The sequence below is a fragment of the Paraliobacillus ryukyuensis genome (assembly GCF_003315295.1).
GTDB lineage: Bacteria > Bacillota > Bacilli > Bacillales > Amphibacillaceae > Paraliobacillus > Paraliobacillus ryukyuensis.
The window spans coordinates 1-57,671 of the sequence record NZ_QNRI01000009.1 but is presented as its reverse complement, the minus strand read 5'-3'; the positions used below and the strand labels follow the sequence as shown (position 1 = coordinate 57,671).

At 37.1% G+C, this 57,671-nt stretch carries 57 protein-coding genes, 2 pseudogenes and 2 riboswitches; of the genes and pseudogenes, 46 read left to right on the top strand and 13 right to left on the bottom strand.

The window, feature by feature from the left end; translation table 11 throughout:
• Nucleotides 1-31: 31 nt before the first annotated feature.
• On the top strand, nt 32-1,018 hold the full coding sequence (locus tag DES48_RS12220; RefSeq protein ID WP_079707917.1) for a ring-cleaving dioxygenase: 987 nt from the start codon (nt 32-34) through the stop codon (nt 1,016-1,018).
• A gap of 77 nt (nt 1,019-1,095) precedes the next feature.
• Here DES48_RS12220 and DES48_RS16420 read toward each other — a convergent pair whose 3' ends face one another.
• Nucleotides 1,096-2,007 carry a methyl-accepting chemotaxis protein gene (locus tag DES48_RS16420; protein ID WP_113869585.1) on the bottom strand — a complete coding sequence of 304 codons (912 nt, stop codon included), beginning with the start codon at nt 2,005-2,007 and terminating at the stop codon, nt 1,096-1,098.
• 354 nt (nt 2,008-2,361) lie between these two features.
• Between DES48_RS16420 and DES48_RS15950 the strand changes: the two genes are divergently transcribed.
• The 8 genes from DES48_RS15950 to DES48_RS12180 all read left to right on the top strand — a co-directional run bounded on the left by DES48_RS15950 (nt 2,362) and on the right by DES48_RS12180 (nt 8,974).
• Nucleotides 2,362-2,535, top strand: coding sequence for a hypothetical protein (locus tag DES48_RS15950; protein WP_170126216.1), 174 nt, complete (start codon nt 2,362-2,364; stop codon nt 2,533-2,535).
• A 73-nt stretch (nt 2,536-2,608) separates the two neighbouring features.
• Nucleotides 2,609-3,751 (top strand): sensor histidine kinase, encoded by a 1,143-nt coding sequence (locus DES48_RS12210; RefSeq protein ID WP_170126215.1) that lies wholly within the window; start codon nt 2,609-2,611, stop codon nt 3,749-3,751.
• Nucleotides 3,748-4,380, top strand: coding sequence for a response regulator (locus DES48_RS12205; protein ID WP_113869581.1), 633 nt, complete (start codon nt 3,748-3,750; stop codon nt 4,378-4,380). Before DES48_RS12210 ends, DES48_RS12205 begins: the two co-directional genes overlap by 4 nt.
• A 101-nt stretch (nt 4,381-4,481) precedes the next feature.
• Entirely contained in the window at nt 4,482-5,414 is a 933-nt protein-coding gene (locus DES48_RS12200) for an ABC transporter ATP-binding protein (protein ID WP_113869578.1), read from the top strand.
• A gap of 25 nt (nt 5,415-5,439) precedes the next feature.
• Entirely contained in the window at nt 5,440-6,717 is a 1,278-nt protein-coding gene (locus DES48_RS12195) for an ABC transporter permease (protein WP_113869576.1), read from the top strand.
• The gene (locus DES48_RS12190) at nt 6,714-7,814 is read left to right on the top strand and encodes an ABC transporter permease (protein WP_113869574.1); all 1,101 of its coding nucleotides are present in this window, start codon (nt 6,714-6,716) and stop codon (nt 7,812-7,814) included. The genes DES48_RS12195 and DES48_RS12190 overlap by 4 nt, the downstream gene beginning before the upstream one ends.
• A 76-nt stretch (nt 7,815-7,890) precedes the next feature.
• Nucleotides 7,891-8,451: an AAA family ATPase gene (locus tag DES48_RS12185; RefSeq protein WP_113869571.1), complete on the top strand. Its 561-nt coding sequence runs from the start codon at nt 7,891-7,893 to the stop codon at nt 8,449-8,451.
• 10 nt (nt 8,452-8,461) lie between these two features.
• Nucleotides 8,462-8,974 (top strand): GNAT family N-acetyltransferase, encoded by a 513-nt coding sequence (locus DES48_RS12180; RefSeq protein ID WP_170126214.1) that lies wholly within the window; start codon nt 8,462-8,464, stop codon nt 8,972-8,974.
• Between the two features lie 218 nt (nt 8,975-9,192).
• Here the strand turns inward: DES48_RS12180 and DES48_RS12175 are convergent, their stop codons facing one another.
• On the bottom strand, nt 9,193-9,510 hold the full coding sequence (locus DES48_RS12175; protein ID WP_113869567.1) for a hypothetical protein: 318 nt from the start codon (nt 9,508-9,510) through the stop codon (nt 9,193-9,195).
• A 328-nt stretch (nt 9,511-9,838) separates the two neighbouring features.
• On the opposite strand from DES48_RS12175, the gene DES48_RS12170 reads away from it, so the two are divergent.
• The 5 genes from DES48_RS12170 (at nt 9,839) to DES48_RS12155 (ending at nt 14,558) form a co-directional block, all read left to right on the top strand.
• On the top strand, nt 9,839-10,744 hold the full coding sequence (locus DES48_RS12170) for an ABC transporter ATP-binding protein (protein ID WP_113869565.1): 906 nt from the start codon (nt 9,839-9,841) through the stop codon (nt 10,742-10,744).
• Nucleotides 10,744-12,348, top strand: coding sequence for an ABC transporter permease (locus tag DES48_RS12165; protein ID WP_113869563.1), 1,605 nt, complete (start codon nt 10,744-10,746; stop codon nt 12,346-12,348). Before DES48_RS12170 ends, DES48_RS12165 begins: the two co-directional genes overlap by 1 nt.
• 127 nt (nt 12,349-12,475) lie before the next feature.
• Nucleotides 12,476-12,703: a hypothetical protein gene (locus tag DES48_RS15810; protein ID WP_147232412.1), complete on the top strand. Its 228-nt coding sequence runs from the start codon at nt 12,476-12,478 to the stop codon at nt 12,701-12,703.
• 343 nt (nt 12,704-13,046) lie between these two features.
• Complete coding sequence (locus DES48_RS12160) at nt 13,047-13,613, top strand: GNAT family N-acetyltransferase (RefSeq protein WP_113869561.1); 567 nt, start codon at nt 13,047-13,049, stop codon at nt 13,611-13,613.
• Between the two features lie 60 nt (nt 13,614-13,673).
• Entirely contained in the window at nt 13,674-14,558 is an 885-nt protein-coding gene (locus tag DES48_RS12155; RefSeq protein WP_113869559.1) for an ROK family protein, read from the top strand.
• Nucleotides 14,559-14,601: 43 nt separating this feature from the next.
• Here the strand turns inward: DES48_RS12155 and DES48_RS12150 are convergent, their stop codons facing one another.
• The 3 genes from DES48_RS12150 to DES48_RS12140 all read right to left on the bottom strand — a co-directional run bounded on the left by DES48_RS12150 (nt 14,602) and on the right by DES48_RS12140 (nt 16,628).
• Nucleotides 14,602-15,444 (bottom strand): alpha/beta fold hydrolase, encoded by an 843-nt coding sequence (locus DES48_RS12150; RefSeq protein WP_113869557.1) that lies wholly within the window; start codon nt 15,442-15,444, stop codon nt 14,602-14,604.
• Nucleotides 15,445-15,467: 23 nt separating this feature from the next.
• Nucleotides 15,468-16,121 carry a 7-cyano-7-deazaguanine synthase QueC gene (queC, locus tag DES48_RS12145; protein WP_113869555.1) on the bottom strand — a complete coding sequence of 218 codons (654 nt, stop codon included), beginning with the start codon at nt 16,119-16,121 and terminating at the stop codon, nt 15,468-15,470.
• Nucleotides 16,122-16,253: 132 nt separating this feature from the next.
• On the bottom strand, nt 16,254-16,628 hold the full coding sequence (locus DES48_RS12140) for a carboxymuconolactone decarboxylase family protein (protein ID WP_113869553.1): 375 nt from the start codon (nt 16,626-16,628) through the stop codon (nt 16,254-16,256).
• A gap of 199 nt (nt 16,629-16,827) precedes the next feature.
• Between DES48_RS12140 and DES48_RS12135 the strand changes: the two genes are divergently transcribed.
• The gene (locus tag DES48_RS12135) at nt 16,828-17,367 is read left to right on the top strand and encodes an HD domain-containing protein (RefSeq protein ID WP_079707899.1); all 540 of its coding nucleotides are present in this window, start codon (nt 16,828-16,830) and stop codon (nt 17,365-17,367) included.
• A gap of 75 nt (nt 17,368-17,442) precedes the next feature.
• On the opposite strand, the gene DES48_RS12130 is transcribed toward DES48_RS12135, so the two are convergent.
• Complete coding sequence (locus DES48_RS12130) at nt 17,443-18,411, bottom strand: glycosyltransferase family protein (RefSeq protein ID WP_113869551.1); 969 nt, start codon at nt 18,409-18,411, stop codon at nt 17,443-17,445.
• Nucleotides 18,412-18,589: 178 nt separating this feature from the next.
• On the opposite strand from DES48_RS12130, the gene DES48_RS12125 reads away from it, so the two are divergent.
• Nucleotides 18,590-20,050, top strand: a complete 1,461-nt coding sequence (locus tag DES48_RS12125) for a Na+/H+ antiporter NhaC family protein (RefSeq protein WP_113869549.1) — start codon at nt 18,590-18,592, stop codon at nt 20,048-20,050.
• Nucleotides 20,051-20,108: 58 nt separating this feature from the next.
• Here the strand turns inward: DES48_RS12125 and pepT are convergent, their stop codons facing one another.
• On the bottom strand, nt 20,109-21,341 hold the full coding sequence (gene pepT / locus DES48_RS12120; RefSeq protein WP_113869694.1) for a peptidase T: 1,233 nt from the start codon (nt 21,339-21,341) through the stop codon (nt 20,109-20,111).
• Nucleotides 21,342-21,605: 264 nt separating this feature from the next.
• Between pepT and DES48_RS12115 the strand changes: the two genes are divergently transcribed.
• The 12 genes from DES48_RS12115 to DES48_RS12060 all read left to right on the top strand — a co-directional run bounded on the left by DES48_RS12115 (nt 21,606) and on the right by DES48_RS12060 (nt 34,719).
• Nucleotides 21,606-23,138 carry a phytoene desaturase family protein gene (locus tag DES48_RS12115; protein ID WP_113869547.1) on the top strand — a complete coding sequence of 511 codons (1,533 nt, stop codon included), beginning with the start codon at nt 21,606-21,608 and terminating at the stop codon, nt 23,136-23,138.
• The gene (locus DES48_RS12110) at nt 23,138-24,598 is read left to right on the top strand and encodes a phytoene desaturase family protein (protein WP_113869545.1); all 1,461 of its coding nucleotides are present in this window, start codon (nt 23,138-23,140) and stop codon (nt 24,596-24,598) included. Before DES48_RS12115 ends, DES48_RS12110 begins: the two co-directional genes overlap by 1 nt.
• Nucleotides 24,588-25,415: a phytoene/squalene synthase family protein gene (locus DES48_RS12105; RefSeq protein ID WP_113869543.1), complete on the top strand. Its 828-nt coding sequence runs from the start codon at nt 24,588-24,590 to the stop codon at nt 25,413-25,415. The genes DES48_RS12110 and DES48_RS12105 overlap by 11 nt, the downstream gene beginning before the upstream one ends.
• 14 nt (nt 25,416-25,429) lie before the next feature.
• The gene (locus DES48_RS12100; protein WP_113869541.1) at nt 25,430-26,173 is read left to right on the top strand and encodes a carotenoid biosynthesis protein; all 744 of its coding nucleotides are present in this window, start codon (nt 25,430-25,432) and stop codon (nt 26,171-26,173) included.
• Entirely contained in the window at nt 26,151-26,891 is a 741-nt protein-coding gene (locus DES48_RS12095; protein ID WP_113869539.1) for a lysophospholipid acyltransferase family protein, read from the top strand. The genes DES48_RS12100 and DES48_RS12095 overlap by 23 nt, the downstream gene beginning before the upstream one ends.
• Nucleotides 26,870-27,982, top strand: coding sequence for a glycosyltransferase family 2 protein (locus tag DES48_RS12090; RefSeq protein WP_170126213.1), 1,113 nt, complete (start codon nt 26,870-26,872; stop codon nt 27,980-27,982). Before DES48_RS12095 ends, DES48_RS12090 begins: the two co-directional genes overlap by 22 nt.
• Nucleotides 27,979-29,445 carry a phytoene desaturase family protein gene (locus DES48_RS12085; protein WP_113869535.1) on the top strand — a complete coding sequence of 489 codons (1,467 nt, stop codon included), beginning with the start codon at nt 27,979-27,981 and terminating at the stop codon, nt 29,443-29,445. Before DES48_RS12090 ends, DES48_RS12085 begins: the two co-directional genes overlap by 4 nt.
• A 13-nt stretch (nt 29,446-29,458) precedes the next feature.
• Nucleotides 29,459-30,487 carry a type 2 isopentenyl-diphosphate Delta-isomerase gene (gene fni / locus DES48_RS12080; RefSeq protein WP_113869533.1) on the top strand — a complete coding sequence of 343 codons (1,029 nt, stop codon included), beginning with the start codon at nt 29,459-29,461 and terminating at the stop codon, nt 30,485-30,487.
• A 453-nt stretch (nt 30,488-30,940) separates the two neighbouring features.
• Nucleotides 30,941-31,936 (top strand): NAD(P)/FAD-dependent oxidoreductase, encoded by a 996-nt coding sequence (locus tag DES48_RS12075; protein ID WP_113869531.1) that lies wholly within the window; start codon nt 30,941-30,943, stop codon nt 31,934-31,936.
• Between the two features lie 140 nt (nt 31,937-32,076).
• Nucleotides 32,077-33,759 (top strand): dihydroxy-acid dehydratase, encoded by a 1,683-nt coding sequence (gene ilvD / locus DES48_RS12070; protein WP_079707888.1) that lies wholly within the window; start codon nt 32,077-32,079, stop codon nt 33,757-33,759.
• A 146-nt stretch (nt 33,760-33,905) separates the two neighbouring features.
• Nucleotides 33,906-34,304, top strand: coding sequence for a hypothetical protein (locus DES48_RS12065; protein WP_147232411.1), 399 nt, complete (start codon nt 33,906-33,908; stop codon nt 34,302-34,304).
• A gap of 139 nt (nt 34,305-34,443) precedes the next feature.
• Nucleotides 34,444-34,719, top strand: a complete 276-nt coding sequence (locus DES48_RS12060; protein ID WP_113869527.1) for a hypothetical protein — start codon at nt 34,444-34,446, stop codon at nt 34,717-34,719.
• Nucleotides 34,720-34,892: 173 nt separating this feature from the next.
• Here the strand turns inward: DES48_RS12060 and DES48_RS12055 are convergent, their stop codons facing one another.
• Nucleotides 34,893-35,576 carry a hypothetical protein gene (locus DES48_RS12055; RefSeq protein ID WP_211318493.1) on the bottom strand — a complete coding sequence of 228 codons (684 nt, stop codon included), beginning with the start codon at nt 35,574-35,576 and terminating at the stop codon, nt 34,893-34,895.
• 474 nt (nt 35,577-36,050) lie between these two features.
• Between DES48_RS12055 and DES48_RS12045 the strand changes: the two genes are divergently transcribed.
• Nucleotides 36,051-36,338 (top strand): hypothetical protein, encoded by a 288-nt coding sequence (locus tag DES48_RS12045; RefSeq protein ID WP_147232410.1) that lies wholly within the window; start codon nt 36,051-36,053, stop codon nt 36,336-36,338.
• 115 nt (nt 36,339-36,453) lie between these two features.
• On the top strand, nt 36,454-36,705 hold the full coding sequence (locus tag DES48_RS12040; protein ID WP_425451888.1) for a YkvA family protein: 252 nt from the start codon (nt 36,454-36,456) through the stop codon (nt 36,703-36,705).
• Nucleotides 36,706-36,780: 75 nt separating this feature from the next.
• Here the strand turns inward: DES48_RS12040 and DES48_RS12035 are convergent, their stop codons facing one another.
• Nucleotides 36,781-37,896 carry an NAD(P)/FAD-dependent oxidoreductase gene (locus DES48_RS12035; RefSeq protein ID WP_113869521.1) on the bottom strand — a complete coding sequence of 372 codons (1,116 nt, stop codon included), beginning with the start codon at nt 37,894-37,896 and terminating at the stop codon, nt 36,781-36,783.
• Nucleotides 37,897-38,106: 210 nt separating this feature from the next.
• Here DES48_RS12035 and DES48_RS12030 point away from each other — a divergent pair, with 210 nt between their 5' ends.
• The 12 genes and pseudogenes from DES48_RS12030 to DES48_RS11975 all read left to right on the top strand — a co-directional run.
• The gene (locus DES48_RS12030; protein WP_113869519.1) at nt 38,107-39,120 is read left to right on the top strand and encodes an ABC transporter substrate-binding protein; all 1,014 of its coding nucleotides are present in this window, start codon (nt 38,107-38,109) and stop codon (nt 39,118-39,120) included.
• 152 nt (nt 39,121-39,272) lie between these two features.
• Nucleotides 39,273-40,265, top strand: a complete 993-nt coding sequence (locus DES48_RS12025; RefSeq protein ID WP_113869517.1) for an ABC transporter permease — start codon at nt 39,273-39,275, stop codon at nt 40,263-40,265.
• The gene (locus DES48_RS12020; RefSeq protein ID WP_113869515.1) at nt 40,265-41,059 is read left to right on the top strand and encodes an ABC transporter ATP-binding protein; all 795 of its coding nucleotides are present in this window, start codon (nt 40,265-40,267) and stop codon (nt 41,057-41,059) included. Before DES48_RS12025 ends, DES48_RS12020 begins: the two co-directional genes overlap by 1 nt.
• 112 nt (nt 41,060-41,171) lie before the next feature.
• A complete protein-coding gene (locus DES48_RS12015; protein ID WP_079707878.1) occupies nt 41,172-41,693 on the top strand; it encodes a hypothetical protein in 522 nt (173 codons plus the stop codon).
• A gap of 37 nt (nt 41,694-41,730) precedes the next feature.
• A pseudogene (locus DES48_RS12010) lies at nt 41,731-42,294 on the top strand (PTS sugar transporter subunit IIC); the annotation flags it as partial.
• An 18-nt stretch (nt 42,295-42,312) separates the two neighbouring features.
• Nucleotides 42,313-43,224, top strand: coding sequence for a PTS system mannose/fructose/sorbose family transporter subunit IID (locus tag DES48_RS12005; protein ID WP_079710243.1), 912 nt, complete (start codon nt 42,313-42,315; stop codon nt 43,222-43,224).
• Between the two features lie 141 nt (nt 43,225-43,365).
• Nucleotides 43,366-44,382 (top strand): oxidoreductase, encoded by a 1,017-nt coding sequence (locus DES48_RS12000; protein WP_113869513.1) that lies wholly within the window; start codon nt 43,366-43,368, stop codon nt 44,380-44,382.
• Between the two features lie 186 nt (nt 44,383-44,568).
• Nucleotides 44,569-44,691 (top strand): hypothetical protein, encoded by a 123-nt coding sequence (locus tag DES48_RS16415; RefSeq protein WP_281269246.1) that lies wholly within the window; start codon nt 44,569-44,571, stop codon nt 44,689-44,691.
• A gap of 383 nt (nt 44,692-45,074) precedes the next feature.
• Nucleotides 45,075-45,162, top strand: a riboswitch (cyclic di-GMP riboswitch).
• Nucleotides 45,163-45,365: 203 nt separating this feature from the next.
• On the top strand, nt 45,366-47,438 hold the full coding sequence (locus DES48_RS11995; protein ID WP_113869511.1) for a pectate lyase family protein: 2,073 nt from the start codon (nt 45,366-45,368) through the stop codon (nt 47,436-47,438).
• A gap of 69 nt (nt 47,439-47,507) precedes the next feature.
• Entirely contained in the window at nt 47,508-48,113 is a 606-nt protein-coding gene (locus DES48_RS11990; protein WP_113869509.1) for a hypothetical protein, read from the top strand.
• A gap of 2 nt (nt 48,114-48,115) precedes the next feature.
• Nucleotides 48,116-48,418, top strand: a complete 303-nt coding sequence (locus DES48_RS11985) for a hypothetical protein (protein WP_113869507.1) — start codon at nt 48,116-48,118, stop codon at nt 48,416-48,418.
• 1,863 nt (nt 48,419-50,281) lie between these two features.
• Nucleotides 50,282-50,686: pseudogene (locus tag DES48_RS11975) on the top strand (recombinase family protein); the annotation flags it as partial.
• A gap of 368 nt (nt 50,687-51,054) precedes the next feature.
• On the opposite strand, the gene DES48_RS11970 reads toward DES48_RS11975, so the two are convergent.
• A complete protein-coding gene (locus DES48_RS11970) occupies nt 51,055-51,903 on the bottom strand; it encodes a hypothetical protein (RefSeq protein WP_113869505.1) in 849 nt (282 codons plus the stop codon).
• Between the two features lie 292 nt (nt 51,904-52,195).
• Between DES48_RS11970 and DES48_RS11965 the strand changes: the two genes are divergently transcribed.
• Together DES48_RS11965 and DES48_RS11960 are read left to right on the top strand one after the other, a co-directional pair.
• Nucleotides 52,196-52,414, top strand: coding sequence for a hypothetical protein (locus DES48_RS11965; protein ID WP_113869503.1), 219 nt, complete (start codon nt 52,196-52,198; stop codon nt 52,412-52,414).
• Between the two features lie 108 nt (nt 52,415-52,522).
• A riboswitch (purine riboswitch) is annotated at nt 52,523-52,621 on the top strand.
• A gap of 52 nt (nt 52,622-52,673) precedes the next feature.
• Nucleotides 52,674-53,840, top strand: coding sequence for an MFS transporter (locus DES48_RS11960; RefSeq protein WP_113869501.1), 1,167 nt, complete (start codon nt 52,674-52,676; stop codon nt 53,838-53,840).
• Nucleotides 53,841-54,190: 350 nt separating this feature from the next.
• Here DES48_RS11960 and DES48_RS11955 read toward each other — a convergent pair whose 3' ends face one another.
• Entirely contained in the window at nt 54,191-54,637 is a 447-nt protein-coding gene (locus DES48_RS11955; RefSeq protein WP_113869499.1) for an Lrp/AsnC family transcriptional regulator, read from the bottom strand.
• A 121-nt stretch (nt 54,638-54,758) separates the two neighbouring features.
• Here DES48_RS11955 and DES48_RS11950 point away from each other — a divergent pair, with 121 nt between their 5' ends.
• A complete protein-coding gene (locus DES48_RS11950; RefSeq protein WP_113869497.1) occupies nt 54,759-55,307 on the top strand; it encodes a cysteine hydrolase family protein in 549 nt (182 codons plus the stop codon).
• A gap of 116 nt (nt 55,308-55,423) precedes the next feature.
• Here DES48_RS11950 and DES48_RS11945 read toward each other — a convergent pair whose 3' ends face one another.
• Both DES48_RS11945 and DES48_RS11940 read right to left on the bottom strand, forming a co-directional pair.
• On the bottom strand, nt 55,424-55,978 hold the full coding sequence (locus DES48_RS11945; protein WP_113869495.1) for a restriction endonuclease: 555 nt from the start codon (nt 55,976-55,978) through the stop codon (nt 55,424-55,426).
• 183 nt (nt 55,979-56,161) lie between these two features.
• Nucleotides 56,162-56,938 (bottom strand): serine/threonine protein kinase, encoded by a 777-nt coding sequence (locus tag DES48_RS11940; protein ID WP_170126212.1) that lies wholly within the window; start codon nt 56,936-56,938, stop codon nt 56,162-56,164.
• A gap of 364 nt (nt 56,939-57,302) precedes the next feature.
• Here DES48_RS11940 and DES48_RS11935 point away from each other — a divergent pair.
• On the top strand, nt 57,303-57,671 hold a 369-nt coding region (locus tag DES48_RS11935), incomplete at its 3' end, for a T7SS effector LXG polymorphic toxin (protein WP_147232409.1).

Here is a 57,671-nt window from a genome sequence, read left to right as displayed (position 1 = left end):
ATATGATAAGAGATAAAATGGAGGTGTTACCATGGTAACTAGTTTAAAAGGCATGCACCATGTTACCGCGATCACTAGCAGTGCAGAGAAAAACTATCACTTTTTCACTTATGTACTAGGGATGCGTTTAGTAAAAAAATCCGTCAATCAAGATGATATTCAAACCTATCATTTATTTTTTGCAGATGATAAAGGCAGCCCAGGTACTGATATGACATTCTTTGATTTTCCAGGCATACCAAAGGGAAAGCATGGTACAAATGAAATATATCGCACTGGTTTTCGTGTGCCAAGTGATGAGGCTTTGGATTACTGGGTAAAACGATTTGATCGCTTGGAAATAAAGCATAGCGGGGTGCAAAACCAGTTTGGCACCAAAGTATTGTCGTTTGTGGATTTTGATGATCAACAATATCAGTTGGTTTCTGATGAAAATAATCAAGGGGTGGCTTCGGGTACACCTTGGCAAGAAGGGCCCATTCCATTGGAATATGCAATTACCGGACTGGGTCCAATTCATGTCCGTATAGCAGATTTTGATTTCTTTAAACGCGTGTTAGAAGAGGTCTTATTATTTACTGAAATTAAAAATGATGATTCGTTTCATTTGTTCGAAGTTGGGCAAGGTGGAAATGGTGCCCAAGTCATTGTAGAGCATAATGAGCGTTTGCCACAGGGACGACAAGGTTACGGAACTGTGCATCATGCTGCGTTTCGAGTTGACAATCGGGATGTGCTGGAAGAGTGGATTAAACGAATGTCTATGTTCGGGTTCCAAACATCCGGCTATGTCGATCGCTTCTTTTTCGAATCTTTATATGCACGTGTTGCACCACAAATATTGTTTGAGTTTGCAACAGATGGTCCTGGCTTTATGGGTGATGAACCTTATGAAACACTTGGAGAGAAGTTATCTCTCCCGCCATTTCTAGAAGCAAAACGAGAAGAAATTGAACGGCAAGTTAGACCAATTGATACGGTGAGAAGCACAGTTGATATTCAAAAGGAATATGAATAAAAAATATAATTATAAATAATAAAAACGGCGGCAACCAAATTGATTTGATTGCCGCCGTTTTTATTATTACATATGCTTTAGATAACATTACTTACATCTTTTGCGCGTTGATCCAATTGTTCGGCTGCCGCGGAGATATTATTGAAATCATCAGTCGCAGTTTTCATTTTAGCTTGCGTGTCCTCAACTTGAACATGGATATTACTGCTGCTACTTGTAACAGTTTCAATATTTTTAGTAATCGATTCCACCATCCCCCTGATTTCTGAGATAGAATCATCTACTCCAGAGGAAAGTTTGCGTACTTCATCTGCCACGACGCTAAATCCACGACCGTGTTCACCAGCTCTAGCAGCTTCAATAGCTGCATTTAATGCTAGTAGATTGGTTTGTGACGCAATGGTGCGAATGGTTTTGACGATACCTTGAATCGTTTCTGTCTGACTTTGCAAATTAGACAATGTATGGTTATTTTGTTGATAGATTGATGCAATCGTCTCGATAGATTTAAAGATTTCATTGCTTCGATTAATGCCATCCGAGGCACGTTCATTAAGGTCGGTAGCCATTTCTTGCAATTTATCAACGACATTTGTGATTGTGTGTTGTCTGTCTGTAATATCTGTTGCTATCTTTGTAATACTAACAATTTTACCATCTTCATTCCGAATTGGCATATAAGTAGCTTCTAACCAAATCTGCTTACCATGCTTATCTCTCCGCTCAACTTTATCTTGAATACTTTTACCTCGTTTTAAATTATTCCAGAACACCGTATAATCTGAACTATTTGCAAAGGAAGGGAAGCAAAATTGCTTATGGTCCATTCCAATCATTTCCTCTGGTGTATATCCCATCGTAACTGCAAAAAGTTTATTTGCATAGGCAACTCTTCTATCTAAATTAAAACGAATAACTGCTAGATTATCCTCAATGGCTTGTACGACAAGTTCATCCATGTGACTTAAATTGCTATCTATAGTTGTCATTTGTTCGCTCCTATATTTGTTATACATACTACTATTTGTGAAAATCTGCACGAATAGTTTAGCTACTTTTATTATATACCCATAGATGTATAGGTGTAAACGTCTTTAATTCAAACTATTTTGTTTGAGAAGATGCATTACGTTTTTTCACTAATAGGGCACTAGTAATTACAAGAACTTCATATTATTATTTTATTAACAACTCCGAATAAAAGGGATGATGTATCGATACGCCTCTGCATATAATCAACATTGGCATGTCCCAGGTATAGGAACGATTACTGGAAAAGAAATGATTGCTATAGCCAGCTCGTATATCTCGTATCAAAAGAAAGTAAGAACAGTAAAGAATCGATGATACGATTGGTAGGATTCTTTGAACCACTTATGCGAGCGTATGTTGACATGGATTATTTGAATGAGCATCCGATTATTTTAAGTGGAGAGAAATATCAACAAAACAATGGTCGAATTCCACCTTCAAGTTACCAAGAAGAGATAAAACAGACAATTGATGCGAGCAAATAAAATTAATCTTTTGTTTTTTATCATTGTTTGCTATTGTAAAACAAGATTACCTCGTTCGATTGGAGATGAAATAATGCGCTCGTATTGGCTATGGTTTTTATTATTCGGATTAACATGGTGGATTGGACTATCATTTCATTATTGGCCATTTGTGAGTTATCCAATCATCATGCTTGCGAGTGCTTTATTCTTTTCCTTATACTTTTTACTTCCGTTAGTTTCATCACAAAGCTGGATTTATATGCTAATGCTCATAGCAATGGGCTTGGTATGTTTTCTTGTCTTTCATCCCAATCAGTTAGCTAGTGTTTCCTTTTTTTCTTTTTTGCTTTACATATTAATTGCTGGAGAGGCGTTCTATCGCTTATCTGGTAAATACGTTGTTATCACGTACATATCTCTTGTGATACTAGCTGTTCTCCCCTATTTGTCATCTTATGGTGCCCAGGTACCAATTGCGATTATGGTCACTGCTAGTTTACTAGGTATAGCGTTAGTAGCGTTCTACCAGGTTATTCAGCATCAAAATCAAATAAGTGAACAATTTGAAGCATTACAAAGCGAGTTCCGCTCAGTGAAACGTAGACTAGTGACAAGTGATAAGCTTGCAAGACAAGAAGAACGAGCACAGATCGCCCGTGACATGCATGATTCGGTAGGACACCAACTAACCGGGTTACTGATGCAATTGGAAGTGATGCGGATGCAAGCAGAAGATGAAGAGATAAAAGAGCAACTCACTCACCTTAAAACATTAGCAAAAACAAGTTTAGAAGAAACCAGAGCTGCTGTGAAAACATTAAAAAGTGAAGAAACTGGTGGATTGACAGCTATTATTGGTTTAATTCGTAAATTAGAAGCAGAAAGCCATGTTCGTATTACCTTTTCGATTAAGCATGGAGCGTTAACTGCACCATTGCTTAATGAACAAGTTGTTGCTTTATATCGTGTGGTGCAAGAAGCATTAACGAACATGATGCGTCATGGAGAAGTGAAAGAAGCTACCATTTTATTTGAATCAGTAGCACAGAATTACTTTCATTTTGAAATACGTAATCCATACACAAAAGCGGGTACGGTTCAAGAAGGTTTTGGTTTAAACGGTATGCGAGAGCGGATGCAACAAGTTGGTGGAAGAGTAGATATTCAAAAAATTAACGGCGAATTTGTTGTGAATGGAATGATTCCGATGGAAAAGGAGATGAGACTTGAATGATTCGTGTTATTTTAGCGGAAGATCAAAAAATAGTACGGCAAGGGTTGAAGATGATGATGGAAACTGATCCAGAAGTAAAGGTAATAGCGGAGGCAGAAAACGGAAAAGAAGCTATCGCTGCTTGCGAATCCGCTTTATGTGATATTGTGGTGCTTGATATTCGGATGCCAGAAATGGATGGTTTGCAAGCTGCGCAAGTCATACACAACCAGTGGCCAGATCGTAAAATTCTCATGCTAACCACGTTTAATGATGAGCAGTATACCGTGCAAGCGATTCGTAATGGAGCAAATGGCTATATGTTAAAAGATGCGGAACCTGAGGATCTAATTCGAGCGATTCGAAGCTGTTTATCAGGAGGTTTGTCATTACAGGACCAAGTTGCTGCGAAAGTTATGCCTACGTTAATCAACCAACATCTAGAGAAAGAAATTGATCCATCTTTAACGCCTAGAGAATTGGAAATTATGCAGCACATAGGAAATGGGCGTAGCAACAAAGAAATTGCTGATCAATTACATCTTTCCGTTGGTACGGTGAAGAATCATATCAGTATTATTTTAGATAAACTAGAACTGAGAGATCGCACCCAACTGGCGATTTATACGATTCGCCACCATCTCGTATGACTTAAGTCATGAAAAGAGCATAAAGAAATGACTAAAGACAGTGGTTGCACTGTCTTTTTCTTTGTATAGTAAATTTAGAAATAATTAAGGAGGTAGGAGGCATGCTTGAAACAGAGTTATTACAAAAGAAATTTAAAGATCAATTAGCGGTAGACGGCATTAATTTTTATATGGAAAAAGGCGAATCGATCGGACTTTTGGGGCCCAACGGCGCTGGTAAATCAACCACCATTTCGATGATATCGTCACTAATTAAACCAACAACTGGTGATATTCGTTTGAATGGAAAAAGTGTCGTAAAAAATCCTCAATTAATTCGTGAAGTATTAGGCGTAGTGCCACAGGAGATTGCGTTATATGAAGAACTTTCTGCATACGAGAATCTAAAGTTTTTTGGAAGAATATATAAACTTCGCGGAAAAGAATTAGAAAAGAAGATTCACTCAGTCTTAAATTTAGTTGGTTTACAAGAGCGACAAAAAGATTTGGTCAAAAATTACTCTGGTGGAATGCAACGACGAATTAATATTGCGGTTGCACTTCTGCATGAACCCGAAATTTTGATTATGGATGAGCCGACAGTTGGCATTGATCCGCAGTCAAGGAGCTACATTTTAGATATGGTGCGTCAGTTAAATGAAGAGAGGGGGATGACGGTTTTATACACGAGCCATTACATGGAAGAAGTGGAGAAGCTTTGTGATCGTATTTATATTATGGATCACGGAAAAATCATTGCTTCAGGAACGAAGGAAGAATTGAAAAGTGTCCTATCGAATGAAGAGACTATCTTAGTCGATATGAATCCGATTTCCAAAGAATTGATGCAAACATTAGAAGAGGATGATGAAATTATACAGGTGAATGAGATAGACAAAGGTATGAAGCTAATCGTTCCCAAAGGTAGTAACAAACTTACTAGTATATTTCATCAAACAGAAGCTTTTGGTGTGCAAGTAACTAATGTCAATGTGCAAGTACCAACATTAGAAGATGTCTTTTTGCATTTGACCGGCCGTACGTTACGTGATTAATCAAGACAAGAGAGGAGGGAAGCGAATGTTTGAATTTTTGAAGAAGGATATTTTGATCTTATCTAGGAATCGGACGGAATTGGCTATTTTAATTACCATGCCATTCATATTAATTGCTATTTTGGGTTTTGCATTACGTGGCATTTGGAGTACAGAAAGTGAAGCAATAGATATGACAGTTGGAATCGTGTCTGATGATCATGAACAAGAAGGATTGACAGCTTTTTATCAAGAAGTAGATAAACTAGAATTGCCACAGGAAGAGAAACAATCACTTAAAGCAGTTGCTTCCAAAACCGCACCTTTTACCTTGCTCCGCGATATGTTAGGAACAGATGAGGTAAGCGATATGGTAACGACGGTGGAAATGACAGAAAGTGAAGCAAAACAAGCGCTCGAAGATGAAGAGATTGCAGCGATTGTTACATTGCCAGCAAATTTCACATATAAAAGCTTACTTAAAATGTACATTGACCAAGGGAAAGGTAGTGCTATACAACTAACGGTGGAAGAGAAAGGTAGTATCGAAGCTTCCATTATTGAAAATTTAATAAATAGTTTTACAGAAAATTTAAATTTTGAATCGGCTATAAGTAATGTAACCAAAGGACAGTACCAAGATTCTGCTCAACCTATGGAGCAACTTGGGGGAACGACAACTGTTTTAGCGAACGAGACAACGATTACCGCAATGCAATATTATACGATTGGAATGGCAGTAATGTTTGCTTTGTATGTGGCTTCGATGATAGCTAGTGAAGCCTATGTAGAAAAAAAACAACATGTTTTCGATCGGATTATTTTATCAGGAAAGTCTTCATTTGCATATTTAACAAGTAAGCTAATATCGACTACTAGTATCGTGATGATCCAATTATTTATTTTATTTGTGCTATCATCTATAATTTTCCAAACATTTAATCAGACCTCCCTGGTATTTTGGCTAGGTATGTTGCTTATTTCGTTTTTACTTGCTACTTGTATCGGGGCCTTTGGTTCTCTATTAACAGCGATAACCTTACGAATCAATAGTTATCATATTAATAATGTTTTCTCTGGAGGCATCACAAGTATATTTGCATTTCTAGGGGGGAGTTTTTTTCCCATCACACAGCTCCCGTCCATGATTCAGGTGATAGGGGAATGGACACCAAATGGTGCGGCATTAGCTGCTTATGTCGAATGGATGCAAGGTAGTGCTTTTACAGATATCATTAGCACGCTAATTAAATTAATTGGTATTGCTGTTATTGTATTTATGATAAGTATGGTTGTCTTTCCGAAAAGGAGGTCCCTATCATGAAATCTGTATTATTGCTACAATTTACTCGTTTAAAACGAGCACCAACACTAATGATATCATTTGTAGTTTTAACGATTGTTTTTGTTGCCGTGATAGGAGGATTTGGCACCTCAACTAATGGTAAAGAAACCGTTTATGCTTATGGTGAAGGTAAAACAGCTGCTTGGCTAGATTTGCTTAATGAGTCTAACGTGTATCAATTTGAAATGATAACGAAACAAGAAGCACAAGAGCAAGTCAAAACAGGTAAGCTTCATTATGCATTAGAGCTCCAGCCGAATAATTATCAATTTCTAGTTGGAACCGAAGATCCTGAGCAGGTTTCAGTCCAACAATATGTACAGAATGTCTTTCAAAAAGAACGACAATTACAACAGATAAGTTTAACAGTAGATGATCCAGCAGCGATTCGCGATCAGATAGAAGCATCACTCGATGCTCCTGTGTTAACCGTTCATACGGAGGCTTTACATGAAACGGCCTATACTGATAGCTCTGCTAACAGGTACCAAGTAATGATTGGGATGAGTTTATACTTTGTAATTTATACAATTTTTAATAATCTAACAAATATTATTATGGAAAAACGGAATGGTACTTGGAATCGGATTATTCTATCACCAGTTCGAAAATGGCAAGTATATATGGGGCATTTGTTTTATTGTTTTGTCTTAGGTTTTATGCAAATTGGTATTGTGTTCCTGGTCTTCCGTTATCTGTTTGGTTATAACAATGAGATAGACTTCCTTCCAACGATAGTGACTATCAGCGCTTACTTATTTGCGATCGTTTCCTTAGGAATGTTATTACTTGGTGTTGCAAGCAAACCACAGCAACTACAAGCGATTAACCCAATTGTAGCCACAGGGATGGCGATGTTAGGCGGCGCCTTTTGGCCATTGGATGCTGTGTCGAATGGTATTATGATTGCTTTATCAAAAGCAATGCCAATTCGCTATGGTATTGAAGCGTTGAAGTCAGCAATGTTATTTAATCAAGGCTTTGAAGCAGTTTTACAACCAATTGCTTTCTTATTATTGTTTGGTGTCATTTGTATGGGTATTGGCATTAATTTGATGGAACGTGTGAAAAACTGATTTTTAACTAAAATAGTTCTTGCATCTACGCCTGTGGAACGATAAGCTATAACATAAATAAAATGGAGGGATTTGGATGAATTTTATTTTGTTGTACGGTCCGCAGGCGGTAGGCAAGATGACCATTGGGCAAGAACTAGAAAATTTAACAGGCTACAAACTCTTTCATAATCATATGACAATAGAGCTTGTCCAGCCCTTTTTTGATTTCGGCACACCTGGTTTCAGGCGGTTAGTTAACTTGTTTCGTAATGAAATCTTTAATGAAGTAGCTACTAGTGATTTACCGGGCTTTATCTTCACCTATGTTTGGGCGTTTAATGAACAGGAAGATTGGGAGTTTGTGGAACGTGTTACTGCTATTTTTGAAGCTGCAGGTGCGTCTATCTATTATGTGGAATTAGAAGCAGATGTGGAAGAACGTTTAAAGCGTAACACAACGCCAAATCGCTTGGCTCATAAAGCTTCTAAACAAAATATAGAACGTTCGCAATCGGAATTATTATCTTCAATGGATACCTATCGTTTGAATTCTTTGCCTGGAGAGATAACACATAAGAATTATTTACGTATGGATAATACTTATTTGGACGCTGAGACAGTTGCCTTGCGGATTAAGCAAACATTTGATTTTTAAGGGGATGCATATGAGCGAGTATATGATTCGAGTGCCTAAGAAAGCTGATGCACCACAAATCATTGATTATGTAAATCTAGTGGCGGAAGAAACGGACAATCTAACATTTGGACAGGGAGAATTTAGCGTAACTGTAGAAGCAGAAGAGCACCTGATTGAACAAAGTAACAACGATCCTAATCGGCTATTCTTAATTGCGTGCGAACAGGATAGTGTCATTGCAATGATGACCTTTCAGGCGAGAACGAGAGAAAGGTTAAAGCATTATGGTGAGTTTGGTCTTAGCGTACAGAAGCACTACTGGGGAAAAGGGATAGCCAAATCAATGCTCACACAATTGATTGAGTGGGCAAAAGATAACCAACAAATTAGAAAAATTAATCTAGAAGTGCGAGCGGACAACGATAGAGCGATTCAATTGTATAAACGAGTTGGTTTTCGTGAAGAAGGGCGCATCAGTCGTTATTTTCAAATCGATGATAACTTCTATGATGCAATTATTATGGGTTTAGCGATTGATTAGGAGCCAATTAGTTAACTTTTTAAACAAAGGGGAGCAACTGTGGAATAAATAGTCATCTCTTTTGCTCTCGATGCAGGAGGGGTGACATTATGATATAGCAGTTTTGGTAAGGTTTGATGTCGATCTTATAAAAAACCCCAATTAACTGACAATTTCACATCAGCATACAGTCTTCTTTAACTAAAGTACTCCGCCTATTTAAAATTCACTTCATAATTTCATACCCACAACACAAATACGGAAACACCAAAAAGAAAGATGGTGGTGATAAGTAATCCTGTAAAATATCCTCTTTTCTTCGTAACGAACTGTTCTACAAGTTGAACAGCAAAAGATAATCCTAAAGAAACCAGCATACCGAAAAGTAATAAGTCTGGAAAATCAGTTGAAGTATCCGAACTTACTAATCCAAAAATAGATATAAATATAACCTGAATAGCAAAGTAAATGGCAAAAATGCTGAATAAAACCTTTAAAACTAAAAATAACTTATTACTATTTTTGTATTTTTCTCGAATCTGGCTTCCTAATTTCATCTCTATCTCTCCCCAATTTAAAATATTGGCTAATTACTTGTTGCACCATCCTGCTTGTTCATTGAATAAGAAATAGTGTTACATCACAAATTTAGTTAATCTAATTGTATTAAAAATGTACTAATTTTCCACTGAAAGTCTTTATTAATTCATCCCTTTATAAATTGACCAAGGTGGTATGCGAGGTTATGATGGGTCAATAGAGAAGTATTAAGAACAAGGCAAGCACTAAATAGCAATAAAATGAATTTAGATTCTTACTAGAAAAAACTTTATCATACGTATCTGTATTAAAAATGGTATTCTATCAGCGATCGGAGGGTTTGGGATGACGATTATGAAAGTAAGTAACCTTAGAAAAGATTTTGGTGCATTTACTGCCTTAGATGGAGTAGATATTGAAGTGAAACAAGGGGAAGTGTATGGATTTATTGGACCTAACGGAGCCGGTAAATCAACGACCATACGCATCTTATTAGGTCTCTTGCAGGCAACTTCCGGTGAAGTGAAGATTTTCGGAAAAAATGCTTGGACTGACGCGGTCGCTATTCACAAACGCCTTGCTTATGTTCCAGGTGATGTGAACTTATGGCCCAATTTAACTGGTGGGGAAGTAATTGATATTTTCTTGAGAATGCGTGGTAAAACCATTGATCGAGAGAAAAGAGATGCATTAATAAAAAAATTTGATTTTGATCCTACGAAGAAATGTCGTACCTATTCTAAAGGAAATCGCCAAAAAGTAGCATTAATTGCTGCGTTTGCAGCGGATGCAGATCTATATATTTTGGATGAACCAACTTCAGGCTTAGATCCGTTAATGGAACGTGTTTTTCAATCATGTGTAGAGGAAGCAAAGCAAGCGGGTGCAAGTATTTTTTTATCTAGTCATATTCTTTCTGAAGTGGAACAGTTGTGTGATCGCGTTGGGATTATTCGCCAAGGTAAAATAATTGAAACAGGAACCTTGGCTGAATTACGTTACTTAACAAGTACGCAGTTGATGGTGGAAACAAAACAGCTCTTGACCAACCTAGCTACTTATCCAGGTATCCATGATATTGATCAAGAAGGAAATGTTTCTAGATTTAAGGTGGATTCTGACCAACTTGACGCTGTGATGCAACATGTTAGCTCTTTCGGTATTACCAAATTGGAAAGTATGCCACCAACGTTAGAAGATTTATTTATCCGTCATTATGAAAAGACAGGGGACGACGGAGGTGAACGATAATGGTTAATCGTACTTCTTATCAAACAGTATTTTTATTTCGCTTTTTCTTGAAAAGAGAACGCGTGAAATTATTGATCTGGATTCTTTCGTTTTTAATCATGACCTTATCGGTGGCAATTGCTTTTACAGGCTTGTATCAAAATGAACAAGAGCGTGCAGCCATGGCAGAGACAATGCAAAATCCAGCAATGGCCGCGCTAGTCGGGCAAGGTTATGGATTAGACAACTACACAGACGGGGCGATGTTAGCACACCAGATGTTGTTAATGACTGCTGTTGTTGTTGCCATTATGAATATTATATTGGTTGTTAACCTAACGCGCGGCGATGAAGAAGAGGGTATGTTGGAAATGATCCGTGCATTACCAATTGGTCGACTTGCACCAACTCATGCTGTGGTACTCGTTATTGGTTGCACCAATATAGCGTTGGCAGGTGTGATTGCGGCTGGATTGAGCTTATTGAACATAGCGAGTATAGACGTACTAGGTTCGCTACTATATGGATCTGTATTAGGTGCGACCGGCCTTTTCTTTGCATCGGTAACGCTATTGTTTGCTCAGCTTGCGAATAATACGAGAGCGAGTTTAATGCTTTCATTTATTGTTCTGGGTATTGCTTATTTTGTTCGAGCGATAGGAGATGCCGGCAATAACACCATTTCTTGGTTTTCGCCATTAGGCTTAGTTTTGGGGGCAGAGGTGTTTGTCAACAACTATTGGTGGCCGATTTTATTCACGTTGTTTCTGAGTGGTTGTCTATATGCGGTGGCATTATATCTAAACTTTACTCGCGATATGGGTGTGGGTTTTTTGCCTTCACGCATAGGAAAGCAACATGCATCAAGATGGTTGCAATCCCCACTTGGTTTAGCTCTACGTCTGCAACGTTTACCACTTATCTGTTGGGTGATCGGTATGTTTGTCATCGGTGCTTCTTACGGTTCAGTACTGGGGGACTTGGACACTTTTTTTCAACAAAATGAAGTACTTAAACAAATGCTAGCATCTGATCAAGACGAAGCTATCACCGAACAATTTTTATCGATGTTAATGGTAATCATGGCGATCATCGCTACCGTACCTGTGGTCATGACGTTAATGAAAGTGAAATCGGAAGAGAAGAAGCAACGAATCGAACATCTTTTAGCCAGAGCGGTCTCTCGAACCAAACTACTGGGAAGTTATGTGGTGATTGCTTTTGGAACGAGTGTGGTGATGTTGCTCGTAGCTGTTAGTGGCTTAGCTAGTACCGGATTAGCGGTCTTAGCAATTGACACTACTTTTGCGACGTTAGTACAGGCAATGCTCGTGTATCTTCCAGCTCTATGGGTAATGATTGGTCTATCGGTATTATTGGTAGGCGTGGCTCCAAAGGTAACAGCTCTTAGTTGGTTCTATATATTATTTACGTTTGTTGTAGTTTATCTAGGACAGTTATTAGATTTTCCAACGTGGATGGCAAGCCTTTCGCCGTTTGCTCATATCCCTGAACTGCCGATGGAAATGCTTCGTTACAAGCCATTAATTGTACTAACAATGCTCGCTGTTGGCCTTACGTTTATTGGTTTTCTAACCATGAACAAACGAGATGTGAACAGATAAAAGACATTACATGATGTGAGTTTCATCACTTGAAAATTGTAAAAAAACAATTTTTTAAACAGGGGATTATTTCCTTTTCGGTGCTACAATAGAGCTAGTAAATAAAAATATAGAAGGAAGTGGAATATTGCTATGCACAATAGCGTTGTTGTTTACCATGTTACTTGTTGCTTGCTCTAATCAACAGACAAATGCATTGTCTTATTCTGAGGTGCCGTTGAACCGAGCGCCAAAGGAAATCACATCCTATATTAAAGACTTGACTTTACAAGCAAGTGGAATGCATCAAATTATTAAAAATAGCACTATTTTCTATCTATACCTTGATCCCTCATTCTTAAATGACGGGATATGATCAGATTGAATTAAAAGAACAAGGAAATAGCTATGAGGTTCATCAATCAAATCCAGGAACCCGATAAAACAGGTACAGCAAAAGCAAAGCTATATAAGTATCAATTAAACAAAGCGTATGAATATGTGAGATTTTATAAAGATGGCAAGGAAACAAGGGTAAGTATAATGGGTTACTAAAAAGTACTAGTTGCACAACTTACTCGAAATCCTTGCTTTTTTTGTAAAGAAAAATCAGTCTTTACTATTAGGCGGAAGCACGATAGACTTTTTACAACCAAGGATTATATACAAAAAATATTACGCAGTAAGGTGGAAGACCTAATGAAAAGGAGTGTAACGCAATGAATCCAATTTTACTAGACTTTCCAGATCAATTTGAAACAGAACGCTTATTAATTCGTTCACCAAAACCTGGAGATGGCAAAGCAGTTTATCAAGCAATCCAAGCTTCTAAAGAAGAACTGAAACAATGGCTCTCCTTTGCTCAAAAAGACCAAACGGAAGAAGAAACAGAGATTAATATGCGAGAAGCTTATGTGAAATTTATTAAGAGAGAAGATTTGCGTTTATTACTTTTTAATAAACAAACAGGTGTATTAATAGGTTCTTCTGGTTTACATCAAATTAATTGGGATGTGCCACGTTTTGAAATTGGTTATTGGCTTGATACACGCTATAGTGGTCAAGGATATATGACAGAAGCGGTACAAGGGATTTGTCAATTTGCCTTTGATGCATTAGGTGCTAATCGTATTGAAATTTGTTGTGACGAAAAAAATCAGAAAAGTAGAGCGATACCAGAACGATTAGGATTTACGTTAGAGGGTATATTTTTAAAAGATTCTGTCGCGGTGAATGGGAATGATTTGCGAGATACGTGTTTGTTTGCCAAATTAAGAGGGGCGTAACAAAACATAACCGCTTGACTAGCTATCTATAAATATACTTTTACAGACAGGAGAGATAACATGTATTTAGTTTTTGATATCGGCGGTACGTTTGTTAAACATGCCTGGATGACGGCTGATGGGGAGATGTTAGCGGATGGAAAATTTGAAACTCCATATGACAGCCCTCAAGATTTGGTCAATAAAATGGCAGACCTATTTTTTCAAAACTCTAATCAAGTAAAAGGCATTGCCGTTAGCTGTCCTGGGACAATCGATGTTGATACAGGGGTCGTTTACTATGGGGGAAGCTTAAGGTATTTACATAACTACAATCTAGCTAAGGCTTTACAAGAAAAATGTCAAGTACCTGTTTCGATTGAAAATGACGGAAAGAGCGCTGCTTTAGCAGAATGGTGGTTAGGTAGTGTGAAAGGATATAGAAACGCAGTTGTCGTTATCTTGGGTACCGGTTTAGGTGGTGGCCTAATTATCAATGACAAACTGCATCGGGGCAAAGATTTACAAGCTGGCGAATTTAGTTTATTAATGGATTGTGTTAATCAAGAAAACAATAAGGCTAGTGTCGCAGGAACATCTGGATCAGCTATCAATATGATTAACCAAATAGCCGAGCAAAAACAGTTCGATAAGAACGATGGTGAAACAGCATTTCGCTATATTAATGATGGGGATAAAGAAGCTACGACGATATTTAATCATTATTGCAAACGGATTGCTTTTTGGATTTTAAATATACAATATATTATCGATCCGGACATCATTGCAATTGGTGGAGGGATTAGTGTCCAGCCGATCGTTTTAAAAGGAATTAACCAAGCAATTGAGGCGCTTAAACAAGCCAATCCATTTCACCAAGCGAAACCGCATGTGGTAACGTGTGCCTTTCAAAATGCAGCCAACTTATACGGTGCATTGTATCATCATCTAAACCAACACAATTAAGTATCATAAAAATATTCATTTTGTTGGTCTTTTAGCTATTGAACTATTCGAGCGTATTCTTCCATAAAAAAGTAGCAATTCGTTGATCGACTGCTTCCAGTTCATGTAGTCCGGAGTGGGTTGCTCTTTTGTTATAAAAGATTTTTCGCTTTAGTTGTTTTTCATTAACAATAGCTTCAATCCCCATGGCGCTATCGAGCCTTACTAGACCATCTGTGCCGTAATTATTACTAACGCCTGCTATTGCTAAAACAGAGATAGAAGGCGGGAAATACGTTTTACGTTGAATCATGTTTGTTAATGCCTGAGAATGTGGCCTTAGATCGACTGCCGCATTCCCTTTATTAACTTTAAAGTAGTTATTTTTATCAATCCCTTTAAATGGGCTAGCAATAACGACAAGCTTTTCAACATGTGGAAATTCTTTATTCATGGAGTCTTGTAAAATAGTGTTGGTTGCAGTAAGACCACCCATGGAGTGACCGACTATATTTACTTGATCAATTTCGTAAATGTTCTTAAGTCTGTACAAAATATCTTCTATCCATATCGTCTGCTGGGCAATACTGGCTTTATCTTCAGCAAAGATCACTTGAATAAGTGGGTTATGATGCTTAGCTAATCGACCACCGAAGACAATATCCCCATTAGGCGCCACATGGATAACCATTGCTTTTTCTGCCCAATTATTATGTTCCATTCTTTGCAACATTGTCTGAAAAGATCTTGGCCCGCCTTTATATCCATGAATAAATAATGTAGGTGTTTGTTCCCTTTGATTTTTTGAATCAGTAGGTTCAGCGTATACGAACGCAAGCAACAAAAGCGAGCAAAGTATAATTCCTACTACAATGCTGATGGCATGTTTTTGTTTCATTCGTTGCATGGTTCGTAACTCCCTTCCCTTTGTTAGGTACGCTTAGCTAAATACTGTTCCAATCCTCTTTTTCGTAATTTACAGGCTGGGCATTCGCCGCAACCATCGCCCTTTATACCATTATAACAAGTTAATGTTTCTTCCCGAACAAATTCAAATGCATCTAGTTCGTCAGCTAACTCCCATGTTTCCGCTTTGTTTAACCACATTAATGGGGTGTGAATAACGAATTGATCATCCATTGACAAGTTTAATGAAACATTAAGCGATTTGATAAATATGTCTCGACAATCTGGATACCCGCTAAAGTCGGTTTCGCAAACACCAGTAACTATATGTTTTGCATCAATTTGTCTGCCTAAAATAGTAGCAAATGATAAAAATAACAAATTACGCCCAGGTACAAAAGTAGATGGAAGCTCTCCACCTTTGCCTTCTTCGATTGCTTGATCAGATCGTGTAAGGGCATTTGGTGCAAGTTGATTGAGTAAAGACATATCTAAAATAGTTTGTTTTACACTGAGTTTTTCTGCGATACGCTGCGCAACTTCGATTTCCTCTTGGTGACGTTGCTGATAATCAAATGTAACTACTTCTACGTGTTCAAATCTTTCTAGAGCCCAAAACAGACAAGTCGTACTATCTTGTCCGCCGCTAAAGACAACAATTGCTTTATTGTTTTGCATCTGTTAACTCCCTTTCTAGTCTGTAAAATACAAAACTATTTTAATGAAAATAGCATATAAATACTATTTTACAGCGGGAATTTATTATATGCCAATTAAAAATCAAAAAAGCACCCAAAGGATGCTTTTTCGCTAGTGTGTTTGACTATTGTAATAGTGGAATGTATCCATTGCTAGTGTTACTCCTTGAGCGAATGCGGCTCCTCCGCCAAGTGCTGCACTAACACCAATGGTTTCTGCAATTTCTTCTTCTGTTGCCCCGTTGTCTACAGCGCCTTTGATATGATAAATAATACAGTATTCATCTTGAGCATAAACGCTAATACCTAGTGCCATTAGTTGTTTTTCTTTTTCACCTATTGTACCAGCTTTGAAACAAGCGTCAGTGAATGATAAATAATGTTCGCCGACTTCTGGTAATGCTTTCTGGAGATAGTTGGTCCCTTCTTTATAATCGATGATTGATTGATCAAAATAATTAGCAATTCCTTCTGCATTGGTTTCCATGTAATCCCACCTTTAAAATAGTTTCACTATAGCTTGCCCTTTGGATTTTGTTCTATTCTTAGGGAAACGAATGATAGATAAATCTAGTATCAATTTTTGTTTTTTGACATACATATAAAAAATAATAATTGAAATTTACTATTTTATGTGCTAATTTATTTAGCAATATATTTTTTAGAAACAAAAAAGGAGGTAAATGATGCGAAAAGTTACGTTAACCATGTTATTTGATCATCCAATTGTACAGAAATATGTTGGACGTTCGGGAATGGCGCATGCCATATCTGTTGCAGAACGATCGGTTGCGTTAGCAAAAGAATATGGCGTATCCCCTGATTTGGCTGCTAAAGCTGGCTTGTTACATGATATTGGTCATTATGAATGGTACCAAGACGGCGAATGGGACTTTGATCAGTATAAAGAAAACGATATTCATGCCATTAAAGGTGCTGCTCGGGCACATAAATTACTCGTTCGTTTAGGGGAAAGTTTACCCGAAGCGAAAGCAGTTGCACTAGCTGTTTTACTCCATACGGATTCATATCTACCTGAAGGAACATTGCAATTGACGCCATTGCAACAACTCGTTGCAAAAGCGGATACCGATGATGAGGAACCTAGTGGAGGACACCATTATCGTAGTATTAGTTCAGAAACTGCCCGTCAACGTATCCTTCATCTCGATCACAAAATTAATCTCTTCATGGAAACTTCATCTTCTTATAAACAATTAGGCTAAAACCTTGTAACTATTGATTCATGTTACAAGGTTTTTTGATGATCTATATTACTGAAGGACGTGCGTAGTAATGATTTATAAGATGGTGGAAACAGCGTGAAGAAACTCTTGTGCTCGTATCTCATTGCTGTGATTCTCTTGAATAAAACGATAGCCTTCATCCGTTATTTTTTCTCGTTCATTGTCATGTTCCAGATAATATGCTGCTTTTTCACGAACATCATCAACGGTACAAGAAATATAGTGTTTTTGATCTGTAAAACCTAAAGCTTGAATATCAGGATTTGTTTCTGCCAATAGTAATGTGTGACAACCAGGCGCTTCAAAGAATTTTAACACTGGAGCCCCGCCTCCAAGGCCTCTACCACCACAGGTGAAGAAAATTTTAGCACGATTTAACTCCTGCGCGTATTTTTCGTTCATAAAAACATTTGGTTTAGGTTTAGCTAAATGACCAGGGTGCGAGTGATAAACAAAACCTCTGTCATCTTTCATTTGCTCTAGTACGGCTTTTCGAAAGGCATAGCGCCCCTCGTCTGGAACATAGGGCAAGGAGTTCTTGTAGTGCACTAAACCCATTAATAGATAATCAATACTTTTGTCTAATTGCCAATCTTTGATTATTTCAGAATTAATTGACCATGGTAGCCAGTTTAATTTATGTTCATATTGTGGAAATGATGCTAAAAAGCCATGGTAACTAACGGAAAAGATAAGATCCATCCCGTTCTTTTCTATATAAGCGATTCGGCTTTTTGGTGACCAATGTAAATCAATAACAAAACATCCTTTTGGTATGTCAATTTTATCTAACCCAGTAATATGTGGTGCAAGGCGATAATTCCAAGCAATATCATAATGAAAAATAAAATCTGGTTTAATGTTAAGTTGATTTAGAATATCAGTAATATCACCGTCATTGTACCAATAATGAACATTAGCAAAAAATGCGATATTTTTTAGCATATCTGCTTTTGGTTTATGTTTTGGGTAGTTGAGCCAAAAAGGTCGCACAAGAATTAAAATGGTTAATTTGTTTTCCAATAGTTATCCCTTCCTTGTTTCATTCTAGTAACACTCTATGAGAACGTTAAAAATTGGTAACGTACAAATGTCATAAAAATATACTAAAATGTATTTCAATTCTTCAGAAAGTTTGTATAATTGTGATAAAATAATAAAAGTTCTACAAAAATGTTGTGGAAAAATGAGGAGGGTTCGCATGCAACAAGAGAGAGATTTTCAACAAGCAATTGGTTCTGACAAAGTAAATAGTCTCTCCTTTCGACTAGGTGCTTTTGGTGCTGCTGTACCATTACTGTTTTTTGTGATATGGGCGATTACAACTAGCGTACTGCAGTTATCATCAGAGATAGGGCTAGTGTTAGGGGCTGTGATTGGCATTACGTTAGGTTTGTTACTTTGCAAAAGTAAATGGGCCGATTATGCACAAGCTTTATTTGATGGACTGGCCCAGCCAATTGGTGTCATCGCCATGGTTGCTTGGTTTTATGCTGGAATGTTTGCTCAAGTATTACAAGTTGGCGGTTTAGTAGAAGGATTAGTATGGATAGGGACAACGACAGGTTTTACAGGTGGATTATTTGTCGCCTTAACGTTTATTCTAGCGGCGACTTTTTCAACCGCAGTTGGTACAGGCTATGGCACAACCGTTGCTTTTTGTACGTTAATGTATCCGGCTGGTGTTGCTACTGGTGCTGATCCTACGATGTTATTTGCGGCAATTTTAGCGGGGGCGGTGTTTGGTGATAATTTAGCACCTGTATCTGATACAACAATTGTTTCGGCAACTACACAAGATGCCGACGTGCCAGGAGTCGTTCGTAGTCGCTTTAAATATGCGATTAGTGCGGCAATTCCTACGGTACTATTGTTTGCTTTCTTTGGTGGTGGTGAAGCATTAGATACGCAAGTTGCTGTCAATGAATCGGTTAACCCCACTGGATTATTAATGCTTATTCCTTTTGTTATTGTTTTAATTTTAGCTTTATCAGGCCATCATTTACTTACTTCTTTAACATGGGGAATTTTAACAGCTATTTTAATGATTATTGTGTTTCCAATTGGTCATTTTTCGGATATTGTTTCGTTTAATGCTGCATCTGATTCAGTAGTAGAGGGAGCGCTTATTAAAGGGATTACGGGATACATGAATATGGCGATTTTAATATTATTAATTGTTGCTTCTGCTCACCTACTAAAATTAGGTGGTACGATGCAAATTATCACCAATACCTTAGTGAAATGGATTAAAACATCTGTTAAACGTGCAGAGCTTTCTATCTGGGCGATTGTTGCTTTATTAAACAGTGCAATAACAATTAATACTGCAGCAGAAATTGCTGCTGCTCCATTTGTGCGTCAATTAGGTGAAAAATATAAAATTCATGCGTATCGTCGTGCGAATATGTTAGATGCGATTACGTCCGCATTAGGATATATTTTTCCGTGGGGCGCACCGGTTTTACTTGGATGGTCGACGATATCGACAATGCAAGAAACATATGATTGGTTACCAGTTGTTGCTCCGACTGCAGTGTTCCCGTTTGTTTTCCAAGGTTGGTTCTTAGTCGTTGTTATGCTCGTAGCAGCAGCAACCAGCTGGGGATTACGTTATCAAGGGAAAGATGGAGAGGAATTAACAAAACCACCAAAAGAATAACATTTAAAAAAGCTTGGCATCCTCGTTGATGCCAAGCTTTACCTATAGTTTAGTGTATCTATGCTCTTTCTTCAAACAACCGACTAATAGTCACAATCGTGTTCACGGCTTTTTCCATATTATCTACGGAAATGTATTCATATTTCCCGTGGAAGTTTTCGCCGCCTGTGAACAAGTTTGGTGTTGGTAATCCCATAAAGGATAATTGTGATCCATCCGTTCCCCCACGAATCGGTTGAATGAGTGGTTCAATGTTTAATTCTTTCATAGCATCTGAAGCGATGTCGACAATTTGGCCTACCGGTTCAATCTTCTCTCGCATATTGTAATATTGGTCTTTCATTTCTAATGTTACAGATTCACTGCCATATTTTTTATTAAATTCTAAAACTATTTTCTCAATTAGTTCTTTCTTGGATTCAAATTTTACACGATCATGATCACGAATAATATAGTAAAGTTGGGCATGCTCTACGTCACCTGTCATTGATAGCAAGTGGTAGAACCCTTCATATTCTTCTGTGAATTCTGGTGCTGCATCGGCAGGCAGACGGTCATGGAAAGCCATCGCAATTTTGGTAGCGTGGACCATTTTATTTTTTGCTGTTCCTGGATGTACATTATTTCCTTTAAAAGAAATTTTAGCAGCTGCTGCATTAAAGCTTTCGTATTGTAATTCACCTAAAGGGCCACCATCTACGGTATAGGCAAAATCAGCATGAAAAGCCTCGACATCGAATTTATGCGGACCACGCCCAATTTCCTCATCAGGTGTGAAAGCAACGCGAATGTCTCCGTGTTTGATCTCTGGATGCTTGATTAAATAATCCATCGCAGTCATAATTTCCGCAATTCCTGCTTTATTGTCGGCTCCCAGTAATGTGGTGCCATCGGTTGTGATTAACGTATGACCAACATAGTTATTTAACTCTGGATAATCGCTCACTTTCAATACAACATTTTCCTCATTATGTAAGGTAATATCTTTACCATCGTAAGTTTCCATCAGTTGCGGTTTGACATTTTTTCCTGTGAAATCAGTAGCTGTATCTAAATGTGCTAAAAAACCAATAGTAGGAACAGCTTTATCTGTGTTAGAAGGAAGGGTAGCCATTACATAGCAGTTATCATCAATTGTTACTTCTTGCATTCCGATAGATTGTAATTCTTTCACAAGCATATGCGCTAATTTCCATTGACCTTCGGTGGATGGGCAGTTTTCGTTTGATTCATCTGACTGGGTATCAACTTTTACGTATGTGGTAAAACGATCGATTATTTCTTGTTTCATCATATATTCATCTCCATTTATAAAATTACTTTTATTTTAGCATAAGATAACGAATCGCATAAAATCCTTTACAATTCTAAATAATTTTATGCATCAAACCTTGTGAATTACTACTACTTACCTGTATCACCAATATATTATTTTAGAAATAAGGTTTAAATTTAGCAAAAAAGGTTATTTAAATGTACATAGTTTAACTAAATGAAGTACCACGTTGAGGTTTAGAAAGATAAATTTCCAGGCTGGGATATGGAGGTAGGGGAAATGAAAAAGCAAGTAATAGTTGTTGGTGCTGGGCCAGGTGGATTAGCTGCAGCGATGCAATTAAGTGCTGCAGGTTATCAAGTGAAAGTGTTAGAGAAACAAGCACAGGTTGGTGGTCGGACATCCAAACTACAATTAGGAGATTACCAATTTGATTTAGGTCCAACATTTTTTATGATGCCACAAATATTAGAAGAAGTTTTCGCTCGATCTGGTAGAGATCTACATGAGTATGTAGATATGCGTGAAGTTTCTCCTTTATATACGTTGAAATTTGGTGATGTCGCATTTTCACCAAGCAGAGATATGGAATATACCAAACAAGAAATAAGTCGTTTGTTTCCAGGGAATGAAGCAGGTTATGAAAAATTTCTCCGTATTGAAGGAGAAAAATTTGATCGTGTAATAAATTTATTAAAACAACCTTTTACTAGTATTGGTGACTTTTTTACGAAAGATATGTGGCGAGCACTTCCACGGTTAAATGCTTTTGACACCGTTTATGGTCGACTTTCCAAATATTTTACCGATGAACGATTAAAATGGGCATTTTCTTTCCAAGCAAAATATTTAGGTATGTCAGCTTGGGATTGCCCGGGAACATTCACTATTCTATCTTTTTTAGAGCATCGCTACGGTTTGTTTCACCCAATTGGTGGCGTGAATCAAGTATGTCATGCAATGGCTCGAGTGATTGAAGAGAATGGTGGAGAAGTATTAACGAATACAGGTGTCGAGCAAGTTATCGTGGACAATGGTAAAGCAACTGGTGTGCAATTAGAAAATGGTGCAACCGTTCAAGCAGATGATGTCATTATTAACGCTGATTTCGGTTATGCCATGACAAATCTATTTGATCAAAACGATTTACGTAAATATAAACAAGAAAATCTCGAGAAAAAAGGGTTATCATTATCGACATTTATGTTGTATTTAGGAGTAGATGATACGTTGGATTTACCACATCATATGGTATTGTTTGCTGATGATTATAAACAAAATGTAGATGACATTACGAAAGAAGGAAAGATTTCTTCCGATGCCTCTATTTATGTTCACAACCCTTCTCACTTAGATCCCACCCTCGCTCCTACAGGAAAATCGGCTTTATATGTATTAATGCCTGTACCGAACTTAGAAGCTTCAATTGATTGGGAAGAACAAAAACCACTCGTCAAAGAACAAATTCTTGATCGTCTAGAGAAAGAACCAGGTTTAGCAGGGCTACGTGAGAAGATAGAAGTAGAAAAGACCATTTCGCCATTAGAATGGGAAAAAGAGTATTACGTTTACCGAGGTGCAACGTTTAATTTATCACACAGCCTTGATCAAATGATGTATTTCCGTCCACATAATAAGTTTGAGGACGTAGAACATTGCTTCTTAGTTGGTGGAGGTACGCACCCGGGAAGTGGATTACCAACTATTTTTCAATCAGCTATTATCAGTTCTGACTTGTTACAAGACCAATATGGTACGAAAGCTCCTGTTATTCTGGATACCGAAGTGCCGACAGTGAAGGAGCAATTCTAATGAAGACAGCTATTGTAGGAGCAGGGATTGGTGGATTAACCGCCGCTTTATTATTAAATCGCCAAGGCCATGATGTTACCATTTATGAAAAAGAAGCCCATCTAGGGGGGCGTTTAACTTTTCAATCAAATGGAGAATACCGCATTGATCAGGGGCCTACGATTGTCCTACTGCCTGAATTACTAAAAGAAATTTTAGCAGAAGCAGGTATTGAGCAAGACGCGATCGAGTTGATTCCATGTGATCCGTTATATGATATTCATTTCGCTGATGGAACGGTGTATCGAAAATGGCGAGATACGAAAAAACAAATGGGTGAAATCGAATCAAAATTTCCGGGAGAAAGCTTCGGTTATCAACGTTATATGCATCAGATGAAAAAAGTATATGATTTTGGTACGGAAGCTTTTCTTTCCAAGATATTTATCAATAAGCGCTCTTTTCTTTCCTTGCAAAATATTAAATTCGTACTATCGTCGCAATCGTATCAGCATGTCTCAAAATATTTAGCTTCCTTTTTTAACGACAGACGCCTCATTCATTCTTATGCATTGCAGACCTTGTATATAGGAGGTGCTCCTCATCAAGTACCCGCCTTGTATGGTTTAATTTCTTACAGTGAACATGCATATGGCATCTGGTATGTAAAAGGTGGATATGCCAGCATTGTACCTGTTTTAGAAGAGGCGTGTAGATCGAGAGGAGTAAAAATTTATAAACAACAACCTGTGGACGACATTGTGGTTGAGGGAAAAACCGTGCAAGGCGTGCGCACGAATGGATCGTTTCAAGCTTTTGATCATGTAGTGTTCAACGGGGATTATCCAATGATTGATAGGTTACTACCAACAAACTATCAAAAGAAAAGGCAAAAGCAACTTGAACCTTCTTCCGGTTGTGTATTGGTGTATTTAGGCGTTAATCGTAGGTATCAGGATCAATTAACGCATCAATTCTATTTATCCGATGATTTTGATACGTATATGGAGGAGGTCGTCAGCGGAAATGAGATTCCTAATGATCCTTCCTGTTATGTGTTTAATCCTGTTACCATTGATCCAGATGCTGCTCCAGCAGATAAGAGTGTGTTGTATATGCTAATCCCGGTACCCGCCTCCATTGATCCTTCTGATAAAGCATTATATAGACTAGTAGAGGACCAAATCGAAAAAATTGAAAATAGTAGTTTTCAAGGATTACGAAATGCGATTGAATGGCAATCGATTCGAACACCACGACAAGCAGAGCAAGAAGGTCTATATTTAGGCGGTAGTTTTGGTGTGGCACCTAAAATTAATCAATCTGGCGGTTTTCGACCACAAATTATCCACCCTGAGATTAACGGCTTATTTGCAGTAGGTGCTTCTGTTCATCCTGGTGGTGGTATTCCGATTGTGATGCAAGGTGCTCGTTTGTTAGCAAATTACTTCAAAGAGGAGGAAACAAAGCATGTTAGATGAAAACGTGGCATTGGCTTGCAAGGAAATGATGAAAAAAGGTTCATCAAGTTTTTATCATGCTTTTAAGTTTTTACCAAAGCAAGAACGAGAAGCGGTTTTTGTCATTTATTCTTTTTGCCGAATGATTGATGATGCAGTGGATGAACCTGAAAACTCGCCATATACGCTGGAAGAGTTAGAGGATCAGTTTGATAATTTAGCATTTGCCGAGGGTCATTTTATATGGCCGGCCTTACGATGGTTGCTTTCCAGCTATGAGTTGTCAAAAGAACCGTATTATACCCAGATGAGTGGTCAACGAATGGACTACTACCGTACGGCTTATGACACGATGGATCAATTAGAAGATTATTGCTATCGTGTAGCTGGTTCAGTTGGAGAAATGCTTATTCCTGTGTTGCACGAGCGCCCGAATCAGGCAATTATTGAATCAGGTGTTGCCTTGGGCAAAGCGATGCAAATTGTTAATATTATTCGCGATATTGGCGCAGATCAGCGCCTTGGGCGACGATATGTACCATTAGAAATGATGCACGCATATGGCTACAGCATCGAGGATTGGGAGAATCAAGTCATTAACCAAGAACTACGAAATCTTATCAAAGCTTTAACCGATCAAGCCGATCAATGGTTTGAAGAAGGACTTCAATTTATTGACACATATCCGAAAAAAAGTGCACTATCTATGCAACTAGCTGCTAGATACTACCGAGAGATCATTCAAGTCGTTAAAGAAAATGATTATCAAGTATTTACAGCGCGCGCGGTAGTTTCTAACAAGCGAAAAAGCCAACTACTATTGCAGCTAACTAAATAGAAGGATCCAACAAAATGATGAAAGATGTTAACCAAAACGTACTTATCTTATTTCCTATTTTTGCTGTTTGGTATCTTATTGGCTTTTTCTTGCAAGTATTTTGGCACGTTCCTGCTATACTGGCTTTTTCTAAGCCACTGTTTCTTGTATTCTATGCTTGCTGTTTAATAGAAATGCTAGCAAAGCAAACCACAAAGCAGGTATGGTATTGGCTAGCGTTGATATGTGTCGGGAGTGTCACATATCTGGTAGAAGTAATTAGTGTTGCTACAGGATTTCCATTTGGAAGCTACCGATATACCCCCGTCCTGGGGCCTAACCTCATCGGTGTTCCTATCACGATTACGCTTGCGTGGATAGGGGTATTGTTTAATAGTATGTATCTAGCAAATCAAAAGACAAAATTATTGCGAGCGCTCGAAACTGGTGTATGGATTGTTGTGCTTGATCTGATCTTGGATCCAGTAGCTGAAGTAGAATCATTTTGGGAATGGAATGGAAACGGAAGTTATTTTGGCATCCCAATCACCAATTTTGTTACTTGGTTTATTTTGGGTGCTATCTTATCACTGATGTTTCCACTTTATCCAAAGCAGCATAACATTCATCGAAAAATCACATGGGTTTATCAAGGCATGTTACTATTGTTTGGCTTATTAGCTTTTCGTAATGGCATAGCAATCATAGGGGTATTAAGTATTGCTTTTATTCTCCTTGTAGAAGGTAGGTATCAGTATGATTACCGCAGCCAAAAGTAAACGATTTTCGAATTTATTTTATTCTTATTTAAAATATTATTTATTACATAAACACTTTCACAACGTTTATGTAGAGGGCGATATTGATGAGGACAATCAATTTCCCATAATTTATATTGCCAACCACAGTTCTTGGTGGGATGGATTGCTATTGTTTTATGTAACAAAACAACAGTCTAATAGGGATCATTACATTATGATGGATCAACAAGGATTGGAACAGTATGGTTTTTTTCGTGAGTTGGGAGCTTATTCAATTAATCGCTATCAACCAAAGGCTATTGTGCAAGCTTTGCAGTATAGTGAACAATTAATTCAAGATCATAAAGCGGTTTGGCTGTTTCCGCAAGGTGAAATCCAACACCAAGACATCCGACCTTATCAATTTCAATCTGGTCTTGGTTACTTGATTCAGCGATTTGAACAAGTGAGGGTCAAACCAGTTACATTTCACTATTACTTTGATGAACCACAAAAACCAATTGCCAGTATTCAATTTGGAGAAGCAATTCTAATGAATGGTAAAGCTCATACGAGAAAAGAATGGACGGTTTATTTAGAAAAAGTGCTCCAACAACAAGCAGACACGCACCGATTAGCTGTTATCAATAAAAAACAAAAACACCAGTATCCGGTCATGCGACAGAGTAAATCGACAAGTGATCGATTGGATGCATTGAAAAATGGGGTGAAAAAGTGGACACCATTCTCATCCTAGTGAGTTGTTGGCTCTTGTTTCAATTAGGCTTTGTTTGTTGGAATCTGTTTGTTTTTCCAAGGTTATCACAACAACAGGTACCTAATACACAAACCCCAATCCGGTTATCTGTGCTAATTCCAGCACGAGATGAAGAAGCTAATATTGAAGCATGCCTATCTTCTGTTATACAGCAAACGCAACAGCCGTATGAGATTATTGTCTTAAACGATCATTCTACAGATAATACCAAGAAGTTAATAAGGGGGTTAGCTAATAAACATCAATCAATTCGTCTAGTCGAGGGCAAGTCACTACCGAAAGGGTGGACAGGTAAATCCTATGCCTGTCAACAGTTGGCAGATCATGCAAGTGGTGATTGGTTCTTATTTGTAGACGCAGATGCTCGATTAGAACCAAAGGCCATAGAGCAGATGAACCCAATATTAGCAAAACAAGGTGCTGGCATTGTCTCTGGATTTCCAAGACAAATCGTCGGTTCTTGGTTGGAAAAGTTAGTAGTGCCAATGATGATGTTTGTTATTCTCTGTCACCTTCCAATCTATTTTGTGAAAAACAGTAAACGTGCTATGTTTGCAGCAGCACATGGTGCTTTTATCACTGTTCACCAAACAAGTTATCATGTTATTGGTGGGCACGCTGCAATCCGAGATAGTCTGTTAGATGATATGAGCTTAATGAAACGGATGAAACAATATGGTTTTCCAGCTACATTAGCAAAAATCGATCGTTATGTGTATATGCGCATGTATCATACTTGGAAAGATGTTTGGTTTGGTTTTCAAAAGAACATCTACACTGGTGTGAATCGCCAAGCCATCGCTCTCTTACTAGTCATTGCTTACTACCTAATGTTATATATTGTACCGATCGTGTTATTATTTACAGGAGCTAATCCAATTCTAGTGGTGATCAGTTACGCAATTGCCGTACTAACGAAAGCGATTGTAGATTATTCAAATGGTGTTACACTTGTTTATAGCTTCTTTCTTCCAATTAGTGTATTGTTTGTTATCTTGATTAGTTTTGATTCATTTTTGAAAAGTTTTAAAAAGCAAGGTTACCAATGGAAGGGGAGAAGTTATTCATGAAAAAGATCATAATCGTTGGTGCAGGATTAGGAGGATTGAGTTGTGCAATTCGTTTGGCATATCACGGGTTTTCCGTTACAGTTATGGAGAAGCAGTCAACGATTGGCGGCAAACTGCAACAAGTAACAGCAGGAGAGTATCAGTTTGATTTGGGCCCTAGTACGATTACCATGCGGCATATATTTGAAGAATTATTCACTGCTTGTGATCGAAATATCGAAGACTATGTTTCGTTTTATCCAATTGCTACTGGCACACGAAACTTCTTCTCGGATGGACAGGTCGTTGATTTTAATACAGATCAAGCAAGTGTAACTGCCCAGATCGCTACCTATAGTCCTGAAGATGCTCAGAACTATCATAGCTTTTTGCGGGAAGCTTCTCGTCTTTATACCATTGCTGAACGAAGTTTTTTTAAAAAATTGATGTATTCAACAAAAGCAAAGTTATCGACAAAATTGTTAACTGACTTTCTTCGTATTAAACCGCACAAGACGTTGCATCAGTTAACTAGACAATTCTTCAGACATCCTAATACGCTGGCAATGTTTGATCGATATGCAACGTATGTGGGATCATCGCCTTACCAAGCACCGGCTATCTTTGCGATGATGGCACATTTAGAAGGTAGGCAAGGTATTTATGGCATGAAAGGTGGCACTTATGCATTAGTGCAGGGATTAGAAAAGTTAGCGCTTGAGTTAGGTGTTTCGATCCAAACAAATGTGGAAGTGAAGCAATTATTAATCAACGAAAATAGGCAAACAATCGGTGTTGCAACGAATGTTGGTGAATTTTTTGCTGATGATGTAATTGCAAATGCTGATGCATTAACGGTACAAACCACGTGGTTCAATCGTCCAGAGCGACAGATTAACAACGTGGAACCTTCTCTATCTGGATTTACGATTTTATTGGGGACACAGCAAAAGTTTGCGAACTTGTCGCATCATAATGTATTCTTTCCCAGTAATTATCAAGCTGAGTTTGAAGCTATTTTTAAGGAGAAGTGTGTTCTACCAACGCCAACGATTTACATATGCAATTCTAGTGTTTCAGAGCCAACACGAGCGAAACCTGATGCAAGCAATTTATTTATGTTGATAAATGCACCTTACATGAAAAACCAAGCTGATTGGTCAGAAGAGCAAATAATCTACATTCGATCCCGCGTATTTACGCAGCTGCAATCGTTTGGATTACAGCTAGATGAAGCGACGATTGATTATGAAGAATATATGACACCAGCAGATATTGCTGCTCGAACAGGCGCTTATAAAGGAACGATTTATGGCATGTCCTCTAATTACTTTAAGCAAGCTTTTTTTCGTATGCCAAATAAAGATCGCAGCATTGATCATCTTTATTATGTCGGTGGATCGACGCATCCAGGTGGAGGAACCCCAATGGTAACTTTATCAGGTATGTTAGTTGCCGATGATATTATAGAACGTTATCGATAAAGGAGTTTTCTATATGACAGATTCAATTAATAAACGAAAAGCAGAGCACATTGAACTTTGTTTAACAGATCAAGTAACTGGTAACAACATTTCAACTGGAATGGAATCTGTACGATTTGTACATAATGCATTACCAGAGATCGACTTTAATGAGATTTCATTAGCGCAGCAATTTTTAGGGTTTGAACGTAAAACGCCTTTTCTGATTAGCTCAATGACTGGCGGAGCGCAGATGGCAGAGACGATCAATAGAAATCTAGCCATGGCGGCGGAAGAAAAAGGCTGGACCTTTGCACTTGGATCTACACGTGCTCTCATTGAAAGAGAGTCTTTTCGTCCATCATTTCAAGTTAGAAAATATGCGCCAACTGTTCCGATCATTGCTAATTTAGGAGCGGTACAATTAAACTACGGTTTCACTGTCGATCAGTGTAAACAAATTATTGATATTACCGATGCGAACGTACTTGTGCTTCACTTGAATGCCATTCAAGAAATTGTCCAAACAGGTGGAGATACGAATTTCTCTAATTTACTTGGCAAAATTGAAAAACTTGTTGCTGCATTAGACGCCCCTGTTGGGGTAAAAGAAGTAGGTTGGGGGATTGATGGTACGGTCGCGAAGAAACTACGTGATGTAGGGATCGCTTTTGTTGATACAGCAGGAGCTGGTGGCACGTCTTGGAGTCAGGTAGAGAAGTTACGCTCCAAAGATGAGATCAAAAAAGAAGCGGCAGAAGCGTTTGTGGATTGGGGAATTCCAACAGTAGAAAGCATTGTCTCTGTACGTGAGCATGTTTCTGATGTGCCAATTATCGCAAGTGGTGGAATGAAAACAGGATTAGATGCTGCTAAAGCGATTGCCATCGGTGCTGATATGGTTGGTTTTGCTCGATCTGTCTTAAGAGAAGCAACGGAATCCGTCGACAAATTACTTGATTTAATGGAAACAAGAGAATTAGAATTACAAATGGCCATGTTTGCTTTAGGCGTAAAAAATATTAATGAATTAAAACAAACCAATCGAGTAATTGTTGGTTAAATCATTACTTTATACGTAAACACTTCCATCTGCATTATGATAAAATAATGTTGATGGAAGTTTTTTTGTAAAATTTGGCTCTATACTAAATGTGGTGGTATCCGAGTTTTGAGCGATTGAAAAAGAAGATACTGGGGTGTCAAGAGATAAGAAGCGTCTTATTATAAAAGTACCCTAGCAGAGGAAATATGCGAGACTCCTACGGGAACAGCAAATGTTTTCGATGGGACGAGTAATCGCAGTCCCACGAGCCGAAGATCCACTTGGTTAAGCGATTTTCTTTTGCGGTTCAGGTACAAGTAGGATTAATAATGTAAGTGTAATAAAAGAGATGATGGAGTGAAAATGACACCACCACATTTGACAGAGAACTAAAATTTCACTTTTTTAAACCATTAAACGATAAATTTTACTCATACTATATAATTTTAATTGTCCAAAGGAGTTGAGAAGATGAACCAAGCAAATGAACTGTTTGATGTAACAATTATTGGCGGAGGAACAACAGGGCTGTATACGGCCTTTTATAGTAGTTTACGAGAAATGAAAACAAAACTAATTGAAGCGAGTCCGTTTCTAGGAGGGAAAGTGTCGTTATTCTTTCCAGAGAAAAAAGTTTATGATCTTGGTGCCATCCCAGGGGCTACTGGAGAAGAGATTGTTAATCAAACGATTCAACAAGCAACGATGTTTGATCCAATGATTATACAAAATGAATGGGTAGACCATATTGAAAAACAAGCGGACGGCACTTTTTTTCTTACAACAGCTAATGGTAAAACGCACTTCTCTAGAACAGTTATTTTAGCTACGGGCAATGGTATGTTTACAATCGTTGGACCAGATCTATTTGATTTGAAACAAGATGAAAATGTACGTAACCGACTAGAAGAGTTAGAACAATATCGTGGGAAGCGCGTCGTCATTTTTTCCAATAGTCGAACTGGCATGGAATGGGCTGCTGCATTAAAAGATATTGCTGAAACCGTGTATTTATTTAACGAAAAAGATAACTATGTAAAAGCAAAAGACCATGATTTTAAGTTAATTGAACAGCAAAACATAAAGGAACAGAGACAAATCACTTTAACAGAAGTGAATAGAAAAAATAATAATGTTGTTGAAGTAGTGGTTTCAGATCACACCGGCAAGCAAGAACTGCTTGCGGTCGATGATGTGCTAGTCTATCAAGGAATAAGCATGAAGCAAACACCGTTTGAAGATTGGGGAATGCAGACGGAACAAGGCCGTGTAACGACCAATACACTCATGGCGACATGTGTCGATGGGATGTTTGTTGCGGGAGATGCTGCTATCTATCCTGGAAAAACGAATTTAATTGCCTCAGGGTATTCCGAAGCAATGACAGCAGTGAATAGTGCGAAGCAGTACCTTGATCCAAAAGCAAGCGCACAAATTTATACAACAGTGATCTTTAGGGATAAATAAAACAAAAAAAGCGTGTTAGTTTTGCTTGAAATCGTAAGGCTAGCATTTTTTTGAAAAAATATTTTCTGAAAATATAAAAAATATTGAAAAGAAAGACAGGAAAGATTATAGTTAATAGAAAGAGGTTTGGAGGGAGAGCAATGCCAAAAGATTTAAGAATTAAAAGTAATGTATTTGATGATCCAAAACGAGCGCCAAATCGTGCGATGCTGCGAGCAGTTGGAGTAACAGATGAAGATTTTAAAAAACCAATGATTGGTGTCGCAAGTACATGGAGCGAAGTAACACCTTGTAACATTCATTTGCATGATTTAGCAGAACAAGCAAAACAGGGTGCGAAAGATTCAGGGGGTGTTCCATTAATATTTAATACGATTACAGTGTCTGACGGTATTTCAATGGGTACGGAAGGGATGCGTTACTCGCTACCAAGTCGTGATGTGATCGCAGATTCCATTGAAACTGTAGTTGGAGCAGAAAATTTAGATGCTTATGTTGCAATTGGTGGTTGTGATAAAAATATTCCCGGTTGTATGATCTCCATTGCACGGTCAGATGTACCTGCTGTTTTTGTTTACGGTGGAACGATCGCGCCAGGTTATCGAAATGGTGAGAAATTAGATATTGTTTCCGTATTTGAAGGAGTAGGAAAACATAATAATAATTTGATTTCAGATGAAGAATTACATGGAATTGAATGTCATGCTTGTCCGGGTGCTGGCGCTTGTGGCGGTATGTACACCGCTAATACAATGGCATCTGCAGTGGAGGCATTGGGAATGAGTTTACCAGGTAGCTCTTCACACCCTGCTGAATCGCCAGACAAATATGAGGATACTCGTTTAGCTGGGGAAGCAGCTTATCAATTATTAGAAAAAGGGATCTATCCAAAAGATATTTTAACGAAAAAGGCATTTGAAAATGCGATTACCGTTGTCATGGCTTTAGGTGGTTCAACGAATGCAATTTTACACTTACTTGCCATTGCACATGCTGCTGAAGTAGACGTGACGATGGATGATTTTGATCGTATCCAGAAAAAAGTACCGCACTTAGCAGATTTGAAGCCAAGCGGTAAATATGTGATGGAAGATCTATATAAAGTTGGTGGCGTACCAGCTGTCATGAAAATGTTGCATGAAAATGGTTATCTACATGGCGATTGTTTAACTGTAACAGGTAAGACACTCGCAGAAAATCTAGCAGATGCACCAGATCTAGCCGAAGGTCAACAAATTATTTTACCATTAGAAAAACCTTACCGTGAAAATGGTCCATTAGTTATCTTAAAAGGAAACTTAGCACCACGCGGAGCAGTGGCGAAAGTGTCAGGAGTCAAAGTCAAACGACATACGGGTCCTGCTCGTGTATTTGATAATGAAACAGACGCGACGAACGCCGTGATGAAAAATGAAATCAACGAAGGAGATGTACTGGTCATTCGAAATGTGGGTCCAAAAGGTGGACCAGGAATGCCAGAAATGCTTTCTATCTCTGCTATTTTGGTCGGAAAAGGACTTGGTGAAAAAGTAGCGTTATTAACAGACGGACGTTTCTCTGGCGGTACGCATGGACTAGTTGTTGGCCACATTGCACCAGAAGCTCAAGTTGGTGGCCCTATTGCTTTGTTAAAAGAAGGTGATCAAGTGACAATTGACTCTGATTCTCAAGAAATTCTCATGGATGTTTCTGAAGATGAGATAGAGCAGAGAAAACAAAACTGGACTGCACCGCCATTATACAAGAAGGGTATTTTAGGTAAATACGCACATAACGTTTCCTGCTCTTCTAAAGGTGCGGTAACAGATGATTTTAGTTCATGAATCAGATAAAATGTTCGCTCCTTTAAGATAATATTTAACATGTATGGAAGTGTTTGTGTGATATAATCCCAATAAGATGATTTCTATCTTATTGGGATTTTTATCGTCATCTTAATGTCTAGTGCTGGAGGTGCAGCATGTATATCATGAAGGTTGCTGCTATATTTATTTTTTTAGTATGTATGTTTGTTATTCTAAGAACAGAACGAAAATTGCTCAAGTTTACTGGCTTTATTTATTTTGTTTTACTCTCGATAATCTTTATGGCTGGTATTATGTATATTTCCAATGCTTATACTTTATTTGAGGCTCCAAAAGAGGGTGGTTTTAATAAGCTTGGAACATGGGTTGGTACTTTTTCATATTTGTATATTATCCCTACATTCTTGATTATTGGATATAAGCTTTTTAAACTTAAAAATATGTTGTTTGGCAGGACATGGTTGCGTATGTTGATGTATTTTGTGTGGTTAGTAATTTTAATCGGTGTTAGCCTTATATCTTATGCTATTTTTGTTTTGACTTTTTATGGTTTTGCTCCGTAATAAAAGAACTGGTGAATGATAAACAACATATAGAACGGATGTTACGGTTAAAAACGTAAGAAAAAATGTAATGTCAGACTGTTATGTTAAAGAATAACAGGGGTGTAAAATATATATCAACAATCTATAGAGTGATTGAATGTTAAAAAATCTATTTAAAAAGAAAGAAGAACTAGACCAATTATCCTCGTCTAATAATGATGAATTAGAAAGTATTGAAATTAAAGAGAATTTAGCTGTTGATTTAAAAGACGAAATAGAAGAATTTGATGAAGAAGATATTAGCAAACACATAGTGCATTTTTCAGAGGGGAAATTTTGGACAAAGGTGCAAAGATTTTCTAAAAAAGCTAGATCTTTGGGCTTGTCAAGAAAAGTGTGTAAGTTTAAATATACTTTAAAATCTACTCTCTAATTTATCATGGATGAGTAGTTGGTTGATAACCATTCACCAATTTTGAATGTGGCCATATCATATATTTCTATTTAATAATAAAAAGACTAAACTGGTAAGCAAGAGTCATACGCTCTCTTAACTTACACAGTTTAGTTTACACTCACATTTAAATTGTTTATGCTTAAGTTGCTTTATTTTAAAGTTAAACTAGCTTTCCAAGTATCATTGATTTTTGCACCTACTGTAAAGCCTTTAACTTCGAAACCTAGTAAACTATAACCGTTAACTTTGATTACCGCCTTATCGTTAGTACTTCTTTTTTTAGTGAAATTGTAAGAAGTACTAGTTTGATTCCAAGTAACACCTATTTGTATTCCAGAATAATAAGATTTAATATTCGAAACCTTTGTAAATCGCGGTTTTCCATTTACTATTTTATAATTATATTTAAAAGAAACATTTCTCCAACAGGCTAGTCCGGTCATGCCATAACCAGAGAAAGGAGCCCACCAATTTATAGTGTGTGATCCATTTTTGGTGCTCATCATACCAACTTGATTAGTGGTTTTACTATTTGTAGATGATAAATCTATTGTTTCTTCAAATAAAGTTACTTCAGTTTCGTTCATTTCTTTCACAAATTTTTCAAATTCTTCAACTGTATCAAACTTGATGATTTCATCTTCGTTTAAATGGCTGATTTCTTCAGAAGGTACTAACTCGAAATCTAATGTGTTTGATTTTTCTAATTCGTTCAATTCATTTGAAATGCTCTCCGTGTCAGTTTTCGCTAAGGAAGTAATGCTAGTAGTGCTGAATACAACTAGTACGGCCGTAAAAAGAATAGTTAATGATTTGATAAAAGACCTTTTCACTGATACCCCTCCTATTTTTTAAATCTATTTAATAATAACACTAAATAAATAAAAAAAAACAATTATTTCCAATTTATGTAATAATATGATTGTGAATGTTGTTATTCAAATTAAAAAAAGGGTGATTTATTTTGAAAATTAATAAAAAAATCTTACTTATCAGTACATTAATCCCTGTTTTATATGTTGTTGTTGTTCCTTTTAAAAAAATAAGCAATTATGGAATTGCTGAATATGCAATAGGATTTCCATTTCATTTCATGTGGTACAGAGAGTTTGGGGAGATTCCTAATAAGCTTCTATTATTTACTTCAGGTGAGATACGGAAAATTCAATTTGATTTGATGTATTATTTTCTTTCTGTATTGTTCTTCTATTTTTTAATTCTTGTATGTATGTACGCATACAAGAGGGTTAAAAAAACAACTTAAAAATTTAATGCAAGTACTGAATCATCTGCAAGAACAAAAAAGATTGAAGCAGGATGCAACTACAATATCTTCTTTATATCAAGAGCTGAAGAACGGAGAGTGGAGAAAAGAAGCTAAATCTTTACTGAAGATTACAGGTAAAACAGCTGTCAAAGGCGGGGTTAATGATTTAGCTGCTGAGTTGACTATTGACGTTGCTCAGTGTAGCTGGAAAATCGAAAACTTTTATTTTAATTTTGATTCGATAATATCAAACAACATAATGAGTGCCATTACAAATATAGATTCAAATATATTTGCTTTCCAGTCAAATGAGTTTATAAATATATAATCAAATATACAAAGTAAAATATAAAGAGGGGCTAATAAAATTAGTGCTACTTTGATTTTCATAACAATCTCCTGCGAAGTGGTTGATTATTTCTAATTATATAATATATAGCCGGTTGATTGAACCCATTGTTTTAAAAGCCATCATCGTTGGTGCTTTAGGTTACTTTATTTTGCCTTTAGATATTATACCTGATCTTGCAGTGGGTGTAGGTTATACCGATGACTTAAGTGCTGTAATATTTGCTTTATTTCAAGTAGCGCTATATGTCGATGATGGAATTGAAATACAAGCCAAAGGTAAATTAAAAAAATTATTTGGTGAAAATGTAGATACCTCTGATATTGATAGTAAATTAAAAAATTAACCCAATAAATTCTATGAAGCGTTTGTTACTAACTTTTAAAAAGGGCTTCAGTATTTGAGAAGCCCTCGATAAAAATTAATTAATCGCATCCTCTACCGGGTAATCAGTCGGATCAAGAAGTAGCTCCTCACCTAAAGCTAAGTGCGCTAATTGTTGTCCTAAAAATGGTCCGGTTGTAAGTCCAGAAGAACCAAGCCCGTTAGCTGTAAACAAATTATTAAAACCAGGAATAGCTCCGATTACTGGCAGAAATCCAGGTGTACTTGGACGAAAGCCCACTCTTGTTTCCATTATAGTACTTTGCGCCAACCCAGGTGCAATCGCTAATGCTTTATTTAAAATCTCTTGTAACCCGATGGCAGTCACGCGTTGATCAAACCCTAAATTATTTTCATGGGTTGCGCCAGCAATGACACGATGATCATCATATGCTACTAAATAGTGGTCACTTGGAGGCATGACAACTGGCCATGTACTGGTATCTTGATCAGGCAATTGCATGTGCATGATTTGTGCTTTTTGTGATTCAACTAAAAAATCAATTCCTAATGAGGAGAGCAATTGCTTTGCCCAGACACCTGCTGTAATAATAATTCGATCAGCAGGGATGTGCTCATTGTTGCAGTATACATGAACTGCCTCCCCTTTTGCTTCTAATCGTGCCTCACCCCTTACCAATTTTGCACCATGTTTTTTGGCGGCACGCAATAACGCATCTCGTAGTTTTCTACCATTTACTCTTGCCGCTCCACTTACATGAATGGCACGATAGTCCTCCTGTATAGCTGGAAATAATGCTTTGGTTTCTTCTGGCGTTAATTTTGTTAGCTCGCCAATTTCTGGGGCATCTTTTCTACGTTTCATCGCCCTTTCCATCATTCTATCTAGTTTCTCTTCTTCTTGCCGAATACTAATGGCACCAACACGCTTATAACCAGTATCTTCTTCACCATCTTCTGCTAATTGCTCAATCAAAGAAGGATAGTATTTAGCCCCTTCTTTTGCTAAGTAATACCATCGTTTATTTCGCCGTTGTGATAACCAAGGGCAGACAATACCTGCAGCTGCATCCGTTGCTTGCCCATCATGTTTTTTATCGATAATGGTAACAGGTACTCCTTTTTTGGCTAAATGATAAGCAGTAGAAGCCCCTAATATACCTGAACCTATAATAAGATAATGCGTTGTCATAAATGTTATACTCCTTTATCTAATCTTCCTTTCTAGTCTGCATAAAAAAATCCCGAATCGCAAGTTTGGCGAAAACATGCTTAAAGTGTCATAAAAAGGTAATAAAATTATGAATAAAAATGTACCTTCGCCTATAAATATGTGATATAATAATGCGCATAAATTCTGAAAATTGTAAACAGATAAATAATAGAAGGGGGCATAAAACAAATGAATAAAAAGCTATTTTTAAGTTTAATTGCTATGGTTACGATTCTTTTTATTACAGCATGTGGAAATGATCAAGCGGACGACAATGCTAGTACCTCTGAATCTGAGAATGGAGAAGAAACGTATACGATTGGGGTAACACAATTTGTGGAACATCCATCCTTAGATGCAGCGTATGAAGGGTTTCAAGCGGCTCTTGAAGAAGAAGGGTTGAACGTGGAATATGATTTCCAAACGGCACAAGCAGATCAGAACAATACGTTGCCCATCGCACAAAATTTTGTTTCTGATGGGGTAGATTTAATCTTCGCTAATGCGACGCCAAGTGCACAGGCGGCATTGCAAGCGACAAAAGATATCCCAATTGTATTTACTTCCGTAACAGATGCAGTAGGTTCAGGTTTAGTAGAATCAATGGAGCAGCCTGGTGAGAATATTACTGGCGTCATGGACTTGCACCCAGATGCTATCACGAATACCGTGGATTTTATTGATAGGAACTTTGAGGGTGCAACAGTAGGAGTAATTTATAATGCAGGTGAGCAGAATTCCGTGGCACAAATTGATACAGTAAAAGAAGCGATGGACGGTACGAGTTTAAGTTTAGAAGAACGTACAGTATCGACGACAGCTGAAGTACAGCAATCTGCCTCGACCTTAGTTGGAGCAGCGGATGTTATTTATATCATTACGGACAATACGGTTGTTTCTGCGTTAGAAAGCGTTGTTGGAATAGCAAACGAACAAGATATTCCATTGATTGTCGGGGAACCTGATTCGCTAGAGCGTGGTGGGTTTGCAACATACGGCATTGATTACCAAACAATTGGTCATCGGGCTGGAGAAATGGCTGCGGATATCTTAACTGGTGAAAAAACAACAGCGGATATTCCAGTAGAATACCCACAAGAAATGCAACTCTTTATTAATAAAGGTGCTGCACAAGAACAAGGGGTCGACTGGAATGATGCGTGGGATGAAGAAGCGCAGTTCAAAGAAACAGTAAAAGAATAGAGAAAAACGTTAAAAGATGTGACAAAATGGAAAGATAAGCCGACTCTTAATCCATCTGGTGTAGTAGTCGGTTTTCTTTTTATAGAATTGTTCAACTTAATTGTAGTTTCTTTTGAACAGTCACTTTGAGCATGGAGAAGGGGAGAAGAAGTATGTTTGTACCAATTTTTCAAGCAGTTGAATCTGGCATTATATATGCGATTATGGCATTAGGAGTCTACTTATCGTTTCGTGTATTAGATTTTCCTGATTTGACTGTAGATGGCAGTTTTGTAACTGGTGCTGGTGTGGCGGCAATTGCTATTGTTAATGATGTACCTACTGTTATAGCCACCTTACTTGCAGTCGTAGCTGGTTTTATCGCGGGAAGTATTACAGGGATTTTAAATACTAAGGGTAAAATTAACCCGCTATTATCTGGTATTTTAATGATGACAGCACTTTATTCGATTAATTTACGTATTATGGGGCAACCGAATTTAGCGTTATTAAATGAGGATACAATTTTTACACAAATACGCAGCTTTTGGTCTGCATTAGGTATCGATGATGTATTGAATGGAATGCTTACATCCATGGGATTGGAGAATACTCCTGGAACATGGGGGGTTTTATTTGTAATGATCATTGTGACAGGACTTATTAAATTATTAACTGATTTTTATTTAAAAACAGAGGTTGGCTTAGCTTTACGTGCGACAGGTGATAATGAGAAGATGATTCGTAGCTTCTCTGCTAATACAGATACGTTAAAAATTATGGGATTAGGACTTTCGAATGCACTGGTTGCTTTATCTGGAGCACTTTATGCACAATATGGTGGCTTTGCTGATGTTGGGATGGGAATTGGCATGATTGTTATTGGTCTCGCATCGGTGATTATTGGTGAAGCATTAATTGGAACAAAATCTATTATGCGTGTGACCTTAGCGGTGATTGGTGGAGCAATTGTTTATCGAATTGTTGTAACGATTGCTTTGCGACAGGCCGATTTCTTAGACACGGGTGATATGAAATTGATTACGTCAGTATTAGTTATTTTAGCCTTAGTGATACCAAAATTAATCTCTGGCCAAAAAGAAGCAAAGAGAAAACGGCGAAAACGTGCAGAATTGCAAAATCGATTGAATGGGGAGGCATCGTAATGTTAGATATTCAAGAAATATCCCTTACCTTTAATGAAGGCACACCAGATGAAAAGAAAGCACTACAAGGCATCAATTTAACCTTGAACAAAGGCGATTTTGTCACAGTGATTGGAAGTAATGGCGCTGGAAAATCCACCTTAATGAATGTGATCTCTGGTAGCCTTATTCCTGATGTTGGCGATGTGTTTATTAATCAGAATAACTTAACGATGATCCCAGAATTCAAACGCTCAAAATTTATTGGCCGTGTGTTTCAAGATCCAATGGCAGGGTCGGCTCCATCGATGACGATTGAAGAGAACTTAGCGATGGCGTATGCTAGAAATAAAAAAAGGACACTAAGACCTGGAGTGAACAAGAAACGTAGAGAACTATTTCAATCGTATTTGTCTACCTTGCACTTAGGTTTAGAAGATCGTTTAACAGCAAAAGTGGGGCTGCTTTCAGGGGGAGAAAGACAAGCACTATCTCTACTAATGGCGACTTTTACCGAACCAAACATTCTGTTGTTAGATGAACATACTGCAGCACTAGACCCATCACGAGCAGAGTTAATTACAAAAATCACGGATGAAATGGTTGAAAAATTTCATTTAACCACGCTGATGGTTACACATAATATGCAACAAGCGTTAGATCTTGGAAATCGTTTGATTATGATGGATAAAGGTCAAATTATTCTAGATGTGGCAGGGGAAGAAAAAGCTGCATTAACGGTTGAAAAGCTATTACAAGAATTTCAACGCATTCGCGGTACACAAATGGATAATGATCGAGCGATTTTAGGATGATAAGAATGCACTAGCTGTAGGCTAGTGCTTTTTTAATGTAAGTTTTAAATGTGTGAAAATAGGTAAAACGTTTTAGAGATAGGATAGTTGTACATTTGAAAGGAGTTATAGCGTGGTTAAAAAAGTTATTTTTGCTGTATTGATACTAACTATTTTAGGAGGATGTCAAAATGACGAAGTAGAAGAACAAAGTACAGAATTTACTTCGAATCCTCGTTCCAATGAAACGTATCCTATATCAAACGAAGATGTTTCATTTACTATCGCTGGCAAAAATATTACTTCCAAGTTAATTTCTGAATGTTGGGTAGTTAACAACTGTAGTAAGGAATCGGCAGCTATTATTTATCCAAGAAATATTAAAGATGCAACGGAAAATTTACAAGTGACAAAGGTTACAGCAAACGAACCAATCGTTTTAAATATAAAAGGGGAGCAACCTGAAAAAATATCTTATACGGTATATGAAGAAAAAAGTAAAGGTGTTCGAATAAAAACGAAGACGAGCTACGATAACACGCTATCCATTCATGGATCAGGGACCAAGCGAGTGTTGGTAACTTTAGGATGGCGAAGTAATGGAGACGAATTTTTAGGAGTAATTGCTAAAGGATTCGTAATAAAGATTGTATAAAAATTAGTTGCGCAGATGAAATTTTTGAAACTGTTTTTTAGTTTTAAGCGGCCAAGGGCAAGCGGGTGTTGATTCAGCGATTGCGATTGCAGTTCCTCTTGCAGTAGCAGGTCTATTATTAACTATTCTTGTTCGTACAATTGCAACTGCATTAGTACACTTCATGGATGCTGCAGCGAAAGATGGGAATATTCGAGCAATTGAATTTTGGCACATTATTGCAATTATCTTACAAGGTTTACGTATTGCGATCCCTGCAGGGTTAATCCTTGCAATTGGGGCAGGTCCGGTTCGTGACTTACTTGAAGCAATGCCTTCTTGGTTAACCGATGGTATCGCAGTCGGCGGTGGCATGGTTGTAGCCGTAGGTTTTGCAATGGTTATTAACATGATGGCAACAAAAGAAGTATGGCCATTCTTTGCGATTGGTTTCGTTTTAGCGACAATTCCATCACTTACCCTTGTAGGCCTAGGTGGTATCGGTGTGGCATTAGCCCTTATCTATATCACGCTATCTAAACTAGGTGGCGGTTCCGGTGGTAAAGGCGGCGGTAATGGAAACACTGGTGACCCGCTAGGCGATATTATCGAAGACTATTAAAAGGAGGAGGACATAACAATGGCACAAGAAATGAAATTAACAAAAAGAGACCGAATTGCTATTTGGTGGCGCTCAACGTTTATTCAAGGTTCTTGGAACTATGAACGTATGCAAAACGGCGGTTGGGCATTCTCGATGATCCCAGCGATCAAACGTTTATATAAGTCAAAAGAAGATCGTGCAGCGGCATTGCAACGTCACTTAGAGTTTTTTAATACACACCCTTATGTAGCTTCCCCAATTCTTGGTGTAACCTTAGCACTGGAAGAAGAACGTTCTAATGGTGCTCCAGTTGATGATAAGGCTGTCCAAGGGGTTAAAGTTGGTATGATGGGTCCATTGGCTGGTATTGGTGATCCTGTTTTCTGGTTTACCATTAAACCAATTATTGGTGCCCTAGCAGCATCACTTGCATTAAGTGGTAATATCTTGGGACCAATTCTTTATTTTGTTTTATGGAACCTTATCCGTATGGGATTCATGTGGTATACACAAGAACTTGGTTACAAAGCTGGTTCAAAAATTACCGAAGACTTATCAGGTGGAATTCTACAAGACATTACCAAAGGCGCCTCGATACTCGGTATGTTTATCCTCGGGTCGCTCGTTAACAGGTGGGTATCGGTAAGCTTTACGCCAACCGTTTCGAAAGTAGAACTGGATGAAGGTGCATATATTGATTGGGATAGCTTGCCATCTGGGGCAGAAGGAATAAAAACCGCCCTCCAGCAACAAGCGAACGGTCGATCGCTCACTCAATATGATGTCACCACCTTACAGGATAACTTAGATAGCTTAATCCCAGGTTTAGCTGGCTTGCTACTAACGCTTCTTTGTATGTGGTTATTGAATAAGAAAGTTTCACCAATTGTGATGATTCTTGGCTTATTCGTGGTAGGTATCATCTTCCACGTAATCGGCTTAATGTAATCCATCATCATGCAATGTAGGGCTTGGTCTCAAGCCTAATAGAGAAGTACCTCCTACTATGATACACTTATCCATAAGGAGGTACTTTTTCTATACAATGAAATAGAAGAATTCTAAAATACGTACATCTAGGAGGTCATTATGTTAACAATCGGTTATATTGGAAATGGAAAAAGCACGAACAGATATCATCTACCATTCGTACTACAACGAGAAAATATTAAGGTAAAAACGATTTATCGAAGAAGTCCAGAACGCGATCAATGGGATCACATTGCAGGCGTCCACTATACATCAGATTTAGAGGAATTATTACAGGATGATGAGATTCAACTTATCGTCATTTGCACAAAATACGATAGCCACTTTACATATGCAAAACAAGTATTAGCCCATAACAAGCATTGCTTAGTCGAAAAACCATTTATGGAAACTTCTGAACAAGCGAAAGAAATTTTTGCATTAGCCAAAGAAAAAGGCTTAGTTGTGCAAGCCTATCAAAATAGACGATTTGATAGCGATTTTCTAACTGTGCAAAAAGTGATTGAAGAAGGAAAGATTGGCGACGTGCTAGAAATGGAAATGCACTTCGATTATTATCGTCCGTATGTTCCTGAAGGAGTGCATACTTTCGATCCGGCAGCTTCCTTTTTATATGAGCATGGTTGCCATACCTTAGACCAAGTGATTAGCTACTTTGGTAAGCCGGATCATGTCCATTATGATGTGCGTCAATTATTAGGCGAAGGCAGAATGAATGATTATTTTGATTTAGACTTGTATTACGGTGGGATTAAAGTATCGGTTAAATCTAGTTATTTCCGTGTGAAAGGCAGACCAAGTTTTATCGTGCATGGCAACAAAGGAAGTTTTGTCAAAGCAACGAAAGACCGTCAAGAAGAGCATTTAAAAGTATTCTACATGCCAGATAACGATGATTTTGGTGTCGATCACTTGGAACATTACGGGGTACTTACGTATGTAGATGAGGCCGGTACGTTTCATGAAGAAACTGTTCCCACGGTGAACGGTGATTATGGGCGCGTATATGATGATTTATATGAAGCGGTTGTGAACCGGAAAGACAAGACGATTACCGATGAAGAGACGGTGTTGCAACTGGAAATGTTGGAGACCGGGGTAGCAAATTTGAAGTAAAGTGATAGAGCAGTAACAAAATGGTACCCCCTATTTGGACTTAGCCTAAATGTTGGAGTGGAAATAATCTAAACTAATCTCCCCTTTTTAATAGCGTTTGTTACTTAAATTTACCAATTCATAAAGATATAAATAGTATTTTATGTTAAAATTTACGACGTTGAAAAAGGCGAGGGGGAAAGCATAATGGCGGAGATCTTAGGAACTTTGTCACGAGCAGTATTACTTATGACTGCATTTTATAAAATTTTTCGAGCAGTCTTTAGGCGTTTTATTCCTGATGAAAAACTTAATATACTTGTGAGTTAGGTATTATCCGATGTAGTTGGGGAAATAGTGTGGTATTTAATACATGGCAGTATAAGTTTAAACTATTTGCTGGCTGCATTTATTGTTTATCTAGTAGTATTAATAATATATAACTCTAAGTTTCGTAAACAAATAAATATCGATCGAACAAGTGATGAATAATTATAATATATTTCATTTTTGATGTGAAGTAGTACAAACACACTCGCTTTTTGGGGTGTGTTTTTTATATTCTAACAAGATTTCGGATGCCGGATGGACAGTTTCTAACTGGATAAGATAGATAAAAATAAAAGTGGTGGGGATTACCCACCCGAAGTTAGTCCATAAATACGTATTGAGTAAATGAATAGATTAATATAAGGTAAATTATGGATGGTTAAATAATAATAAGGCAAATCAATTGAAAATTGGGACGCAAAGCCACGAGTCTAAGGTAAAGTTATTTACTAAGATCGTCGGGTTGCATTAAGAACAAAAATTAGTTATATATATAGCTTACATTCACTTGTCATGCAGCCTAGTGAGGACAACTCATTAGGTTTTTTATTTATCTAAACCATCCATATTTTTGAAAATAAGAAGTGAGGTGAACTTATAAGTAGTTGTGCAGAAATCAAGTGTGCAGAAGACTGGATGTATATCTTATGTTCAAAAATATTGGAGGGAAATGAATGAAAAAGTTAATAACAAAGGGGTTAAGTCAGATTTTATGGTATACTAGCTTGCTATTTTTAGTAGTAGTCGGGTTTAGCAATCAGCCTGTTCAGGCGTCTAGTTTTACTGTATCCGAAAGCGGTGGCGGATTTGAAACGGCATATGTAGAATGGCCATCAATCGAGCATGCAGAGGGATATAATGTTTATGTGAAACCAGTAAGCGCACCAGAGTCGCAGTATCAACAAATAGACAATGAATTAATTCGTAAATATCAATCATTTTGGCGAGCGGATGCGGTAGGACTTACTGCTGGAGACTATGTGTTGAAGATCGATGCGCTGCTAGCAGATGGATCTAAAGTAAGCGCGGTTTCTGGCACACTTAGAGTAAAAGCACATGATCGAACTGGTTTTGCTTTTGCCAAGGACTCTAAATATGGCACAGCTTCTGGTGCATATAATGAAGATGGAACACTACAAGAGGACGCGCAAGTCATCTATGTAACGCCAGAGAATGCCCAAACAGTTAAGCTTGATGTAGTCACCAGCAGCTCAGGTAAGGTGAAGACGGGCGTAGGTATAGGTGAAATCCTTTCATTAAGACAAAAAGGATATGATAAAACCCCACTTGCAATCAGATTGATCGGAAAGATTACGGCTGAAGATATGGATGGTCAATTGAATAGCAACGGCTATCTTCAGATTAAAGGGAACTCCGATTATGCCGAAATGAACATTACACTAGAAGGTATTGGTGAAGACACCTACGCCTATGGCTGGGGAATACTGGCGCGCTATACTGGTAATCTAGAAATTAGAAACATTGGTGTCGCACTATTCCCTGATGATGCTATTTCACTTGATACTGGTAATGTCAACGTGTGGGTACACCATAACGATCTTCTCTATGGAACAGCGGGTTCTGATACCGACCAAGCAAAAGGTGACGGCTCCATCGATTTAAAGAAAGGATCCACCTACCTCACCGTATCCTATAATCATTACTGGGATTCCGGAAAAGCTTCATTAACTGGTTTGAAAGAAACAGATGAGTTCTTTGTCACCTTTCATCATAATTGGTTTGATCACTCCGACTCACGCCATCCACGCATACGATTAGCATCTGTACATGTGTATAATAACTTTTTTGATGGCATTTCAAAATATGGTGTCGGCGCCACAACAGCAAGTTCAGCTTTTGTAGAGTCCAATTATTTTAGACACGCCAAATACCCAATGATGAGTTCATTACAAGGTACAGACGCATTAGGTAGTGGTACATTCTCTGATGAAGATGGCGGTATGATTAAAGCGTACAATAATAAAATTGTTGATGCGAAAAGTTTAATCTACGCTAATTCCGATGCAGGAACAGATGAATCGAATGCTACATCTTTTGATGCCTACTTAGCATCTTCAAGAAACGAAACAGTGCCAAATACGTATGAAACAAGCGTAGGTGGAACAGCCTACAATAACTTTGATACGAAAGTAGACTTAGGTGTCAATGCATCTGAGATTGATAATGTCGATGATGTTGAGGAAATTGTTACAGCAGAAGCAGGACGCCTTAATGGTGGAGATTTCACCTGGGAATTTAATGATGGCATTGATGATGAATCGTACAAAATCAACAAAGATTTGATGGAAAAAATAAAAGATTATGAAACAGGTCTAGTTGCTGTTGGAGGTAATTCCGTTGAAACACCAACTGAACCCACACAACCCGATCCTGAACCAACCGAACCGATAACAGGAGGTTACTCACATAATTTCACGACAGATGGAAAATTGAGCGATTTCTTTAGCATTGAGGGAAATCTATCAGATAGTAAAGGAACTGTTTATTTTGGTAATCTAACACTAACAAAAGCTTTAAAGATAGAATCTTCAACTAGAATAGCCTTTACTACGAAAGAAAACAAAACGTTAACGCTAGTGTTTAATACGAAAGATGGACGAGGGATTAAGATAGATGGAACAAGTTACCCAATTCAGGATTATACTACTGTTGTTACATTAGCGCCAGGTGAACATGTGATTACGAAAGATGATGTGACGAATTTGTATTATATGGCATTGGAATAGGAAGAAGCAGTTGGCATAATTAAAATTATATACAAAATTCAAATTAAATTTAAAAAGAAAAGGGATAATATGGATAATAAAGGAACTGACAGAACTTCAAGGCTTTTAATCACATTTACATTATTGGGTGGTACTTGGTATTTATTTAGGGGAGTCATAGATCTATACAAATATAATCCGAATTATCAGTTGAGAGAAAAAGCTATAAAGAAAGCTGATAAAGCATTTAGGTCTATTTTTGATGTACTAAAACTACTAATGATATTCACTTTAATTGCAGCTATGTTAATTTTGTTATTTAAATTATTTACACAGATTAAATTAATAAATATGCTAATCCTCTTTGTGATAGGGTTAGTCTTAGCTTTAATATATATTTTTATTATAGAGAATACACTGAAAAATAAAGTAAAAAGGATATTTCAAGATTCAAAGATATATCCTAAAATTGCTAATAAATTTCAAACAATTGCAGTTATTCTATATCTTATTGTTTTGGTTGTTATTGTAAGTTTTTCTGTAACTACTCTTTCTATTAAAGGGACACAGGCGGTGGATGTGAAAATAAAAGATACTAATCATATACCTTTAGAGCTATCTCTTGTTAATTATAAAAAACCAACTGTAAAAGTAAAAATAGAAAGTAAAAATATCCTAATAAAAAAACTAATATAGAGTTGGAGGAAAGAGACCTAAGGAAAAGTTTTATTGAAGTCTATGAAACTACATTTTCGGAAGAAAACTTTATTTTAAAAGATAATAAAGATAACAATAAGAAAATTTTGTTGGATAAGAATAACGAAACTTATAAATATGTATTAGAACTAGAAAAATACTTGTTTGTGGGAGCAAATCTACTAGAAATTTATATTATTGATAATAGTGATAGAAGAGAAACAACTGTTCATTTATTAACTACAATAAATAAAGATGGAAATAAGATAGAGATTTCTCAAAAACATTTTAACATAAGACCTTAGGTTCACTTATGTAAATAAATGGATTCCGGATGCGGTGATGCTATGACTAATAGGAAAAAAGCTGATTTAGTATATATTTATCCACATTATTATAGTCCCTATTCAGATAATGATGATGTTCGTAGATATCATTTTGTAGAATGATTAGCCAAGGAGTGGGAAGATGTAGAAATTCAAGAGAATACTAAAACTAAAAAATTTATCCGACACCTTTTCATTCAAGGAATGATGCTTTTGATAAATTATTCAAGAGACACAAAGAAAGTATTTTGTTAGTATCATATTTTTCTAATTCTTTAACTACTAAATCAGAAATGCTTGAAATCTTATCCAAATACAAACAAAACGTAGATGTTATACCTGTAAATCACAAATATTCGTTTGGTAACCAAAAAGTTAAAGTAGGATAAAATAAGAATGATGTAGAAAAATATTTATTTGTTGGTTATTAAAATAATTAAACTAAAATTTATTGAATAAGCCACTCAAGTTCTTTAAAAGGCAGGAAGTAATCGCAGTATAAGATACATGACACCTTTATTTTATAGTAAGGGTGTCCTTTTTATAATAAAAAATTGTTCTGTTTTTTTAAAATTAGCAAGTGTTCATGAGAAATGGGTATAAAGTTATTATTTGAATAACTCTTCCTTCCACTGTTAGTATTATGTTGAACCTTAATTAAGTGTGCGTCTAATCTTCCGTGCTAATCCATGCCTTTGCTAATATAGTAATATTTATCATTATTTCTAATTTATCCAATTAAGATGGCGTGTCTCCCCTTTGTTTAATACTCTTTAATACTCTTTTATTAATCAGGTTTAACTTGTCAATAAAAGAATCAAAGTTTGAAATATGAGATTGGTCATGTTTATTGGTCCTTTCCCCCATACATAATCCGATCCTGAATATTTTATAATATCCCAGTAAGGTGGGTGACTAAAAACTAAATCTGCACCAATAGGCAACCTATCTGTTAATAAATTGAAATTACCGAATCTTTTATGTAAATCGAGATGTATACTATTTTTTGTAGTTATATTGCATATGAAAACAATAGAATTGAAGTTTCTAATAAAAGAATTCTGAGGCAATGGAACTTTTATAAAAAAATTTGTTGTGCAAAGGGGCTATAGAAGTGGAAGAATGCAACACACACAAGTTAAAAAATAGGATTTTAAATAAAAAGATTAGGGAAGGGATTCCCCCCTGAGCCCTGTACAGAGTCTGTCTGCTCTTCGGGAAGACACTTAAAACTGTTAAGCGCCCTTCCATTAATTCACAATACAATAAAAAGTAAAATTTTACAATTAATATCTGAAGTTAGTCTAAATATTTACTAAAAAATATAATATAAGTATTACTATAATAAGAGGAATTAAAATAGTCTAGCTATTATCATAACTCCAATTAATATATTGTTTAGCTTTTTCTACATCTGCATCTGTTGCTATGGTAATCTCTAAATCCCCTGTACCAAAGTGACCTATGTTGCGCACGTCACGACTGAATCCAGATTCCAATGTTATTTTGTCGGAGAAAATGATTTAATTGAAAATCGAAAGCTCATGATGGTTGTACCATCAAGGAGTATCGTTTTAATACTTGGATAGTAAGAAAAGTACGATAATTAGGCGAGATGACATTTTATATGGCAGGGGTAGTTAAGACAGGGAATGGCTAAAAAACTAACGAGAATGACAAAGCTCTTGGCGATAAAAGGTAGGTTACGTAAGAAGGTTACTAGTTTAGCATCAGGCAAACAAAAATTGGGTTGTATTTTTAATAGAGACGGTCGTATAATACTCGCTATTCGTTTAAAAAGCGTTACATAAATTTTAATTTTCGTAACGGGAGGGTGAAAAGTTGAACGTTGTTGGGTATATACGAGTCTCCACTCAAGGGCAGGCAAGAGATGGATATAGCTTGAAATATCAAGAAGATGAAATCCAGGCATATTGTGAAGGAAATAAGTTGAACTTGATACATATTTTCAGAGACGAAGGAATTAGTGGCGCAAAACTGAATGAAGAGGCATTGGAAATAGATAGGATAGGCTTACAGGAGATGTTGGCTCACCTTTCGTCTGTCCAAATTGATTATGTGGTGGTGCTCAATTCAAGCCGATTATGGCGGTCAGATATTGTCAAGGTACTGATTCAACGAGAACTAAAGAAATACGGCTGTGACATTAAAAGCATTGAACAGCCATTTTACAGTATCCATAAGAAAGACCCAAACGACTTTTTGGTCAATGGATTAATGGAGTTAGATGAAAGAATGTTTAGTTGTTAAAGGTAGATTAGTTTGTTATATAATTAAAGAATGTATTTAGCAATTTCTATTTTTAAGTAGAAAGTAAATGAGCCATTTCTTCTAAAGAAGGCGAAAATTTTTTAGTTTATTAATCTGTAAATGAAAGCTATAACTCCATTTTATCAAATAATATGAAGAGTTAGTTAAATTGATAAGACGACTGCGCATGCCGTATTGTTCCTGATGCGGGTATTGCGCCTGTTTACTTTGTTTCTTGTGGGGAAGGCAAGGAACAAAAAGCAAACAGGGGAATCGGGCTCTACACGCTTTAAAAAAAGATGAAGGTATCTTTTTTTTACAGTTAAATGATTACAGTAGGGATGTTATTCTGTCTTTCTAACAAGTATAAGGTAGTTTTCCTCTTCAGCAGTGTTTTCCAACGTATTGCTTGCGTGAATGAAATATTGGGCCGGCGGAAATTTTTTGTTCTGAATAATTTTATTTTTAAGAAAAGCGCTGGCTTTTTTCATAGTTACTTTGTCAAATTTTTCTCCTTCATAAAGAGTCCCCGTTATACTAATCCTGATACTCGGTAAATATGCCTCTTGTTTAGCGCTATCCCATTTTGGAACATAGCGGTCATATAAGATATCGAACATTTCCGGATTGGTGAAATGTCCGCTATTGTAATCTTCAATTATTTTTTTTATTAACCGCTCCTTTTCCTTTTGATCATCGAAATGATAAGAGGTAAGTGCATTTATATCAATGTTAGTAATAGTTATTCTGTCATCATAAGCTACCAATTCAGTTAATGTTTCCGCATATCTTTCTATATAGATATGATGAATTAAGTATTCGCCTAATCCGTCTAGACCATCGTAAGAACGTTCTAAATCGAAATCCTTGATTTTAATAGGATCATCACCTTGATTATCTAACTCTATTTTTGCATCGAAAGAATAAACAGGCTCCCCCGTCGTCTTGACTGGCATAAGAAGACTGTCCTCCCTTATGGAAGGAAATCCCATATTAAAATTGTACTCCAACTCATCTGGATCGATGGTTAATTCAATATTGTATTTTTCCTTCCCAATCCGAACAATTTCCTCTGCTATTTCCCTTTGGTTATCCTTATCATTTTTAAATTCGCGCAATTCTTTTGAGGCGCATCCTGTTAAAATGTAAAGAATAAAAAAAGCCCATATCATCGTTTTCGTCCATTGTTTCATTATTTCACCACTTATCAGATTATTAATGTCAACTAATTGTCTATCATATACTAATTTCGATAGTTTTTGGAAATATAGGAACGGTTTTTTATTTAATTTAAGGAAATCAACTATCACTAGCATTTTGAAAAACAAGCTATTTAAAGTTAGCTTAGGTTGTTCGATATTAAGATTAGGCTATAAATCTACCGAAAATACTTCAGCATGAGAGGTTAAACATGAAAAAGAAAATAAAAGATTTAATTTTAATATTAAAGCAATCTTTGTTGTTTGTACCAACGTAGAAGATGCATTGACAGAAGAAAAAACTACTCCAAAAGAAAAGGAAATGGACGCGATGATCGCTGATAAACCAGTAGTAGATGAAACCACAACTCAACCAGTTGATGAACATTTCTCAGAATTTAATGGTTATGAGACAATTAAAGAGGCAAAAGCAGCAGGTTACAGTATGGCGATAACAAGTGATCATTGGTTTGTATTTGACCTATGTCTAACTGACCTTAATTAATTTATCCAACTAAGTGTAGCCGATTCATACTGTCTGCAATGCAACCTTCTTTTTCCAAACAAACACTTGATTAATCATTTGAAAGCTAGTAAACTTATTCAAGTGTGTAAAAAAGAAAATATTATCACCTGTATAACCTCAGAATATGGCTTGGGGGTCTCTACCAGGAACCTTAAAATCCTGATTACAGAAAATGAACTGTTCATTTTTTGTAATCAGGATTTTTTTATTTTTTATTGGAAAGGATGTAAGACAGAGTATGAATATTAAAGTTTTTATATTGGCATTATCCACGATTGCGGTGGGCCTTGTGGAGTTAATTATTGGAGGAATTCTTCCGACGGTTGCGGATGATTTAAATATTTCGTTAAGTTCTGCTGGGCAGTTGATTACGATTTTTGCACTTATATATGCTATTTCAGGCCCTGTGTTATTAGTTGTAACGAGCAAAGTGGAGAGGAAAAAGTTGTATCTTGCTGCGTTGTTTATTTTTTTTATCGGGAATATTATCACCTACTTCAGTCCAAACTTTACCTTTATGATGATTGCTAGAGTATTGACGGCGATGAGTACGGCGTTGATTGTTGTGTTATCGTTAACGATTGCTGCGAAAGTGGTTGCACCAGCGCATCGAGCGAAAGCACTTGGTCTAATCTATATGGGGATTAGTTCGTCGCTTGTCATGGGAGTGCCACTTGGTATTTTAGTTTCCGATACATTTGGTTGGCGGGTGATTTTTCTTGGGATTGCCGTGTTATCGATCGGTTCGATTATCTTGATTTCAATCTTTTTAGAGCGTATCCCTGGTGAAAGTGCGATTCCGCTTTCGAAACAATTAAAAGCAGTAGCCAGCTTAAAATTAGGTGGGGCACATCTTGCAACAATGTTTATGTTAGCAGGTCATTACACGCTATATGCGTACTTTACGCCATTTTTGGAAACAGAGTTACAGATGAATTCGACGTGGATTAGTATTATTTATTTATTGTTTGGGATTGCTGCGGTTAGTGGTGGGGCATTTGGTGGTGCGCTGTCCGATTCAATTGGAACCCATAAGAGTATTTTGACGGTGATCATTTTGTTTGCTGTTGTCTTATTCTTATTGCCTGTAACCACATTTTCTCTTGTATTATTCATCCCAATAATGATGATCTGGGCAGCGCTGAGCTGGAGTTTAGCTCCTCCGCAACAGAGCTATTTGATTGAAACAGATCCAGCGACAGCGGATATTAACCAAAGTTTTAACAATTCTGCGTTGCAAGTAGGGATTTCAATTGGATCGGCATTTGGTGGTGTTGTCTTAAATCAAACTGGTTCGGTTTCTCATATCGCGTGGTTTGGTGGCGTACTTGTTCTTGTCTCGTTAGCATGTGCCGTTTTTTCATTAACAAGAAAAGGAACAGTTACTACGGTATCCGGTCATTAGTCATTAGGTTTCAATACGGTAGTAAAGGGGTAATTTTAATCAAAGTAAAAGCATGAAACCTTGTTAAAAATGAATCGTATATAAACCAAAGGAGGGAGCTCCATGTTTAAGAAGTTCCTAAGAAGTCTTTCTGGTAGTAGCAGTAGCGAGCGACGATCGAGATATCATCGTCATTACGATTCCAGCAGTGGAAAAAAGCGCAAATATTATGGCAGCAGCAGTAGCGGCCGCCACGGACGTTATCCGTTTCATGGCTCAGATCGTTATCGTAAACGTGGGCGTTTTGGTAGTAGCAGTTAAATAAACTCCAATTGAGGGGAGAGAAAGTTTCTCCCGTCGATTGGAGTTTTTTACTTGTTGTATGCAGTTAACGGGTGCTGTTTTTTTACCTGGTGTATGGATAAATTCAAATTATAATTACCATGTTTTAGCAATTGGTTGAGCAAATGGTTTAGTTCTTCTTGGGAAGTGATTTTGATCATTAAGTGGTAGCAACCTTTTCCTGATATGCGGTGTACTTCAATGATTTCTTTGCGTTCATTAATAAAACGTATAAATGGTTGGTGATTAGCTGAATTCATATACATAATCACAAACGCGGTAAAGGAGAGCCCTAATTTCATTTCATCAAGCAACAAAGTATAGGATGTGATGATGCCATTATCCTCAAGTTTTTTTATGCGATTTCCTACTGCTTGCCCGGTCATATGAATCCGCTTGCCTAAGTCTTTCCACTGGATGCGTGCGTTTTTGGATAGTATCTGCAGGATTTGCACATCGATAGGATCAAGTTCCATATTTAATTCCTTTCACGATGAAATGGTTTGTGTGAAAAGTGTTTCACCAAAGCATCGATTAAAATTGATGTATTATTTATCATTATACTACAAGCTTAAATACTTTTAAGAGGTGAAAAAAATGAACACTGCTTTACTATTGATTGATATTCAAAATGATTATTTTCCAAATGGAAAGATGGAATTGGATCGTCCAGTACAAACTGCACATCAAGCAGCTAAGGTTCTTGCCTGGTTTCGACAGCACCATAAAGATACCATTTTTCATGTGCAACATATTGCTACAGAGGAAGAGAAAGGCTTCTTCCTTCCAAATACAGAGGGAGTGAACATTAATGCCGTCGTGCTCCCGGAAGGTGAAGAAGAAATCATTATTAAACATACCCCAAACAGCTTTTTCAACACCGATTTAGCAGGTAAGTTAGAAGGAAAAGGTGTTATGAAACTAGTGATTGCGGGAATGATGACGCATATGTGTATTGATGCTACAGTTAGAGCAGCAACAGAGCTTGGGTTTGAAGTAACGCTAATTGATGATGCTTGTACGACCAGGGATTTAGCGTATCGAGAGAAAACAGTTCCAGCTCAGCAAGTGCATGAGGCGTTTATTGGTGCACTTGCGGGTGTGTATGCTGAGGTAGTATCGGCAGAGGAGTTTGTGAGGAAGTAATTTTCATCTTCGTAGATAACTGCAAGTAACGTTCTATTCTTTAAAAAGTGCCTGTAATAATAGACACCTATTAAGTGAAGGTGTCTATTATTATAGGATTGTAAATACTATAGTGGTTAAATAGCTGTTTTATTGATTTCTTTTTGGCTCTTGTTTTCCTGGAGCATCCAGCCTATTAGCTGTTTGCGATCAATCAGTACAACCTTGTTGGATGATGCCAGTTTTTTAGCTTGTTCGGTAAAAAATGAATTAGTGATAACCCAACATTCATCTGCTTTATAGTGGCTTTTAGCGGAAGCTACTTCTTGCACAGCTTTCACACCTACATTTTTCTTATATCTTTTAGCTTGTACAATAATTTTTTTCCCTTTTGTTGATAAAATAAGGTCTGCACCATAGTCTCCGCTCGCTGGTGTCAACTGTACATAGTATCCTTTTGTTTTTAATAAGGCATGAAGATATTCCTCGAATTTTCTACCTGTCATTTTATCTACATCTGAAATACCAGACTGCCTTAATTTATGTTCGTTAAGCAATTGAATGATAAATGCAAATAAGAGACATCCACCAAAAAATATAATAATTCCTAAGGTTAATAAGGGTTCAGCTGTTAACATAGACCAAAGTAAATCTAACCCCATTTTAAAGCCTTCAAAAAAACCTAAATCCATAGCACTATACTCCTATCTATTAATAGTTTATAAGACTTTTTAATTAAAGCAAAATACGCACTGTTATTTGCCGTATTTTACAAAAATCAACTTAATTAACCGTTCGGAAGGCTCTTTTACTATTTGATTAGATGGGCTTCACGCAGTTGCAATATGCCATAATGAACAATGTTTGACTTCCTATCATTTAGCAGCACTATTATCCTCTGCCATATCCCTAAGCACTTCGTCTACATCTGCCAAAATCGGTTCGCACTGTTCATATGGTGTATTAATTTGAAGTAATCGCTTAAGCATTGCTGTTGTCTTGGGATGCAAGTGTAACTCTTCAGTCCAGGCTCGATTCTTTTTTGTTTCGCCTTGATAAGAAGAATACAACAAGAATAGCAGAAATTCACCAATGTCAAAAAAATCTTCTTGGTGGAGTTGGGTTTGGTGGACTTTTGCCATTTCATCTGCATGTAAATTGTGTGCTAAGCCAAAATCGATCACAAATAGTTCGCCATTATGTAACAGTACATTAGGAATTCGGAGGTCGCCATGGATGACGCCATTGTTATGGATATAGCAGACGATCGTGATGAGTTTTTTAGTCAGTTCTACGCATTCCTTTTCACTGTATTTATGTTTGGATGCAAATAATGCATCTTCTATATTTTTCCCTTCGATAAATTCCATAGCAAAAAAGTGATTTGCTTGATACTCGAATGTTTCAATCAGTTTTGGAATAGCGGGATGATCGAGTTGCGCTAGTATGGTGGTTTCTTCTATATAATTTTCCTCGCTTTCTTTCTGCTTGCTTTTGCGCATTTGTTTGACCACGCACTTTTGGTTTGCTTCCAAATCCCAGCATAAGTAGATGATGCCATAACTGCCGTTTTGCAGTAATTTTTTAATGATATATCGCCCCGCTAGTTTCTCGCCAATGCGATAGTGATGGTCCATGATTGTTTGGCGCATTTTCTTGATCAGCCCGTGTATTATTTCCATACGCACCTCTTTGTTTTTTCGTTTGGTTGTATTATAGCAAATAACCAGAATTAGCTCACAACATAATACTAGAGTGTTTATATGGTTTAAGGGTTTACCAAGGCACGGCATATGCTTCCTCCAGACTATCTTGTATAAACATATTTTTAATTCGTTTAGTCGTAAAGATGGTATAGAGTTTATACCTAGTGACTTCTATCTATATCGGTTGTAGTTAAATAGACTTATTATCCACTTATATAATTGAAGTCCATCGTTAGTTAGGGTAAGGTAGTTAGTAATTACTTCCATTTATAGATGGGTATTTGACAAATGAGGTTTTTGGAGGTGACCCATGCCGAATTACAAAGTAGATATGGCGGAGGTACTTGCTTTTAAGGAAGATATAAAAGCGTTGAGAGCAACGCTACATGAGCAATTAGCCGACGTAAAAGGAGCCATTGATCAAATCAAACAGATGGATTCCTTCCAAGGCCAAGCAGCAGACGATGCCAAAGCGTATTTCGAGGTGATGCATCGAATATTATTAACTGCTTTTCAAGGAGTATTTAGTGAACTAGAAGGCAACATAACCAAACATGTCCGTGATTTTCAAGAAGAAATTGATGCAGATCCTCACGCGGTAATTGAGACTGGTTACATAGAAGACGAAAAAGAAATGATAGAAGACCGACATGACGCGTTGAAGCAACTAGCGGACAAA

What these genes read in the sequence shown, in the direction of transcription:
- DES48_RS12140 (WP_113869553.1), bottom strand. Translation starts at nt 16,628, where the DNA reads ATGGAAACCAATGCAGAAGGAATTGCTAATTATTTTGATCAATCAATC.
- pepT (WP_113869694.1), bottom strand. Translation starts at nt 21,341, where the DNA reads ATGAAACAAGAAATAATCGATCGTTTTACCACATACGTAAAAGTTGAT.
- DES48_RS12220 (WP_079707917.1), top strand. Translation starts at nt 32, where the DNA reads ATGGTAACTAGTTTAAAAGGCATGCACCATGTTACCGCGATCACTAGC.
- DES48_RS12065 (WP_147232411.1), top strand. Translation starts at nt 33,906, where the DNA reads ATGAAGGTTGCTGCTATATTTATTTTTTTAGTATGTATGTTTGTTATT.
- DES48_RS12115 (WP_113869547.1), top strand. Translation starts at nt 21,606, where the DNA reads ATGAAAAAGCAAGTAATAGTTGTTGGTGCTGGGCCAGGTGGATTAGCT.
- DES48_RS16420 (WP_113869585.1), bottom strand. Translation starts at nt 2,007, where the DNA reads ATGACAACTATAGATAGCAATTTAAGTCACATGGATGAACTTGTCGTA.
- DES48_RS15950 (WP_170126216.1), top strand. Translation starts at nt 2,362, where the DNA reads ATGATACGATTGGTAGGATTCTTTGAACCACTTATGCGAGCGTATGTT.
- DES48_RS12210 (WP_170126215.1), top strand. Translation starts at nt 2,609, where the DNA reads ATGCGCTCGTATTGGCTATGGTTTTTATTATTCGGATTAACATGGTGG.
- DES48_RS12035 (WP_113869521.1), bottom strand. Translation starts at nt 37,896, where the DNA reads ATGACAACGCATTATCTTATTATAGGTTCAGGTATATTAGGGGCTTCT.
- DES48_RS11950 (WP_113869497.1), top strand. Translation starts at nt 54,759, where the DNA reads ATGAACACTGCTTTACTATTGATTGATATTCAAAATGATTATTTTCCA.
- DES48_RS12185 (WP_113869571.1), top strand. Translation starts at nt 7,891, where the DNA reads ATGAATTTTATTTTGTTGTACGGTCCGCAGGCGGTAGGCAAGATGACC.
- DES48_RS16415 (WP_281269246.1), top strand. Translation starts at nt 44,569, where the DNA reads ATGGCGGAGATCTTAGGAACTTTGTCACGAGCAGTATTACTTATGACT.
- DES48_RS12105 (WP_113869543.1), top strand. Translation starts at nt 24,588, where the DNA reads ATGTTAGATGAAAACGTGGCATTGGCTTGCAAGGAAATGATGAAAAAA.
- DES48_RS12175 (WP_113869567.1), bottom strand. Translation starts at nt 9,510, where the DNA reads ATGAAATTAGGAAGCCAGATTCGAGAAAAATACAAAAATAGTAATAAG.
- DES48_RS12020 (WP_113869515.1), top strand. Translation starts at nt 40,265, where the DNA reads ATGTTAGATATTCAAGAAATATCCCTTACCTTTAATGAAGGCACACCA.
- DES48_RS11960 (WP_113869501.1), top strand. Translation starts at nt 52,674, where the DNA reads ATGAATATTAAAGTTTTTATATTGGCATTATCCACGATTGCGGTGGGC.
- DES48_RS12025 (WP_113869517.1), top strand. Translation starts at nt 39,273, where the DNA reads ATGTTTGTACCAATTTTTCAAGCAGTTGAATCTGGCATTATATATGCG.
- queC (WP_113869555.1), bottom strand. Translation starts at nt 16,121, where the DNA reads ATGCAAAACAATAAAGCAATTGTTGTCTTTAGCGGCGGACAAGATAGT.
- fni (WP_113869533.1), top strand. Translation starts at nt 29,459, where the DNA reads ATGACAGATTCAATTAATAAACGAAAAGCAGAGCACATTGAACTTTGT.
- DES48_RS12205 (WP_113869581.1), top strand. Translation starts at nt 3,748, where the DNA reads ATGATTCGTGTTATTTTAGCGGAAGATCAAAAAATAGTACGGCAAGGG.
- DES48_RS12085 (WP_113869535.1), top strand. Translation starts at nt 27,979, where the DNA reads ATGAAAAAGATCATAATCGTTGGTGCAGGATTAGGAGGATTGAGTTGT.
- DES48_RS12030 (WP_113869519.1), top strand. Translation starts at nt 38,107, where the DNA reads ATGAATAAAAAGCTATTTTTAAGTTTAATTGCTATGGTTACGATTCTT.
- DES48_RS12160 (WP_113869561.1), top strand. Translation starts at nt 13,047, where the DNA reads ATGAATCCAATTTTACTAGACTTTCCAGATCAATTTGAAACAGAACGC.
- DES48_RS12180 (WP_170126214.1), top strand. Translation starts at nt 8,462, where the DNA reads ATGAGCGAGTATATGATTCGAGTGCCTAAGAAAGCTGATGCACCACAA.
- DES48_RS12095 (WP_113869539.1), top strand. Translation starts at nt 26,151, where the DNA reads ATGATTACCGCAGCCAAAAGTAAACGATTTTCGAATTTATTTTATTCT.
- DES48_RS12060 (WP_113869527.1), top strand. Translation starts at nt 34,444, where the DNA reads ATGTTAAAAAATCTATTTAAAAAGAAAGAAGAACTAGACCAATTATCC.
- DES48_RS12100 (WP_113869541.1), top strand. Translation starts at nt 25,430, where the DNA reads ATGATGAAAGATGTTAACCAAAACGTACTTATCTTATTTCCTATTTTT.
- DES48_RS12170 (WP_113869565.1), top strand. Translation starts at nt 9,839, where the DNA reads ATGACGATTATGAAAGTAAGTAACCTTAGAAAAGATTTTGGTGCATTT.
- DES48_RS11955 (WP_113869499.1), bottom strand. Translation starts at nt 54,637, where the DNA reads ATGGAACTTGATCCTATCGATGTGCAAATCCTGCAGATACTATCCAAA.
- ilvD (WP_079707888.1), top strand. Translation starts at nt 32,077, where the DNA reads ATGCCAAAAGATTTAAGAATTAAAAGTAATGTATTTGATGATCCAAAA.
- DES48_RS12165 (WP_113869563.1), top strand. Translation starts at nt 10,744, where the DNA reads ATGGTTAATCGTACTTCTTATCAAACAGTATTTTTATTTCGCTTTTTC.
- DES48_RS11940 (WP_170126212.1), bottom strand. Translation starts at nt 56,938, where the DNA reads ATGCGCCAAACAATCATGGACCATCACTATCGCATTGGCGAGAAACTA.
- DES48_RS12005 (WP_079710243.1), top strand. Translation starts at nt 42,313, where the DNA reads ATGGCACAAGAAATGAAATTAACAAAAAGAGACCGAATTGCTATTTGG.
- DES48_RS11990 (WP_113869509.1), top strand. Translation starts at nt 47,508, where the DNA reads ATGGATAATAAAGGAACTGACAGAACTTCAAGGCTTTTAATCACATTT.
- DES48_RS11945 (WP_113869495.1), bottom strand. Translation starts at nt 55,978, where the DNA reads ATGGATTTAGGTTTTTTTGAAGGCTTTAAAATGGGGTTAGATTTACTT.
- DES48_RS12075 (WP_113869531.1), top strand. Translation starts at nt 30,941, where the DNA reads ATGAACCAAGCAAATGAACTGTTTGATGTAACAATTATTGGCGGAGGA.
- DES48_RS12110 (WP_113869545.1), top strand. Translation starts at nt 23,138, where the DNA reads ATGAAGACAGCTATTGTAGGAGCAGGGATTGGTGGATTAACCGCCGCT.
- DES48_RS11970 (WP_113869505.1), bottom strand. Translation starts at nt 51,903, where the DNA reads ATGAAACAATGGACGAAAACGATGATATGGGCTTTTTTTATTCTTTAC.
- DES48_RS12150 (WP_113869557.1), bottom strand. Translation starts at nt 15,444, where the DNA reads ATGCAACGAATGAAACAAAAACATGCCATCAGCATTGTAGTAGGAATT.
- DES48_RS12155 (WP_113869559.1), top strand. Translation starts at nt 13,674, where the DNA reads ATGTATTTAGTTTTTGATATCGGCGGTACGTTTGTTAAACATGCCTGG.
- DES48_RS12000 (WP_113869513.1), top strand. Translation starts at nt 43,366, where the DNA reads ATGTTAACAATCGGTTATATTGGAAATGGAAAAAGCACGAACAGATAT.
- DES48_RS11995 (WP_113869511.1), top strand. Translation starts at nt 45,366, where the DNA reads ATGAAAAAGTTAATAACAAAGGGGTTAAGTCAGATTTTATGGTATACT.
- DES48_RS12195 (WP_113869576.1), top strand. Translation starts at nt 5,440, where the DNA reads ATGTTTGAATTTTTGAAGAAGGATATTTTGATCTTATCTAGGAATCGG.
- DES48_RS12200 (WP_113869578.1), top strand. Translation starts at nt 4,482, where the DNA reads ATGCTTGAAACAGAGTTATTACAAAAGAAATTTAAAGATCAATTAGCG.
- DES48_RS12135 (WP_079707899.1), top strand. Translation starts at nt 16,828, where the DNA reads ATGCGAAAAGTTACGTTAACCATGTTATTTGATCATCCAATTGTACAG.
- DES48_RS12125 (WP_113869549.1), top strand. Translation starts at nt 18,590, where the DNA reads ATGCAACAAGAGAGAGATTTTCAACAAGCAATTGGTTCTGACAAAGTA.
- DES48_RS12190 (WP_113869574.1), top strand. Translation starts at nt 6,714, where the DNA reads ATGAAATCTGTATTATTGCTACAATTTACTCGTTTAAAACGAGCACCA.